Origin of the sequence: Acidovorax sp. 59 (genome assembly GCF_002754175.1) — a bacterium.
GTDB classification, from domain to species: Bacteria; Pseudomonadota; Gammaproteobacteria; order Burkholderiales; family Burkholderiaceae_C; genus Acidovorax; species Acidovorax delafieldii.
Map to the genome: position 1 here is coordinate 2,566,945 of NZ_PEET01000001.1, position 56,494 is coordinate 2,623,438.

At 64.7% G+C, this 56,494-nt stretch carries 53 protein-coding genes (2 of these 53 running past the window's edge); 11 read left to right on the forward strand and 42 right to left on the reverse strand.

Translation table 11 applies throughout. The features are described 5' to 3' along the window. Positions 1-12: the 5' portion of a c-type cytochrome gene (locus CLU87_RS11575; RefSeq protein WP_099730530.1), read on the reverse strand. The gene continues 801 nt to the left of window position 1, outside the view; the window shows 12 of its 813 coding nt (coding positions 1-12); it begins with the start codon at positions 10-12; its stop codon lies off the left edge, out of view. Positions 13-182: 170 nt separating this feature from the next. Between CLU87_RS11575 and CLU87_RS11580 the strand changes: the two genes are divergently transcribed. Next, on the forward strand, positions 183-1,667 hold the full coding sequence (locus CLU87_RS11580) for a PLP-dependent aminotransferase family protein (protein WP_099732141.1): 1,485 nt from the start codon (positions 183-185) through the stop codon (positions 1,665-1,667). 288 nt (positions 1,668-1,955) lie between these two features. After that, positions 1,956-2,306: a hypothetical protein gene (locus CLU87_RS11585; RefSeq protein ID WP_099730531.1), complete on the forward strand. Its 351-nt coding sequence runs from the start codon at positions 1,956-1,958 to the stop codon at positions 2,304-2,306. 97 nt (positions 2,307-2,403) lie between these two features. Here CLU87_RS11585 and CLU87_RS11590 read toward each other — a convergent pair whose 3' ends face one another. The 23 genes from CLU87_RS11590 to CLU87_RS11700 form a co-directional block, all read right to left on the reverse strand. Next, positions 2,404-3,132: a prepilin-type N-terminal cleavage/methylation domain-containing protein gene (locus CLU87_RS11590; RefSeq protein WP_099730532.1), complete on the reverse strand. Its 729-nt coding sequence runs from the start codon at positions 3,130-3,132 to the stop codon at positions 2,404-2,406. A gap of 36 nt (positions 3,133-3,168) precedes the next feature. Next, the gene (locus CLU87_RS11595; protein WP_233193771.1) at positions 3,169-4,491 is read right to left on the reverse strand and encodes a prepilin-type cleavage/methylation domain-containing protein; all 1,323 of its coding nucleotides are present in this window, start codon (positions 4,489-4,491) and stop codon (positions 3,169-3,171) included. An 8-nt stretch (positions 4,492-4,499) separates the two neighbouring features. Continuing rightward, complete coding sequence (locus tag CLU87_RS11600; RefSeq protein WP_233193772.1) at positions 4,500-5,738, reverse strand: type II secretion system protein; 1,239 nt, start codon at positions 5,736-5,738, stop codon at positions 4,500-4,502. Beyond that, positions 5,735-7,981: a hypothetical protein gene (locus tag CLU87_RS11605; RefSeq protein ID WP_233193773.1), complete on the reverse strand. Its 2,247-nt coding sequence runs from the start codon at positions 7,979-7,981 to the stop codon at positions 5,735-5,737. The genes CLU87_RS11600 and CLU87_RS11605 overlap by 4 nt, the downstream gene beginning before the upstream one ends. Next, positions 7,978-8,760, reverse strand: coding sequence for a type II secretion system protein (locus tag CLU87_RS11610; RefSeq protein WP_099730534.1), 783 nt, complete (start codon positions 8,758-8,760; stop codon positions 7,978-7,980). Before CLU87_RS11610 ends, CLU87_RS11605 begins: the two co-directional genes overlap by 4 nt. Further along, positions 8,757-9,326 carry a hypothetical protein gene (locus CLU87_RS11615; protein WP_099730535.1) on the reverse strand — a complete coding sequence of 190 codons (570 nt, stop codon included), beginning with the start codon at positions 9,324-9,326 and terminating at the stop codon, positions 8,757-8,759. Before CLU87_RS11615 ends, CLU87_RS11610 begins: the two co-directional genes overlap by 4 nt. 116 nt (positions 9,327-9,442) lie before the next feature. Next, on the reverse strand, positions 9,443-10,714 hold the full coding sequence (locus CLU87_RS11620) for a type II secretion system F family protein (RefSeq protein WP_056063918.1): 1,272 nt from the start codon (positions 10,712-10,714) through the stop codon (positions 9,443-9,445). Between the two features lie 22 nt (positions 10,715-10,736). After that, positions 10,737-12,482: a GspE/PulE family protein gene (locus CLU87_RS11625; protein ID WP_099730536.1), complete on the reverse strand. Its 1,746-nt coding sequence runs from the start codon at positions 12,480-12,482 to the stop codon at positions 10,737-10,739. Then, a complete protein-coding gene (locus CLU87_RS11630) occupies positions 12,466-13,971 on the reverse strand; it encodes an ExeA family protein (RefSeq protein ID WP_099730537.1) in 1,506 nt (501 codons plus the stop codon). The genes CLU87_RS11625 and CLU87_RS11630 overlap by 17 nt, the downstream gene beginning before the upstream one ends. Next, on the reverse strand, positions 13,968-14,978 hold the full coding sequence (locus tag CLU87_RS11635; protein WP_099730538.1) for a tetratricopeptide repeat protein: 1,011 nt from the start codon (positions 14,976-14,978) through the stop codon (positions 13,968-13,970). Before CLU87_RS11635 ends, CLU87_RS11630 begins: the two co-directional genes overlap by 4 nt. After that, positions 14,975-16,777: a pilus (MSHA type) biogenesis protein MshL gene (mshL, locus tag CLU87_RS11640; RefSeq protein ID WP_099730539.1), complete on the reverse strand. Its 1,803-nt coding sequence runs from the start codon at positions 16,775-16,777 to the stop codon at positions 14,975-14,977. The genes CLU87_RS11635 and mshL overlap by 4 nt, the downstream gene beginning before the upstream one ends. 132 nt (positions 16,778-16,909) lie before the next feature. Beyond that, positions 16,910-17,398, reverse strand: a complete 489-nt coding sequence (locus CLU87_RS11645) for a hypothetical protein (protein ID WP_233193774.1) — start codon at positions 17,396-17,398, stop codon at positions 16,910-16,912. 95 nt (positions 17,399-17,493) lie between these two features. Next, on the reverse strand, positions 17,494-18,807 hold the full coding sequence (locus CLU87_RS11650) for a hypothetical protein (protein WP_099730541.1): 1,314 nt from the start codon (positions 18,805-18,807) through the stop codon (positions 17,494-17,496). Then, on the reverse strand, positions 18,804-19,307 hold the full coding sequence (locus tag CLU87_RS11655; RefSeq protein ID WP_056063937.1) for a hypothetical protein: 504 nt from the start codon (positions 19,305-19,307) through the stop codon (positions 18,804-18,806). Before CLU87_RS11655 ends, CLU87_RS11650 begins: the two co-directional genes overlap by 4 nt. Next, a complete protein-coding gene (locus tag CLU87_RS11660) occupies positions 19,308-20,231 on the reverse strand; it encodes a type II secretion system protein (RefSeq protein WP_056063940.1) in 924 nt (307 codons plus the stop codon). A 63-nt stretch (positions 20,232-20,294) separates the two neighbouring features. Further along, complete coding sequence (locus tag CLU87_RS11665) at positions 20,295-21,128, reverse strand: type II secretion system protein (protein ID WP_056063942.1); 834 nt, start codon at positions 21,126-21,128, stop codon at positions 20,295-20,297. 22 nt (positions 21,129-21,150) lie between these two features. Then, positions 21,151-22,008: a type II secretion system protein gene (locus CLU87_RS11670; protein ID WP_099730542.1), complete on the reverse strand. Its 858-nt coding sequence runs from the start codon at positions 22,006-22,008 to the stop codon at positions 21,151-21,153. A 678-nt stretch (positions 22,009-22,686) separates the two neighbouring features. Beyond that, positions 22,687-23,850, reverse strand: coding sequence for a Gfo/Idh/MocA family protein (locus CLU87_RS11675; RefSeq protein WP_099730543.1), 1,164 nt, complete (start codon positions 23,848-23,850; stop codon positions 22,687-22,689). Between the two features lie 57 nt (positions 23,851-23,907). After that, positions 23,908-24,918: a sugar phosphate isomerase/epimerase gene (locus CLU87_RS11680; protein ID WP_099730544.1), complete on the reverse strand. Its 1,011-nt coding sequence runs from the start codon at positions 24,916-24,918 to the stop codon at positions 23,908-23,910. A 113-nt stretch (positions 24,919-25,031) separates the two neighbouring features. After that, positions 25,032-26,009 carry a substrate-binding domain-containing protein gene (locus CLU87_RS11685; RefSeq protein ID WP_099730545.1) on the reverse strand — a complete coding sequence of 326 codons (978 nt, stop codon included), beginning with the start codon at positions 26,007-26,009 and terminating at the stop codon, positions 25,032-25,034. Positions 26,010-26,109: 100 nt separating this feature from the next. Beyond that, entirely contained in the window at positions 26,110-27,165 is a 1,056-nt protein-coding gene (locus tag CLU87_RS11690; protein WP_199170819.1) for an ABC transporter permease, read from the reverse strand. Beyond that, on the reverse strand, positions 27,146-28,636 hold the full coding sequence (locus tag CLU87_RS11695; RefSeq protein ID WP_099730546.1) for a sugar ABC transporter ATP-binding protein: 1,491 nt from the start codon (positions 28,634-28,636) through the stop codon (positions 27,146-27,148). The genes CLU87_RS11690 and CLU87_RS11695 overlap by 20 nt, the downstream gene beginning before the upstream one ends. After that, positions 28,633-29,883, reverse strand: a complete 1,251-nt coding sequence (locus CLU87_RS11700) for an ROK family transcriptional regulator (protein WP_369804312.1) — start codon at positions 29,881-29,883, stop codon at positions 28,633-28,635. Before CLU87_RS11700 ends, CLU87_RS11695 begins: the two co-directional genes overlap by 4 nt. Before the next feature lie 347 nt (positions 29,884-30,230). On the opposite strand from CLU87_RS11700, the gene CLU87_RS11705 reads away from it, so the two are divergent. After that, on the forward strand, positions 30,231-30,890 hold the full coding sequence (locus CLU87_RS11705) for a hypothetical protein (protein WP_099730547.1): 660 nt from the start codon (positions 30,231-30,233) through the stop codon (positions 30,888-30,890). A 103-nt stretch (positions 30,891-30,993) separates the two neighbouring features. On the opposite strand, the gene CLU87_RS11710 is transcribed toward CLU87_RS11705, so the two are convergent. Further along, positions 30,994-31,713: a class I SAM-dependent methyltransferase gene (locus CLU87_RS11710; RefSeq protein ID WP_099730548.1), complete on the reverse strand. Its 720-nt coding sequence runs from the start codon at positions 31,711-31,713 to the stop codon at positions 30,994-30,996. A gap of 183 nt (positions 31,714-31,896) precedes the next feature. On the opposite strand from CLU87_RS11710, the gene CLU87_RS11715 reads away from it, so the two are divergent. The 3 genes from CLU87_RS11715 to CLU87_RS11725 all read left to right on the forward strand — a co-directional run bounded on the left by CLU87_RS11715 (position 31,897) and on the right by CLU87_RS11725 (position 34,114). Further along, positions 31,897-32,385, forward strand: a complete 489-nt coding sequence (locus CLU87_RS11715) for an Rrf2 family transcriptional regulator (RefSeq protein WP_099730549.1) — start codon at positions 31,897-31,899, stop codon at positions 32,383-32,385. Further along, positions 32,348-33,310, forward strand: a complete 963-nt coding sequence (locus tag CLU87_RS11720; protein WP_233193775.1) for an NAD(P)/FAD-dependent oxidoreductase — start codon at positions 32,348-32,350, stop codon at positions 33,308-33,310. Before CLU87_RS11715 ends, CLU87_RS11720 begins: the two co-directional genes overlap by 38 nt. A 237-nt stretch (positions 33,311-33,547) precedes the next feature. Next, on the forward strand, positions 33,548-34,114 hold the full coding sequence (locus CLU87_RS11725) for an ATP-binding protein (RefSeq protein WP_099730551.1): 567 nt from the start codon (positions 33,548-33,550) through the stop codon (positions 34,112-34,114). A gap of 78 nt (positions 34,115-34,192) precedes the next feature. On the opposite strand, the gene CLU87_RS11730 is transcribed toward CLU87_RS11725, so the two are convergent. Genes CLU87_RS11730 through CLU87_RS11740 form a run of 3 tightly spaced genes read right to left on the reverse strand, consistent with a single transcriptional unit; the run spans position 34,193 to position 36,101 of the window. After that, entirely contained in the window at positions 34,193-34,849 is a 657-nt protein-coding gene (locus CLU87_RS11730) for a DsbA family protein (RefSeq protein WP_099730552.1), read from the reverse strand. Between the two features lie 3 nt (positions 34,850-34,852). Next, positions 34,853-35,188, reverse strand: a complete 336-nt coding sequence (locus CLU87_RS11735; RefSeq protein WP_233193866.1) for a hypothetical protein — start codon at positions 35,186-35,188, stop codon at positions 34,853-34,855. A 46-nt stretch (positions 35,189-35,234) separates the two neighbouring features. After that, entirely contained in the window at positions 35,235-36,101 is an 867-nt protein-coding gene (locus CLU87_RS11740; protein WP_099730553.1) for an MBL fold metallo-hydrolase, read from the reverse strand. 124 nt (positions 36,102-36,225) lie between these two features. Here CLU87_RS11740 and CLU87_RS11745 point away from each other — a divergent pair, with 124 nt between their 5' ends. Beyond that, positions 36,226-37,119, forward strand: a complete 894-nt coding sequence (locus CLU87_RS11745) for a LysR family transcriptional regulator (protein WP_099730554.1) — start codon at positions 36,226-36,228, stop codon at positions 37,117-37,119. A gap of 169 nt (positions 37,120-37,288) precedes the next feature. On the opposite strand, the gene CLU87_RS11750 is transcribed toward CLU87_RS11745, so the two are convergent. From CLU87_RS11750 to CLU87_RS11765, 4 genes are all read right to left on the reverse strand, one after another. Continuing rightward, on the reverse strand, positions 37,289-39,409 hold the full coding sequence (locus CLU87_RS11750) for an alpha/beta hydrolase domain-containing protein (protein ID WP_099730555.1): 2,121 nt from the start codon (positions 39,407-39,409) through the stop codon (positions 37,289-37,291). A gap of 172 nt (positions 39,410-39,581) precedes the next feature. Then, positions 39,582-40,574: a tripartite tricarboxylate transporter substrate binding protein gene (locus CLU87_RS11755; protein ID WP_099730556.1), complete on the reverse strand. Its 993-nt coding sequence runs from the start codon at positions 40,572-40,574 to the stop codon at positions 39,582-39,584. Between the two features lie 45 nt (positions 40,575-40,619). Then, entirely contained in the window at positions 40,620-40,982 is a 363-nt protein-coding gene (locus tag CLU87_RS11760; RefSeq protein ID WP_099730557.1) for a hypothetical protein, read from the reverse strand. A 176-nt stretch (positions 40,983-41,158) separates the two neighbouring features. Beyond that, positions 41,159-42,523, reverse strand: a complete 1,365-nt coding sequence (locus CLU87_RS11765) for an acyclic terpene utilization AtuA family protein (protein WP_099730558.1) — start codon at positions 42,521-42,523, stop codon at positions 41,159-41,161. A gap of 106 nt (positions 42,524-42,629) precedes the next feature. Between CLU87_RS11765 and CLU87_RS11770 the strand changes: the two genes are divergently transcribed. Next, on the forward strand, positions 42,630-43,523 hold the full coding sequence (locus CLU87_RS11770; protein ID WP_099730559.1) for a LysR family transcriptional regulator: 894 nt from the start codon (positions 42,630-42,632) through the stop codon (positions 43,521-43,523). A gap of 115 nt (positions 43,524-43,638) precedes the next feature. On the opposite strand, the gene CLU87_RS11775 is transcribed toward CLU87_RS11770, so the two are convergent. The 8 genes from CLU87_RS11775 to CLU87_RS11810 form a co-directional block, all read right to left on the reverse strand. Continuing rightward, positions 43,639-45,855, reverse strand: a complete 2,217-nt coding sequence (locus tag CLU87_RS11775) for an ATP-binding protein (protein ID WP_099730560.1) — start codon at positions 45,853-45,855, stop codon at positions 43,639-43,641. After that, on the reverse strand, positions 45,840-47,075 hold the full coding sequence (locus CLU87_RS11780; protein WP_099732146.1) for a hypothetical protein: 1,236 nt from the start codon (positions 47,073-47,075) through the stop codon (positions 45,840-45,842). Before CLU87_RS11780 ends, CLU87_RS11775 begins: the two co-directional genes overlap by 16 nt. A gap of 127 nt (positions 47,076-47,202) precedes the next feature. Then, entirely contained in the window at positions 47,203-47,682 is a 480-nt protein-coding gene (locus tag CLU87_RS11785) for a hypothetical protein (RefSeq protein WP_099730561.1), read from the reverse strand. Between the two features lie 23 nt (positions 47,683-47,705). After that, positions 47,706-48,560, reverse strand: coding sequence for a hypothetical protein (locus CLU87_RS11790; RefSeq protein WP_099730562.1), 855 nt, complete (start codon positions 48,558-48,560; stop codon positions 47,706-47,708). A 156-nt stretch (positions 48,561-48,716) separates the two neighbouring features. Then, positions 48,717-49,382 (reverse strand): 3-isopropylmalate dehydratase small subunit, encoded by a 666-nt coding sequence (gene leuD / locus CLU87_RS11795; RefSeq protein ID WP_099730563.1) that lies wholly within the window; start codon positions 49,380-49,382, stop codon positions 48,717-48,719. After that, on the reverse strand, positions 49,379-50,797 hold the full coding sequence (gene leuC, locus CLU87_RS11800) for a 3-isopropylmalate dehydratase large subunit (protein ID WP_099730564.1): 1,419 nt from the start codon (positions 50,795-50,797) through the stop codon (positions 49,379-49,381). Before leuC ends, leuD begins: the two co-directional genes overlap by 4 nt. A gap of 33 nt (positions 50,798-50,830) precedes the next feature. Then, the gene (locus tag CLU87_RS11805; protein WP_099732147.1) at positions 50,831-51,754 is read right to left on the reverse strand and encodes an alpha/beta fold hydrolase; all 924 of its coding nucleotides are present in this window, start codon (positions 51,752-51,754) and stop codon (positions 50,831-50,833) included. Positions 51,755-51,786: 32 nt separating this feature from the next. Then, a complete protein-coding gene (locus CLU87_RS11810; RefSeq protein WP_099730565.1) occupies positions 51,787-52,776 on the reverse strand; it encodes a tripartite tricarboxylate transporter substrate binding protein in 990 nt (329 codons plus the stop codon). 125 nt (positions 52,777-52,901) lie between these two features. On the opposite strand from CLU87_RS11810, the gene CLU87_RS11815 reads away from it, so the two are divergent. After that, positions 52,902-53,801: a LysR substrate-binding domain-containing protein gene (locus CLU87_RS11815; protein WP_099730566.1), complete on the forward strand. Its 900-nt coding sequence runs from the start codon at positions 52,902-52,904 to the stop codon at positions 53,799-53,801. 75 nt (positions 53,802-53,876) lie between these two features. Next, complete coding sequence (locus CLU87_RS11820; protein WP_056746573.1) at positions 53,877-54,227, forward strand: FlxA-like family protein; 351 nt, start codon at positions 53,877-53,879, stop codon at positions 54,225-54,227. A 63-nt stretch (positions 54,228-54,290) separates the two neighbouring features. Here CLU87_RS11820 and CLU87_RS11825 read toward each other — a convergent pair whose 3' ends face one another. Then, the gene (locus CLU87_RS11825; RefSeq protein WP_199170820.1) at positions 54,291-54,914 is read right to left on the reverse strand and encodes a hypothetical protein; all 624 of its coding nucleotides are present in this window, start codon (positions 54,912-54,914) and stop codon (positions 54,291-54,293) included. A gap of 329 nt (positions 54,915-55,243) precedes the next feature. On the opposite strand from CLU87_RS11825, the gene CLU87_RS11830 reads away from it, so the two are divergent. Beyond that, a complete protein-coding gene (locus CLU87_RS11830; protein WP_099730567.1) occupies positions 55,244-55,843 on the forward strand; it encodes a lipocalin family protein in 600 nt (199 codons plus the stop codon). 130 nt (positions 55,844-55,973) lie between these two features. Here CLU87_RS11830 and CLU87_RS11835 read toward each other — a convergent pair whose 3' ends face one another. Continuing rightward, positions 55,974-56,494 carry the 3' portion of an ABC transporter ATP-binding protein gene (locus CLU87_RS11835; RefSeq protein ID WP_099730568.1) on the reverse strand. The gene runs 1,114 nt beyond the window's last position, so 521 of the gene's 1,635 nt are visible here — the last part of the coding sequence; its start codon lies off the right edge, out of view; its stop codon occupies positions 55,974-55,976.

The window sequence follows — 56,494 nt, forward strand, 5'->3', positions numbered from 1 at the left end:
GCAATCGGTCATGGGGTTCTTTTTGTCCTGGAAAGAAACGGTTGGGCGGCCCACAGCGGCCAAACACGCAAGGCGTGCGCCCACACAGTCCGTCACTCTACGCCCGCCACCAAAAACAGTACAGATTCAGTTTCGAGTTAAAAATACAGATCAGTTTGCCCTGCATCAACCCCGCCCTGCCCATGAAGCGCTACGAACGCCACGCCGACGCCATTGCCCAGCTCATCCACAGCGGCGCCCTGCGCCCGGGCGACCGCGTGCCCTCGGTGCGCGAGGCCAGCCGCACACGGGGCATCAGCCCGTCCACCGTGTTCGAGGCGTATTACCTGCTGGAGGCCCAGGGCCTGATCCATGCGCGCCCGCGCTCGGGCTACTACGTCAGCGCCCGGCTACCAGGTACGGCCGAGGTTCGACCCGCGGAGCCCCAGCCCTCGCAGCCCGCCGCCACCTCCACCGGCGTGGCCATCAGCGACCTGGTGTTCGAGGTGCTGGGCCTGGCGCGCGACCGCGACCTGGTGCCGCTGGGCTCGGCCTTTCCAGGGCTGGAGCTGTTTCCACTGGAGCGCCTGGCGCGCTGCCTGGGCAGCGGCATGCGCAAGCTCGACCCGTGGACCATCGTGCAAAGCCTGCCGCCCGGCGACGAACGCCTGCGCCAGCAGATTGCCCTGCGCTACGGCGTGCACGGCATGCCGGTGGACGTGGAAGAAATCATCATCACCAACGGCGCCATGGAGGCGCTCAACCTCTGCCTGGAGGCCGTCACCCAGCCCGGCGACGTGGTGGTGGTCGAATCGCCCACCTTCTACGCCGCGTTGCAGGCACTGGAGCGGCTGAACCTGCAGGCGCTGGAAATCGCCACCCACCCGCGCGATGGCATCGACCTGGCGGCGTTGGCGCAAGCACTGAAGCGGCAAACACCCCACCAGCCCATCAAGGCCTGCTGGCTCATGCCCAGCTTTCAGAACCCGCTGGGCAGCCTGATGCCCGAGGACAAGAAGCGCGAGCTGGTCGCCCTGCTGGCGCGCCACGGTGTCCCGCTGATCGAGGACGACGTGTATGGCGAGCTGCACTTTGGCCCCCAGCGCCCGCCCCCAGCCAAGGCGTTTGATATCGAGGGGCTGGTGATGCACTGCAGCTCATTCAGCAAAAGCCTGGCGCCCGGCTACCGGGTGGGCTGGGTGGCGGCGGGCCGCCAGGCCAAGGCGGTGCAGCGGCTCAAGCTCATGACCACGCTATCGGCTGCCACGCCGTCACAGCAGGCGCTGTCGGAATACCTGGCCCAGGGCGGCTACGACCGGCACCTGCGCCAGCTGCGCCGCAGCCTGGCCGAGCAGCAGGCGCTGGCCCTGGCGGCCGTAGCGCAGCACTTCCCACCCGGCACCCGCGTATCGCGGCCTGAGGGTGGGTACTTCTTGTGGGTGGAGCTGCCGCCTGAAGTGAACGCGCTGGAACTGCACCGACTGGCACTGCAGCAGGGCATTAGCCTCGCGCCCGGGCAGATCTTCTCGGCCGACCAGCGGTTTGCGCACTGCGTACGCATCAACTACGGGCATCCAGCGCAGGGGCGGCTGGAACCGGCACTGCGCACCGTGGGCCAACTGGCCACGGGCTTGGCGACCGCCGTGACAGAGAGGCCGGCGCGGCCAAAAAGACTATCAAAACAATAGCTACAAAGACATACCGACCTAGCGCACAGGCCGATTTTTTTCAAAACCCTGGCCCCAAACCCGGCGTGCAGCCCCCTCGCCCGACCACACTGCATCGCACAACCCAACACACGCTGCGCCTGCCTTGCACCAGGCTGACATCCCACGCACCGCGTTGGAAAAGCCCAACCTCGGGTTCTCCCGCAGCAGGCACGGCGCTTGCAGCGGCATACTGGCGCCCGCCCATACCCCGGGCAGTGCACTACGGCGGACCACCCGCCCCGCCCTACAACCCCAACGCCCAGCACCATGGCCGCACCCCAGCATGTTCCGTTTGTGACGGTGGAAGACGAAGACGACTGGGTTATCTCGTTCGCCCTGGGCCCCCGAGGGGCAGACCGCCTCACCCTGGTGCGCACCCCCCACCTCGAATTCATGCTGCGGCCCGAGCAACGCGGCGTGTCGGTAGGTGCCGAGGCAGGCCAGCGCCCCGCGCTGCTGGTCGCGGTGCAATGGGGCCACAAATGTGTGGACGTAGTGTCCACCGCCAAGCGCTACAGCCTGGACATCAGCAAGGTGGACAACGCCACCCGCAACGCGGCGCTGCGCGTGCTGGGCAAGATGAACTTTGACCAGCGGTTTCAGCTGGCAGAAGCTTGAGGACCGAGGGTTTAATCGTTCAGAGCGACGGCACGCCAAGTACCCCTGCCCCACGCCACCGCCACCGCGCCAAGCGTTCGCGGCTCGCGCACGGAAATCAGCGCATCATCTGAAAAAGCGCCGTGGTGATGGCCACCTGCGATTCATCCAGCGAAGTCACTGTGGTGGACCCAAATGCCATCCGGTCATCAATGGGCCAGGCTTGGCCATTGAGTTCAGCGATGGAGTTGGCGAAGGAGATATCGCGCCAGCGCCCAAAACGCGCATCACTGCGTCCGTCGATCTGCTGGTCCAACGCAGCCGCCAAGGAAAACGTCACACCACGCACCACCATGATGTTGCGCTTGCGAGATACAAACACTCCCCCGGTGGCGCCAGGCTCAGCCCAGTCACGGCTTTGAAAACACACCCGCACTTCCTGCGGGTTCCCATTGCTGTCCAGATACACATAGCGGTCCTGCTGGCCCTCGGTACGGCCCGTGGGCAGGCGGATACCGGCGGCCAGAAATGCATTGATCATGTCCGCACCACACAGCTCTGTACCGGGCGTGGCAGCGTTTCCATTGACCTGCCCTGTGGGCGCGGTCGGGTTGTCACCGGGTGGGTAACCCACACCGTTGAAGAAGCCTTCATAAGCGAGTTGCCAGCCCTGGATGAAGTCGGTGGACAGCCGTTGATTGGCGGCAGAACGCTGCAAATCACGACCAACAGCAACGGCACCCAGCAACAAGCCGATCACGATCAGAACGACGCTCAGCTCGAGAAGCGAAAAACCACGTTGTCGACGCGAGGCAGCGCCGTGAGGGTGAATGTGAAATGGGGTCATGGTGCGTCACTCAGTAAACGTCGGTCATCAAATTCATCAGTGGCCAATGGCGTCAGCCCTCAACGCGTTGGTATTAATGTCTCGTGACAATTCGGTCATTGCCGTCGTGCGTGTCGCGAAGCCATCAAAAACATCCTCAGCTTCTGCAAGAGAAAGCGCAGCATCCACCACAGCGGCCGCAGCCGCAATATCGCTGGCCACAGCCAATCCGATGCCCACAGCCGCCAGTGCTATCTGAAATGCACGAGCGCCCACAGACATGGTGGTATCTGCCACGGCGGACACCATCTCCTTCGCGGCATCTAGCGACCCAGCAGCTGCAGAAAGCGCTCCCGCCGCCGCCGCGGCAACATCAGCACGAGCCAGTACCACAGCGATGTAGAGTTGATCACGGTAGTCGTACATGGCACGCTCCATCACAAAAGCTCCCGTGGCTACGTTGAAATGAGCGTGTGAAATGGCGGACAACGCTGCCCCACATTGCAGCTCTGCAAACAGCTCGGTGTGACTCGCGGCCAGCACGATGTCATCGTACTGTTCGGTTACAGCCTGACTGGGCGAAGCGAAAGTGGGGTCAGCGTTGGATGCAGTGGCATTGGCGCCGTCAAACGCTTGGCCATTGCCTTGGGCATCCAACAGACCTGGCGCGGCGATCACGAAGGCGGCGGTGCGCCGGGTTGCTCCGACCTGAGTGGCCAACCGGCCAGCAGGAGCCACCAAAGCATCGCTGGCGGTGTTCAGCGCCAGGCAAATGTCAATGAGATTGACCGCATTGACTACACCCAATGGACAGGCCGGGTCACCGGCAGCGTCACAGGCTGGGTTCAGTGGTGCCGCATCGTTGCCAGACTGGGTAACTCCCAACACGCTGTTCAAGCTGGATAGCACTTCCGGAATGGGAGGCGCGTTTGGGTTGGGGGCCGCTGTGTGGTTCTGGGGTTTGGGAGATGGGGTGCGTACACGCAGCGAGTTCATGCGGTCGCGAGCCACCGCAAGGTCCCGGTCCGAAGGAGCGGCAACCATCGTGGCACCTGAAGGTTCACGGTATACGCCGTACCGCAAACGTCCTGCCTCAGGGCGCGGAAGGTTCAACGTACGCCAAGGGAGATAGCCCACCTGGCGAATCGCGGCACCATCCGTGCAGGACTCCACGCCGTTAGCATCCGCAGCCGGGCATGGCAACCTGTAATGAGAATGCAGATAACCCAGCAGTGCCTGGCGCGACTGCTGTTGCGCGTCCATTTGCACGGCCGCCACGCGATGCCGCTCTGACAACTGCCAGAAGATGACTGCACCAGGCAATATCAGACCCAGAGCCAACAACACCAGCGACAGCTCGACCAGAGTGAAACCCTCCATACGGTGTCTCATGGGTTAAGCCCTTTCTCATCCAGCCGGTTCGCCGCCGTCAGCGCTTGGGTAAAAGTTTCAAACACCTCGATCACATACGCCCGCGACGCGAGTTCCTTGTCTTTAGAGTCTTGCAGTGCCTTCTGGGCTTCAATGAGATCGTCCGCCGCAAAACCCACCTCTACAGCTGCGGTGACCACATTGGCCGCAGACAGAACTAGACCAAAAATCGTGATCCCCTCGGTGTTGGCGGCTGAAGCGACGGCCAGTGCCGCGCTGCCGGCGGCCAGAGCAGCGTTCATGGCCGCCATGATGACGCCCGTTTCTGCGGCCTCCAGGGCTGACTGTGCCTGCTCAATGTCGAAGACCCGCAAAGACCAGTATTCCTGCACCACTCGCACGTTGTCATAAGCGGTGTAGGCCCCCTGCGCGGCAGCCTGCATAGCACCCAGACGCGACACGCACCCAATGCGGGACGCAAGGTCGCCCGCGCCAACAGCCACGGACAGATCATCGAAATTGCTGTCCTGCGCGCGTCCGGGCATATCGAATCTGAACCCCGCTGCACCTCCCGGCACATTGCTGCCCTCAAACACGCCATTCACCCCCGGGTGCGCGATCACAAACGCGACCGGAATACTTGCGGTGAGATTGCCCGCAGTGAGGACACCCGCCGCCGTGGGATTGGCCGCAAGACGGCGCACCACACGGCACCAATCAAGGCCATTGATAACGGCGCGCCTGCCATTTGCTGCCGTGATGGCACCCGTCAACGCGGCTGCAGCAGCGTTGACGCCCGCATCGGTTGACAAAGCCAGCACCGGAATAGCGGGGGTGTAATTGATGTTGAGATCAGGGAAAGCGGAGGCCGTCGGCGCACTGGCGAGATCCAGCGAAGCACCGCGATTGACGCCATAGTGCAACTGGCCCATGCGACTGGGTAACCCCAGAGTGCGCCACGGCAGCAAGACCGCAGCAGCGCTGGTGTTGCCACAGTCTTCTGTGCCATTGGTGCCGGATGCGGCGCAGGGCAGCCGATGATTGGCGAGCACAAAGCCTTCCACCGCTGCTTGGGCTTCAGTCAGCTGCCCCATGATGGCAGTGCGATCCATAGGAGCACGCGTGTCGGCCACCCATCGCCAAGTGATGATGCCAATCACCCCGACGATTGCCATGGCAACGCCCAGCTCCACCAGTGACAACCCTGTCTGGCGCAGGCGCGAAGGTAATTGCGCGTCCGCTCTCATGAACATCATCGCGTCCCTCCCTTGCGATCTACATCCGCCAAGATGGACTCGGCTTGCTCGGGTGTCATGGGCACTACGGCCGAGCCCGTGGCATTGCAGGGCGGCGGGTTATTGACACGGTTTTGCGCCTCCAGCAACCTGGCATCTGCCGTGGCCTTGCGATCTTGCGCTGCCGCCAGACGTTGATTCAAAGCATCCAGCTCTTTTTGCAGCTTGACGGGTTTAAGGTACTTGGCGTCGGTGCTCGGGCTGGTCATCGCGCCCAGTCCAAAAAGGTCGACCAGCGCGGAGCCCAGTTGGCCCACGCTGTTGATATTGACGTCGCCAGCCTGACAGGCGGTCGTGCATCCATAGGCAACCACGGCCCCGCTGCTGTTGTAGATGTTGTAGCGTGCCGTGCCGTTGACAAAGTTTGAAATGGCACTTTGGTAGCTCGTCTGCGCCGTGGAATAGGCAGCGCTGGCAGCCGTTTGCGCAGCAACGGCGTTGTCCAGTGCCGTCTGTGCGCTGGCCAGTTCAGCCACAGCTTTGTCTCGCACGGCCGTCAGGCCGGCTACATCACCAGCCAATTTGCGCTCCGCATCCTTGCCGTCACGCTCATTCTGAAGGTCTGTCTTGTTGGGCGGATTGGTGGCAATGAGCAAGTCCAGTGCAGCAATCTCGCTATTCAATCGGGCGAGAGTGCCCGGTATGTCTGCCAGCATTGCGTTGTACTTGGCGACCTCGGCCGCCCAGCGATCACGCAGCTGCGTAGCCTGCGTGACCTTGGAATCGGCGGCAGCGCTGGCGTACGATGTACTGCCCCAGGTACCGGCAGCCGCCAACAAGGTATTGAGCAATCCGTCGATCTGCGAACTGGCTTGGCCATTTCGAATCAGGCTGGTCAGACTGGTGACGGCGGCAGTTCGCTGCGCGATGGCGGTATTGAGTTCTGCCGTCTTGTTGTTGACAGCCGTAGTCGCGGCGGCCAGTTCGGCATTGGCATCCGTCACCTCCTGCTGCGCGATGGACAGCATGAGGTTGTTCACCGCCGGATCCATGGGAGGGCATATATCGTTAGCCGTGGCACTACTATCGGCCAGCGTCAAAGCTGTACCGGCAATGCCAGCCGCCACTGCATTGGCAACCACGGCAAGACCGTTGGCGATGATGACGCCCCCCGCCAGCCCAATCGCTACAGTGTGCTGGGGTGCGGCCGCACAGGCATTGACCGCCAACCCCAGCGACGCCGCACAGATGGCCCACTCTGCGGCGGCGTTGCCAGCATCAGAAGCCCCCTCTGCCACGGCCAGGGCAATCTCCAGAGACGTCATGATGGCCGCCAAAGTGCTGAAGGCAACCGAACGACGGGCAGACGAGATGTTGTCGGCACGCATCTCAGCTACGTCTCCGGCCACATCATGGGCCAGAGCTACTGTGTTGATGGAATCGATCAAAGGGCGGCAATGAAAAGCCGACAGCAGGCTGTCGTAAGACCGCTCCAGCACGATGTCGTTGTACCCCGCCAGGAGCGAACGCCGGTTCGGGTCTTCCATGCGGTTGACATTGGCTGCGGCATTGGAATTGGCGCCGTCAAATAGATCACCGTCACCATCCGCATCGTTGTTTCCCGGATGGGCCAGCGCATAGGCGATGGCGCGCGGGGTCGGCGCATTGACTTGAGCCATGGTGGGTAACATCGTCGCCCTGCGGCCGCTGTCAAGCCTTTGGCACAGGTCGGTCAACGTGAGGATGTCCGCTGGGTAAGGAGCTCCGCGCATGGCGAAAAAGCCGTCGGCTCCGTCGCTGTACTCGAGAGGAGTCCACGTATCCGTCAGCATCGTGAGGTCGTTGGCACCACCTTGGCGCTGAACGAGGTAGCGCAACTGCCCCACGTCCACTCCGGGGTCAACGCCTGCCATGCGAAGGGTCGCCGTTGGCAGCCATCCCTTTTGGGTAGCCGGTGCACCGCAATCCTGCAAACCGTCTCGATCAACGTCTGGACACGGCAAGCTGCGGGCTACAGTGACATATGCAATCAACGCCTGATCAGCCTGTGTCAGGGCCTGACGTTCCTGGCGGGACGAATCCAACGCGGAACGTTCGCGCCATTGAAGGTAGCCCATCGTGGCAAGACCAGACATTACTGCGATGAGCAGCATCACTTGCAGCAGGCCAAATCCGCCTGCGCGGCGTGCAGCGCTTCGGAGCGGCAAGGAGAGACAGGTCGTAGACATCGGCAGCATGAAAGTGAAGGAGGGGATTGCCGTCAAGGCAGGCTCTTGCGCAACCACCCTGCCAACTGCGCAGGTGACTCCGCGATCACCACGTCATCCGACGCAAACCGCAGCGGCGCTGAAGGGCTCGCTGCGCACAAACTGGTGAGAGCGTGAGGGGCATCCAGGCGGTTCCCGTCGCCGTCTTTGTCTTGAAGTGGCACCACCACCCAGTACGCTGCAACCATTACACGATTGGCAGCGCAATCAATGGCTCCCGCCGCACCGCCGTCACCTGTGAGATACGTGCGCGCTGACGACACTGGCTTAGTAGACGCATTGTTCAAAGCAACGATCAAGTCGGTGATGTCCCGATGCGTAGGCGCACCCAGCGAATCACCCGTTCGCTCCAACTCCACAGCCAGATCTGCGTCTTGCGCAGGCACGGCGAGGTTCGCTTCTCGGAAAACCGAATAGCGGGCACGCAGTCGATCCGTGGGCAATTCCAGACCGACGCTCACATAAGGGAACCAACCCAGCTGGACCCCTGATGCACACACTCCACTGCTCAGCGCCTCATATCCGTCAGGCGTGCTCGCAGGACATGGAAGCCGCCCATTGCGCAGTGCAAATGCCCGCAGAATCGACTGCAATTGCTCTGCCTCGGCTCGGCCACGTTCGATTTCCTGTTGTTCGGATACCGTCACGTACCCACTGAAAGCCGCCCAAGTCATTAGCCCCGCTACCACGAGCGCGATCGCCCCTTCGACCAGGGAAAATCCCCTCTGCGTGGCACGCTTGTGCAATGCGCCAGAGTAAGAACCACTGGAACTCATGGAGCTTTTACCTCAGGCGTGGGCTTGGGCATGAAGGCCTGCATGGCCTTTGCTTCCGCAGCCACGCGCTCGCCTATTGCGCGCATTTCGGCGAGGATGGCTTCCTGTCGCGCTGCATCCTTGGGGGCCTTGCTTTTGGTGAGGACTTGCAGTTCTGCGTTGAGTTGCTGCAGTTTTGCGTTCTGGTCCAGCATCGTCCGCAGCGACTGGAAATAACGCGGATCGAAGCTGGGGCCGGACAAGGTCTCCAATTCATCCACCAACGCCCGCATTTTCTGCGGCGATGCCTGCGCCCCTTGAGCACTCAGCGCCCTGAATTCCGCGCGCACTTCCGCCAGGCGGCGGCGGCGGTCCTGCCTTGCCAAGTCTGCCTGTGGAATGCTCTGTGCTGTGCCCGGAGTCATGGAAGCCGCTGGGGCTGACGGCACGATCCGGGGGCTCGTCGTGCGAGGTGGTATTCCACCGACAACTGGCTCGGGATGCTTATCAGTTATCCATACACCGACGGCGATCGCGACCAACAGCAGCAGTCCTAGACTCGCACCTACCAAAACGGGCTTACGCATTCAGTCTCCTGCCCAGCAGAACGGGCAGGCCTCACCAACATGAAAACTCTCAAACAAACCTATGCCAGAAACAGGGGTTGGAATGTCTGCGCGAAGTGACAACAAAGAACGTGACATCAGCCGCCTCCCATACTTTGAGTGACCGACTGCCGCACCAGGTCGTAAACAGGCAACAACAGCGCAACGATCAGGAAAAGAAACAAGCCCCCTGCAACCAGGATGATCAGAGGCTTGAGGATTTCCGCGAGCGACTTGACCAACACCTCGAGGCGCTTGCGATAGTCCGCTGCAAGGTGAGAGAGCTGCTGATCCAGGCTACCGGACTCTTCCCCCACTGAAATCATGCGCACTGCCATGGCGGGAAAACCGCCTACGCGCCGCATCGATGAGGACACGGACTCCCCGCGCGAAACCGATTCAGCCACATGGATGAGACGGGTGCGGTAGTAGCGGTTCTTGGTGGCCCGCCCCAGAACGCGCAGGCTGGACACCATGTCTACCCCCGCACGTACGAGGATCGAGAGATGCTCGGTGATATGTGCCATGCCGGAAGACACCAGCAACGTACGAGCAATCGGCAAACGGTGCATGAAGGTATAGGTTGCCAGCTGGAATCGCTCGGACCGTCTGAAGGCAATGACGCCGATCGACACCACGATGACCGTGACCAGCAGCACCCAGGGCAGATGGGTGGACAGCAAGTTCGCAAAGGCCACCAGCCCTTCTGTGATGGGTGGCAGTTTCGCCTGCAGCTGCTTGAACAGGCGCGCCATGTTGGGCACCACGTAGTAGATCCAGAAGATGGCGACGCCAATGATGGAGGCGAACACAAACGCCGGATAGATCAGAGCAGTCTTGATATCGCGCCGGATATTGATCATGCGCTCCACGTGCTCCGCAGCTTCGCCCAGCATGCGGTCCAGAGTACCTGTCTGGTCCCCGATGGAGATGAGGTTACGCACCGTCTCAGGGAACACATTGGGGTGCCGGTTGAAAGCTTCGGTCATGCCCACACCCGCGTTCAGGTCGTCCAGCATGTTGCGTGCAACGGACGCCATGGCGGGGTTGCCAACACTGTGGCTTTCTTCCACCAGGGTGGTCAGCGCATCGAGGGCGGGCACGCCTGCGCGCATCATGAGGCCCAAGTCGCGAAGGAAGCCCGCAAGGTCTTCGCCGCGCACTTGCTTTCGGAACAGATGCAACAGCGCATCGGCCACCACTGCGAGCCAGGCAGGAAAACGCCAGAGGCTGATCACCGTGCCGTCAGTGTCGGCCTCCAGCCGCATGCGAGCCGATAAGTCGCGCTTGACTGCCAGGCGCAACAGTCCCGAGCGCACCCCGCCATGGGGCAGCAGTACGCGGTAGTAATAAGTGTTGAGATTGGCCATGCAATGCTTCCGCCAAAGCGGCTCAGTCCTCGCCCACGGTGCGGAGGATTTCCTCCATCGTGGTCTCACCTGCCAACACGCGGTGTCGCGCCAACGTCAAGATAGGGCGCATGCCTGCTGCCAGTGCGCGTTGCCGCATTTCGGCCCGCGTGGCATCAGAGGCGATGGCGTCCGCCAGATCACGGTTGACCACCAGCATTTCGTACACCGGCAGGCGGCCCAGATACCCTGTGTCGCGGCAGTGATGGCAGCCGGCACCATGGAACACCTGCAGCATTTCGCCCGCAGCGCCCTGCCCCAGCCAGCGGCGCTCATCGTCAGTCGCAAGACGTGGCTTGGCGCAGTGTGGACAAATGCGGCGCACAAGGCGCTGGTTGATCACTGCCACCAGGTTTTCGGCAATCGTTTCCGTGTCCACGCCTAGCAGCTTGAGGCGAGGCATCACCCCAAAAATGCTGCCCACGTGCAAGGTAGACAACACCAGGTGCCCGGTAGAGGATGCGTCGAGCGCTGCACGTGCAGTCTCGGAGTCCCGGATTTCACCCACCAGGATGATGTCGGGGTCATGCCGCAGAAAGTGCCGCATGGCGTTGGCAAACTCGTAGCCCGCACGGCGGTTGACTTCGGTCTGGCAGGCGACCGGGACACGGTATTCCACCGGGTCCTCCACGGTCAACACATTCCGCTCGATCAAAGGCTGCATGCGCAGCGCGGCGTGCAGCGTCGTGCTCTTGCCTGAGCCGGTAGGGCCTGTGATCAGGATAAGGCCGTGCGGACGCGAGAACGCCTTGGCCATGACGGCGACATCCTCCTCCAGAAAACCGAGGTCTGCCAGCTTGTCCAGGTTGCTGCGCTCGGGCAAAAGGCGCAGCACCATGCGCTCGCCAAATTCAGAGATCAAGGTGGAGACACGGATGGTGAAGTTGTGCTCCATCACCTGTGCCGTAAAGCTGCCGTCCTGGGGCAGGCGCTGTTCGCTGGCATCCATGTCGGCCTGCAGCTTGACGTAGACCACTAGGCGGTCCAGGGCCGGCGAGAGCGCGAACACCGGACGCAAAACACCGTCTACGCGCAGCAGCACCGAACGGCTACGCGCCGTGGGCGCCAGATGGATATCCGTCGCCCGTTCGCGCACCGCTAGGTGGAGCATGTGCTCCAGCAAACGGGCGGGGCTGTAAGCACGATCCACGTCGGCTTCAAGCTTGCGGACCTCGCTCTCTATCAGGCGTGCCGGCGGGTGCTCTGCGAAGTAATAGTGCTGCTGGATGGCCTGGGCAACACTATCGAATTCACCTTGGAAAAAATGGCATCCCTTGCCCAGCTTGCGCTGCACAAGTTCGGTCACCGTATCAGGCTGTGCGTCGCCAAGCACTACCTCGATCAGGCCTTCGTCGTTTTCCCGCACAGGCAGGAAGCCATAAGTCAGGCACAACGATCGGTTAAAGATGCCCGCTACCGCAGTATCGGGTTCCGGCATTTCATCGGCGTTGACAAAGCGCAGTCCGCGCTGGCCAGCAAGCTGGCGTGCGACCTCGTTGGCACTTGCGAAACCCAGCTCCACCAGAAGGTTGCCCATAGGCACCTTCTCGATCTTCTGTTTTTGCAACACATAGTCGATGGCGACTGCAGACACAAGGCCGGCATTGACCAATGCAGCGCCCAGGGAAGGACTCTTGTCACGCAGCACCGCCAGGCGATCCTCGGCCGTAGGGCCTGCGGGCTGCAACTGGCCCGAGGCCTCTAACAATGATTCAGCGGGGGGATGCATCCTGATGCTCCAGAAGTAAGAAGGTCAGTTCGTCGGGCTTGCCAGTCGGCGGCAGACCCTGCTGCAGTTGAAAGCGGGCGAACGCCTCTCCAGTCTTCGAACCAAAAAAACCGTCGTCAGGCTCACGCTTGTCCAGAAGGCCCATGCCCTTGAGCTTGCCCTGTACCTTGCGCGTGACCTGCTCGGCGGCCTCGATGTTGCGCGTGTTGTTGCGACTCAGCCATGCGACCCAGGACTCCTTGTCCACACTGAAGCGGCACAGGCGAGTCGACGGTTTCAGGCTGTCGGCCATGCCATCGGGCAGGCGGTAAACATGCACCACCTCGTCAGCAGCAGCTGCCGCCTTGAGCTGGTTTTCACAGGCTTGGCGAGCAGGTACCGCAGCCGCAGGCTGCGCCTTGGGTGTCGGTGCAGTCGCCACGAAGGCGGTCGCAGAGCTGCCATTGGGCGGTAATGCTGAGGCCTCGCCCGACACCGTTGGCCGAACTACCTCGGGGGCGGGAGCTGCCACCACGGGGGCTGCTGGCGATACATGCTCGCTGGGTTGGGTAGCCAACCCCCAGCTGGCCAACGCGACTGTTGCTGTCGTGCCCGCCAGCAGGCCAGCGAGCACCCAGGCCTTGCGACCGCGATGGCCACCAGTCACCTTGGCGATCACTGCGGCTTCATCCCCCAATGCAGGCAGATCGGCCACCGCACGCTGAACAAGGGGCTCGGTCACCACAGATGCCCTGGTACTCGCCAAACCGTACAGACAACGGTCCAGCACCAAGTGAATGCGTCGCAGGTTTCCCTGCGTGGCGCGGTGCAAAACGTCCGCTGCAGCAGGTTCGATGGAGAGACGCCCCTCTGCGCCCGCAGCGTTCACACGAAAATCGAAGTAACGGGTGACTTCATCCTTTTGCAGACCCGACAGCCGAGCGTGTTTGATGATGCGACTCTTGAGCTGACGCAACTCCGGCGTCGCCAGGGTTTCCTCCAGCTCGGGCTGTCCGACCAGCAGGATCTGCAACAGCTTTTCCTGGCCGGTTTCCAGATTGCACAACAAGCGCACCAGCTCGAGCGATTCCACACTGAGGTTCTGCGCATCATCGATCACCAGCAAGCTGATCTCGCCTGCCTGGTGCCCCGCGATCAGGAACTCGGTCAGTCGCGCCAGCCCCTGCTCTACGGAGTCCGAAGGCGGCAAACCGAAGTCAGACTGTATGGCAGACAACAGAGCACTGTCTTGCAAAAAGGTGTTCAGGATCAGCGCGGAGTGGCAGTTCTTGCCACTGAGGGTGTCCAGCAGGCGCCGCACCAGAGTGCTCTTGCCCAGCCCCACTTCTCCTGTCAGAAGAACAAAGCCCTTGCGCGCCTCGATGCAATGCACGATCTCCGCGAAATCCTCCTCCAGCCGCGGCGTGAAGAAGTACGAACCCGCATCCGGCGTCGGCGGAAACGGGTTGCGTGACAACCCCAGCGTGGCATAGATGGAATTGGCCGTCATTGGCGTGCAGCAGGGGTGAACTGGGCCAATGCGGCCCGCAACGCAGCCGAATCTGGTTGCAGTCGCGATGCGGCATCAAGGGTTGCGCGGGCTTCTTCAGTCTTTTGCTGGCGCGACTGAATGCTGGCCAGGTTGATGGCAGCTTCTTCATCGCCAGGCAGCCGCTCAAGGATGGCGCGATAACCGTCTGCAGCAGCAGCATCGCGGCCGGCGCGCAGGTCAAACCAGGCTTGCGCGCGCAACAGTCCCAAAGACCCTGCCGGCAGACGCTCCTTCAACGCAGCCAATTCACGTTCAGCATCGGCCGTACGCGACTCTTTCATGGCGGCGACGAAACGGGCAAAGCGCAGCTCCACCGGAGTGTCATCCACGGCCGGGGCCGTCGCCACTGCGGGCGCAGTCGCCGTATTGGAGCGGTTTACACCATGCGCCTGTCGCATCGCACTGCTGCGGGTCACCGCAGCCGGTGCGTGCGTAGCAACACCACTGCGTGGGCTGGTTGCCACGACCATCTTGGGCGCAGCGGGCTCCATGGCAACAGCCGGAGCGGGAGTCGCTGACTGCACGGGCGCAGTTGCGGGAGCCGCCACAGCGACTGCTGGAGCTGGCACGGCAACAGGCGCAGGAACTACCGGTGCAGGAGCAGCAGCCATGGCAGAGTTGGCGGCCGCAGCAGGGTCAGCAGCGGATACCGTCACTGGCGTTGGCAATGCCGCAGCAGGCGCAGCCGTTTCAGCGACGGGCGAAGCGACCGCCACCGGGGCTGGCGTTGCAGCGGGGGCCGGACTTGTCGCAGCAGCCATCGGCGGCGGCAGTGCCTTGGGCTTCATCTGGGTCTGCCAGACAAACCACCCCAGAATCCCCGCCCCCAATACGACGGCGAAAGCCAGCATGGCATCCAGCCATGCAGGACGGCCACGCACCGCCGCCTTGGAAGCCCTTGCCATGGCAGGCTTGGAATCTTGAGGCGCATCCATGGATTTCAGCGCGTCGTGGATGAGGCTCATAGCACACGCACCCGCAAGACGATCACCAGCTCACGGCTTCCGTGCACTTTGTTCTCATTGCCGAACAGCTTGCCCAGCAAAGGCACGTCAGACACCCCAGGTGCTCCGCGGTCGTTATTGGAGCTGCGCTGGTCGATCAACCCCCCGACCACCACCACGTCGCCATCGCCCACGTTCAAGGTCGTGGTCAGCCCCTTGTAGCTCACCTTGGGAAGGGAGACGAGGTTGTCTCCCCCCACAGCCACCAGTTGCAGGCTGGCAGGGTCGACATCGCTCTGCATGGGATTCAGCAACAGCTCGATGCGGCCATCGTCACGGACCATGGGGAGCACCCCCACCATGACACCGGAGAACACGGTGTCAGTCTGTACGCTGGAAGATGTAGTGGAAGCACCGCCACCAGGAACGGTTTGCGTGGATGCGGACTGCGACACGTAGCGCGAGCTAGTGCCAACGGACAGCAATGCAGGCGTGCCGTTGCGCACTTGCACGTTGGGATTGGACAGTACCTTCAGATTTCCGTAGGAGCGCAGTGCGTTGATCACAATGCCATAGTTGCTGCCTTGGTAAGACATGCCCAGTGCAGGCCCAGCCACGCTACCGATCAGCGCTGCGGGGATGGAAATGGCCCGCGAAGGGTAGCCCGTGCCGGCATTCGGCAACGTACCCGAGCTGCCACCCAGCTGCATGGGCGACGAACCAAAGCCTGCCGCCAGACGGCTGCGCAAGGACGTCCAGTCCACACCGAACTCGAAGTTGTCAGACAGCTGTACATCGATCAGCTGCGCCTCGACATACACCTGCTTGCCCAGCACCTTGTGCACCTGGGCCAACATCTTCTCGACGGCGCGCATCTTGGAGGGACGGGCTTTTACGTACAGCGTGCCAGTCATCTTGTTCAATGTGAAGCCGCTGTCTTCATTCATCGTGGCCAAGGGCGCTTGCGGCAACTGGGCGGGACGTGTTGGGTTGGCCCCACTCCCAATCCAAGGCGACGAGGACGAGCCCGGGGTCGTCATGGTCAGGTTCTGCTGCTGCATTTGCTGCTGCTGGGCCAGGCGGTCTTGGTGCGAGTCACCCAATACCGACTTGAGGGCGGTTTCGATTTCCAGGTACGGATCCGTACTTCCGCCGCCAGAGCCCGACATGGTCAGGCTGCCCTGTTGGGCACCCGATCCGCCGCCCCCGCTGCTTCCACTCCCGCTTCCGCCCCCGCCGCCCGAATTGGAGCTGCCGAAAACGTTACCGCCAGAGCCCATCTGTATGCTGGTCTTGGTGTTGAGAAAGTTCAATGAAAAGAACTTCTCCTCGGTAAGGTTCACTCGCAGCGTATTGCCACGGAATTCGCCGGCCACGTCATAGGTGCGCAGCACTTCGTTGAAGCCTTCACGCAGTGTCACCTGGCGCAAGTGCATGTCGGCAAGCTGCCCGCCCTTCAGCACATTGGGATCAACGATCAGGTTCAGGTTTCCTGCGTCGGCAAACGCACTCAAGATCTGGCTGATGCTGGCTCGGGACATGGCCACATTGATCAGCTTGCCTTCCAGCGGATCGAACACCGGGGCCACCGGAGCGATGACCGGTGCCGCTGCCGTCTTGTTGATTTCGGCCAGCAACATCTGCTGATGTACCAGCAAACGCTGGGCCTCTTGCGCAGCGTGCTCGCGCATCTGGTCTGCTGCAGTGGTATCTGGCGGCGGGAGGCTGGAAGCGCTGCGGGGCGAAGGGCTGGCGCAACCAGCCAGCACCAGGGCGGCACATACCAGCGCCAATGGCTTGAAAAATGGAGGATTGTTCATGTCGCTGTCCTTGGCGCTACTAGCGTGATTTCTTGAAATGGTCATGAGGAGAAGCCAACGGGAGCCCACAACGCGATGCACACGTCGAACCGCGAGTCACGTTGTCTGTCTGCTGCCAGCGGACCTTCGTGGTCATGGCAAGCTCTTGATAGGGCCAGGTTGTCCGCCCGGCAGACCCGAGCGGAACTCCTGGGTATTAATGCTTGCCAGCGATCCGTCAGGCCAGCGCAGCGTTCCCACCCGCAGTTCCCCCTGAGGCAGCGTCAAAGTCTGACGACCCAGCCGCTCGGTAACCACCGCCTCGCTGGGGCGCACCTGCACAACACGCCCACCGCCCTCCAGCCGTGCACCCTGGCGTGCCAGTTGGCCGTCAATCACCACAGACTGCCGCTCAGAGGCCAGATCGTCCAAATGCAATGACAGGGAGCGGCGCGGCATTTGCACACTGCCCACCACATCACTGCCAGGCACTGGCAGCGCAATCAGACGCTGCGGATCGGTGCCTGCCGCCATCGTCTGCGCCTGGATGCGAGACATGGCGCCAAAGGCCTCGGTCACGCGCTCCTGATCCGTGCGCAAAGCGGCTGGCAAGGGCGCCAGCTCCACGGTCATGGGACGCATCGACGGAGTGCGTGCTTGAGTGAGCTGAAACACACCATAGAGCCCCCAGCCGAGCAAAAGAATGGCGAGCCCATTGAGAAGTAAAGCCGCGTATTTCATGGTTTCACATTTCCTGGAGCAGCTGCATTGGCCACCAGCTCATACGAGAAAGAACCTGGCAGCGTGAAGGTGGGGTCCACCGCCCGGAGCGTCCAGCCAGCCGCTGCCATCTGGGAGACCCAGCGTGTCACAGAAGCCGAGGCACCGGGTGCAACCACGCCGTCTACACGGAAGGCTTTTTTACCGGGTTGTGCACTCCCTAAAGAGCTCGTCGTTTCCAGACGTACTCGCTGAATCCGAATGTCCTTGTTGGAGGCAGCTTTCAACACTGCCATGAACGCCACTGGATCATGGCGCGCGCCCTCATCCAGCGTGCGCGAGAACTCGGCCACCGGCAGCAGCTTCCCCGGAGCTTCCACCAACGACACCGCCTGGATTCGGCTTTGCAGGGCCTCCAGCTCAGCGCGCTGGTTCATTCCCGCATTGCGCTGCTGATCCGCCAGTTGCCCGACCAGCACGCCCACGATGGCCAGAACGATGCCGACGAGCGCCGTTACCACGGTGATAGGAGCCACCCAGCGCTCGGCACGCCACGCCACCCGCTCCAGACTAGGATTCAGTGCATGGCGGCCTGCAGCCTTGCGCGCCAATGTCGGCATCACGGTATGTACCCGCTCAGCAGCCAGCGTCATCTCTTGCGCATGCATGACCACTGGCGCCCCGCCCACTACGCTGCGTACAGCTGCGAGGCAGGTGTCCACATCCGCAGGCTGCGTAGACCACAGCGTGCACCACTCCACAGCCTCCGCACCCAGCCGCATCAACAAGGTACTGTGGTTGCTGGTCAGCACCTGGGCCGCACTGGCCATGGCAGATGGCCCAGAACCCAGCGCCTGGGTTGAGCCAAAAACCATGCCTTCTTCGGATTGCACAAAACACATCAGCCGCCGCTGGGACAGCGCGACGCGCGCACTGCCAGACGCCACGCCGTCACACAGGAGCCCGCCAGCCATCATCACCAGGCAATGGTCGTCCTGCTCCTTGGCCCATTGCGTGCAACGCTGCCACAGATCCAGCGAAATCGCCGAGAAGAACACCTGAAAGCCGCCCGGCAATTTGACCAACCGGTGCACCACGACATGGGCAGCGCCTTCGACGAGGCCTTGCGTACGCACACGCTTTTCAACCAAAGCGGCTGCGTATTCGGTCTTGCCCTCGAAACGCCAGACGTCGGTATAGACGTCGTCCATGTCCAACACCACCAGCGCGCTGTGGGTCAGACGCGGCCATGCTGGAACCTCTTCGACCTGATGCCCGTGGCAGTGCAGCCAGCCGGAGCTGGCGACGCGATACACATGTTCCGCACTCATGGAGTCACCTTCGGCGATGGAGAGACAGACGCCGTCTGAAAGTGCAGCGTGCCCGTGACACCCAGCAAAAGCCCTTGGTCGCCGGGCATCGGGGGTTGGAACAGGCTGGCTTCAGGCGACACAGTAGCGATCTCGAAAACATCAGCCACGAAGATCTGCCCTGCTCCGCCACGACCCAGTTCACCCAGGAACTGAGCAGCCTCGACCCGCGTCGCGGGGGCTACGGCCCGGCGTAAGCGACGTTCACCCCATTGGGACGGGTCAAAGCCCATGCGTTCCACCTGTTGGGAAACGTCTTTGATAGAACGCACCAGTTGCTCGCGCCGCTGCACTTCAGGCACAAGACTGCGGGCGCTTTCGAGCCCCTGTTGCAACTGAGCGAATTGCTGGCGCTCCCAAGCCAGTTGCTTGAGACCGCGCTGCGCCAACCAGGCTCCACCGCCGAGCAGGGCAGTGGCCAGTGCCAGACAGGCCAGCTTGAGCGTACGGGTGCCGTTCAATTACTGCTCCATGATCCAGTGGGCGGTCAGCAAGATGACCTGGTCTTCGTCGAAAGTGCGGCCCCCGGCCGTGCCTCCCGCGTTCCCAGCGGCATTGACTACGGGCGAGCGCGCATCACTGGTGTTCATCTGGGTGCTGTTGCCGCCCACATTGATGGCAACGCCCTGCGTGTTGTTGGCCTCCCACTGGGTGCCGGGTGCATTGGCTTCGGTGGATGCCGTCTGCTGGGGGCGGCCCTGGATGCGGAAGCGGCCTTCGCGGGAATCCGGCTTGCCATCGATCACCTGGTCCATGAAACGCGCAAGATCGGGCGTCAGTCCACGAATCACCATGACGTTCCCCGCCCCGCTTGCGACGCCCGCGTTGTTGAACTGGAAGCAAACTTGCAGCTCAGCCGGGTTGCCATTGGAGTCGATGTAGAGGAAGCGGTCTTCGTGTCCTTCACCACGGCCAGGGGGCATACGCACACCAGCACGGGTCATCAGTTCGCGCAGGTTCAGTGTTGCCAGCGTAGTGTCGCCAGCACCGACCGTGTCTGCAGCGTAGCCCTGGCCAGAGCAGATTTTGCGACCACGGTCTGTGAAGCTGGCTGGAATGCCGGGAACAGCCATGGAACCCGCACGCGTGCAAGCGTTGCCGCCGTTGATAGAGGTTTCAGAACCATCCACCATGTAGGTTGGCGCCTGCTGGCAATCACCCACCACCACGCCGGTTCGCTGGTAGTACTGGTCGTAGGCCATCTTCCACTGATAGGCGAACTTGTTGACGGCCTTCTGGTATTCCGCATTGCGCTGGACGTCCTTGGCGATGGCCACGGCACCGATGATCAGGCCGATGACGGCCAGCACGATAGCCAGTTCAACCAGAGTAAAACCTTGCTGGACCTTGCGGCCCAGCCCACGAAACGAATGCATCTTTTTCATTGAAACCTCCAACGAGGGGAATAAGTTGTGTAAAGGGTCAAGGGTGAAACGGCTCAAGCCACATCACTGATTCATGCGATAGATGGCCGTGACGATGGCAATCTGGTCTTCGTCAAAAGCACGATCATTGGTCGTGCCGATCTGGTCACGGTTGGAGGCTTGCCACTCCTGCCCCGGCGCATTGGGATTGGTGCCGCCAGCGTTGTTCAGCACGCCCTGGCGACGGAAACGGCCTTCACGCTCGTCCGGCTTGCCGTCGATCATTTGATCCAGCGCGCGTGCCAGGTCAGGCGTCAGGCCGGTGATGACCATCACGTTGCCCATGCCATCACCCACTGCATTCGCGGCAGAGCCATTACCGAGCGGCACGTTCCACTGGAAGCACACCTGGACTTCTTGTGGGTTGCCATTGGTGTCCAGATAGACATAGCGGTCTTCCAGACCTTCCGCACGGCCGGGAGGCATGCGGATACCGGCACGCGTCATCAGGGCACGCAGGTCAGGATCCGTACCAGCGGTGAATCCTCGCGTCATGCCCTGCCCTGCTGCCGCACGGCAAATGGCGTTGGGCGGCGTGACACCGGTCATGTCGCGGCCAGAGCGTGTACCAGCTGCCAGAAAACGCTCGCCGTTGACCATGTTCTGAGGGGCAGTCTGGTTGTCTCCCAGAACGACGCCCGTGCGCTGGTAGTACTGGTTGTACGCCTGCTCCCACTGGTCAATGAACTTGTTCTTGATCTTGGTGTACTCGGCGTTGCGCTGCACATCCTTGCCGATGGCCACGGCACCGATGATGAGACCGATAACTGCCAGCACAACCGCCAGCTCGACCAGCGTGAAACCCTGCTGACGCGTTGATGGCGAGCGGCGGGCCAGGTTCTTGAATACTTGGTTCATGATGTTGTTTTCCTCGCCCTGATTACTGGTTCATCTTGTAGATGGCGGTCAGGGTGATGACCTGCTCTTCGTCACGGGTGTTGCCCGCGCCGGTGGCCGTGGTGGCGCCTGCGCCGCGGCCGAAGGAGTTGTTGGCAGACCATTCCACACCAGGACCATTCGGCGTGCCGTTGGCGATGCCCCGCAGGCGGAAGCGACCTTCTTGCGCGTCAGGCTTGCCATCAATCATCTGGTCCAGCATGCGTGCCAGGTCGGGAGTCAGGCCAGAGATGACCATGACATTGCCCGAGCCCTCGGGTGTCGTGGGTCGGTTCCACTGAAAGCACACCTGGATTTCCTGCGGCGAGCCGTTGGTATCGGTGTAGACATACAGGTCTTCCTGCCCCTCTGCACGACCAGGCGGCATGCGGATGCCTGCGCGCGTCATGTAGGCACGAAGGTCATTCACATTGACCGTAAAAGGAGAGTCTGAGCGCATGGTCCCGGCTTCAGGATTGCGCGAGCAAACGGGGACTGGCTCGGAGCCAACTGCGACCAGTGCAGCCATGTCACCACCCGAAGTGGGAGAGCCCGCTGCTGCCACGTAAGCAGTGCCGTTCACCATGATGCGGGGCGCCGTCTGGCTATCGCCCACCACCACGCCGGTGCGCTGGTAGTACTGGTTGTACGCCTGCTCCCATTGGTCAATGAACTTGTTCTTGATCTTCGTGTACTCGGCATTGCGCTGCACATCCTTGCCGATGGCCACGGCGCCGATGATCAAGCCGATGACGGCCAACACAACAGCCAATTCCACCAGGGTAAAACCACCCTGCGTCGCTCGGGAACCGGGAGAACAGTGTGCGCGCCGAGCAGGCAGGACGGAGAAAAGTGATCGCATGATTTCCTCAGGCGTTGAAAGAAGAGTGAGCGCGGAGATTACTAAACGTAACGAAAGTAAACAATTAAAAATTGGCGTCAGCGATCCACGCGTTTTGCATCCCTCAACTGCCTTGCGGCACTGCTGGCAACGCTTGCTTGGTGGCGTCCGACCCGCATCCCATCCATCTATTTTTTTGATATGAATCAATGGCTTACTGCCACTCTTTGTCTAATCACCAACTTCAAAAGATGGTGCGCAAGCATCGCGCAAGTGCCCTCGCTTAGCCATAGTGCGTATGTATTAGTGACACAACAGCAACAAAAACAAACAATTAGTCATGCTTTTCAATAGCTCATAGCTATCGAAAAGCTCAGGGTTTTCCTGACCAAAAAATCCAGGGAATTCAGAACTTGCCAACAGGCCTGGCGTTTGCGCCAACCTCACACGGGCAGGCAGGCGGAAAGGCTCCGCAAAGTGAGCAACATTTAGCGAGCGCAGAACCTCCCGCCAAAGATCGGGGCGGAGATGGTCGCGGCTACCCAACCCTCGCAGGGTGCAGCTGCGAGGCATGCGTGTGGGTGTAAACCATCGGCATAACAAACCAGGGGCGTATGCGCGTTGCGCCCATTCTCAAAACTGTTTTATCTCTTTGATCGCAGGGGAGGAAGATCCCATGCGGTGTGACGGCAGCGTTGCTCACCCCACCGCCGTCCACTTCTGCTCACTGGCAGCAGAGGCCAACACCCGCTCGATAAAGTGCACCCCACGCGCCCCGTCTTCCACACGCGGGTAGTCGGCGTGCAGCGAGTCGGCCGCCGTGCCTGTCTGCCGCGCGCGGATGTCGGCAGCAACACCCAGGTAGACGTTGGCAAAGGCTTCGATGAAGGCCTCGGGGTGACCTGAGGGAATGCGCCCGGCGCGCAGCGCGGCCGGGCTGAGCCAGGGTGAGCCACGCGTGAGGATGCGGCGCGGACCGTCCACGGGGGAGTGGATGAGCTGGTTGGGCTCCTCCTGCCGCCAGGTGATGGTGCCCAGCGTGCCGGACACCTGCAGGCGCAGGTCGTTCTCCAGCCCCGCTGCCACTTGCGATGCCACGATGAAGCCACGTGCACCGCTGTCGTAGCGCAGCAGCAGCTGGGCATCGTCGTCCAGCTGCCGCCCGGCGCCAAAGGTGGTGAGGTCGGCGCACACCCAGGCGGGGTGCTGGCCGGTGACGGTGGCGGCCAGGTTTTCGGCGTGTGATCCGATGTCGCCCAGCGTGCCTGCGCTGCCGCTGCGCGCCGGGTCCAGCCGCCAGTCGGCCTGCTTGTTGCCGCCGCCCTGCTCCACCGCCGTGGCCAGCCAGCCCTGGTTGTATTCGACGGTGATCTTGCGGAGCTGGCCGAGCGCGCCGCTGTGCACCAGGTGGCGCGCCTCGCGCACCATGGGGTAGCCGGTGTAGTTGTAGGTCACGCCGAACACGGTGCCCGCCTTCTTCACGGCGGCCACCAGCTCGTCGGCCTGCGCGCGGGTGTGCACCAGCGGCTTGTCGCACACCACATGGAAGCCCGCCTGCACAAACGCCAGCGCCACCGGGTGGTGCACATGGTTGGGGGTGACGATGCTCACCAGGTCGATGCGCTCATGCGCCGGGCGGCGCAGTTCGTCTGCCAGCAGGTCTTGCCAGCTGCCGTGGTTGCGGTCGTCCGCCAGGCCCAGTTCGGCGCCGGATGCGCGCGCCCGATCGGGCGAGGATGACAGCGCGCCCGCCACCAGTTCAAACTGGCCGTCGAGCGCCATGGCCTTTCGGTGCACCGCGCCGATGAAGGCGCCGTGGCCGCCGCCCACCATGGCGTAGCGGAGCTTTCTAGGACTGGACATACGAAACGCCTTTGCTCGCTGTGCGTTGTTGTTATCGGTTTTATGGACGGAGCGCGGCTAGGCCTGCTTGTCGCGCGCAAACACGGCGTCGAATGCACCCACCGCCGGCTTGAAATCCAGCCGTTTGCAGAACGCCGCGCTCTCCGTGGCGCCGTGCACGCGGTCCATGCGGCTGTCTTCCCACTCCACCGAGAGCGGGCCCTGGTAGCCGATGTCGTTGAGCGCGACGATGATGGATTCGAAATCGATCATCCCGCGCCCCACGCTGCGAAAGTCCCAGTTCCGCCGCGCGTCGCCAAAGCTGGTGTGCCCGCCAAAGGTGCCCACCGTGCCGTCGCCCTTGCCCCACCACACGTCTTTCATGTGGGCGTTGTAGATGCGGTCGGCAAACTGGCGGATGAACTTCACGTAGTCCACGCCCTGGTAGGCCAGGTGGCTCGGGTCATAGTTGAAGCCGAAGCGCTTGTTGCCGCCCACCGCCGCAATGGCGCGCTCTGCCGAGGCAATGTCGAACGCGATCTCGGTGGGGTGCACTTCCAGCGCGAAGTTGATGTCGTGCTGCTCGAACACGTCGAGGATGGGGCCGAAGCGCTGCGCGAAGTCAGCAAAGCCCTTGTCCCAATACGATTGCGTGGTGGGCGGGAAGGCATAGATCGAATGCCACACCGACGAGCCCGTGAAGCCCGTCACCGTCTTCACACCAAACTTTGCGGCAGCGCGCGCGGTGTCGGCCAGCTCGCTCGCGGCCCGCTGGCGCACGCCTTCGGGCTCGCCGTTGCCCCACACATGGGGCGGCAGGATGGACTGATGGCGCTCGTCGATCAGGTCGCACACGGCCTGGCCCACCAGGTGGTTGCCGATGGCAAAACACTGCAGGCCGTGCTGGGCCAGCAGTGCGTGTTTGTCTTTGACGTACTGGGGCGACGACAGCGCCTCCTGCACGTTGAAATGGTCGCCCCAGCACGCCAGCTCCAGGCCGTCGTAGCCCATGCTTTTGGCCAGGGGCGCGAGTTGCGCCAAAGGCAGGTCGGCCCACTGGCCGGTGAAGAGGGTGACGGGTCTTGGCATGGCTACTCCAAGGGGCGTGGGGTTGCAGATACATTGCAGCCAGCAGCTATGTTTTTGATAGCTGCCAGCGCATGATGAATAGGCGCTACAGGCCTATTTGATTCAAAACGCCATCAGAAAGGCGAATCAGGGAAGTAGAAGTCCTTCGCCGTTTCCTTGGTGATCAGCACCGACGGAATGATGGTGTTGGCGGGCAGCTTCTCGCCCTTGATGCGCGCCTCGGCCGTGAGCTTGATTGAGTCGTAGATGAACTTGGGGCTGTACGACACGTTGGCCTGGATGAGCGGGTTGCTGCCGTCCATCAGCGTCTTGATCATGCCCTTGGCACCCGCGCCGCCAAACACCAGCTTGATGTCCTTGCGCTTGGCCTGCTCGATGGCCTTGAGCACGCCCACGGCCATGTCGTCGTCGGCGGCCCACACGGCGTCGATCTGCGGGAAGCGGGTCAGGTAGTCCTGCATCACCTTGAAGGCATCGTCGCGGTTCCAGTTGGCGTACTTGGCATCCAGCAGCTTGATGCCGGGGTGGTTCTTCAGCACGCTGTTGAACGCGTCCATGCGCTCGTTGTCCAGCGTAGTCGCAATGCCGCGCATGGCCACCACATTGCCCTTGCCGCCCAGTGCCTTGGCGATGTACTCGGCCGGAATCTTGCCAAACGCCGTGTTGTCACCCGCGACATACGCGTCCTGCGCGCTGGTGTCGGTCAGGCCACGGTCCACCACCGTCACGTACACGCCCTTGGCCTTCACCTGCGCCACCGGCTTGGTCAGCGCGGCCGATTCAAACGGGAAGATGACCAGCGCGTTGATCTTGTTCACCGTCACCAAGTCCTGCAACTGGTTGGCCTGCTCGGGCGCGCCGCCTGCGGTCTTCACGATGACCTGCAGGCCGGGGTGGGCCTTCTCCAGGTCCTTCTTGGCCTGGTTGGCCCAGTACACGATGCCACCGGTAAAGCCGTGCGTGGCCGACGGAATGGCCACGCCCACCACCGTCTTGTTGGCCTGCGCCATGGCGGGGGCGGCCAATACAAGGGCAGCGGCGCCCACGGCCGAGAGGGCCAGGCGGCGGGTGAAAGAAAGTTGGCTGTTCATGCGTTGTCTCCTGTTGCTTTGGAATATGGCCAAGAAAGCTGGCCGGCTGGGGAACACGAAAGTCAAACGACCTACCGAGAAAACCAATCCAGAAAATCCATCACCGTTTTCCGCGCTGCATGAACGCTACGGCAATGATCACGAAGCCCTGCACCGCCGCATTCAGGTACACGCTGATGATGCTGGTGAGGTTGAGGATGTTGCTGATGACCGAGAGCAGGATGGCGCCCACCACCGTGCCGGTGATGCTGCCCGCCCCGCCCTTCAGGACGGTGCCGCCCACGATGACGGCGGCAATCGCCTCCAGCTCCCACAGCAGGCCCGTGGTGGGCGATGCAGAGCCCAGGCGCGGCACATACAGCAGCGTGGCAATGCCCACGCACACGCCGAGCAGCATGTACGTGAGGATCTTGATCTTGTGCACATCCACCGCCGCGTACTGCGCCACCTGCTCGTTGGAGCCGATGGCCTGCACATAGCGGCCATAGGCCGTGCGGTTCAGGATCACGCCGCCGATGACAGCCACCAGCAGGAAGATCCACACGGGGATCGGCACACCCAGCAGGTTGGCGTAGTACACCGGGCTGTAGATGTCCGACAGATCGTTCTCCAGCGTGATGGCCCCGCCGTTCGAAAAATACGTGAGGTACGCGCGGAAGATGCCCAGCGTGCCCAGCGTCACGATGAAGGGCTCGATGCGCCCTTTGGTGATGAGCAGGCCGTGCACCAGCCCGAACACCGCGCCCAGCACCACCGCCAGCAGCATGCCCACTGCCACGGCGGCCATGGGCGAGCCCAGCAGGGGCGCCATTGCGTTCATGAACAAGATGACCGAGCCTGCGATCAGCGCCGCCATCGACCCCACCGACAGGTCGATGCCGCCCGAGATGATCACAAAGCACATGCCCACCGCGATGATGCCGATGAAGGCCGTGCGCGTGAGCACGTTCATCACGTTGTCGTAGGTGGCGAAATTGCTGTTGAGCAGCGTGCCCGCGATGCACAGCAGCACCAGCCCGATGACCGGGCCCAGCCCGTGCAGCTTGCCCCACCAGGCCGTGGCGCCGCCGTGGCGGCCTGCACCGGGTACCACGGGTGGTGCGGGTGCTGCGGCAGCCGCTGCGGTGGATGCGTTTTCAGCGGGTACCTGTGGCATGTGCGATCAACTCCTCTTCGGTCAAATTTGGCTCTTGCAGCGTGGTCTGCAGACGGCCGGCGCGCATCACCGCCACGCGGTGGCACAGGCCGATCAGCTCCATCAGTTCGGAAGAAATCACCACCACCGCCAGCCCCTGCTCTGCCAAGCGCTGCACCAGGTGATAGATCTCGCGCTTGGCGCCCACGTCCACGCCGCGCGTGGGCTCGTCCAGCACCACCACGCTGGGGCCGGGGTGCAGCACCTTGGCCAGCGCCAGCTTTTGCTGGTTGCCGCCCGACAGCGACGACGCGCGCACCTCCAACGACCCGGTGCGGATGCCGAACTCCTGCACCGCATCGCGCAGCGCGGCCTGCTCGGCCGCCGGGTCGAGCCAGGGCTTGGCATAACACTCCAGCGCCATCAGCGTCAGGTTGGGACGCAGGCCAAAGTGCACATGCAGGCCCTTGCCTTTGCGGTCTTCGCTCAAGTACGTCAGGCCATGGCGCGCCGCATCGCGCGGGCTCTTGAGCTGCACCTGCTTGCCCGCCAGTTCCACCGTGCCGGCCGAGCGCGGGCGCAGGCCCAACAGGCCCTCGAACAGCTCCGTACGCCCGGCGCCCACCAGCCCGGCAAAGCCCAGAATCTCGCCGCGCCGCACTTCAAAGCTCACATCCTCGGCCCACCCCGGCACCGTCAGGCCGCGTACCTTGATGGCCGGTGCGCCATCCTGCGGTGCAGGCAGCTTGGGCGGGAACAAATCCGCCAGCTCGCGGCCCACCATCAGGTTGGCCATCTGCCGCCGCGTCACGCTGGCCGTGGGCTCGCGCGCCACCAGCAAGCCGTCACGCATCACGATCACCTCGTCGGTGGTGCGCTCCACTTCGTCGAGCTTGTGCGATATGTAGATGATGGTCACGCCCGCGGCCTTGAGCCCGGCCATCAGCGCAAACAGGCGCTCCGTCTCGCCCAGGGTGAGCGTGGCGGTGGGCTCGTCCATGATGAGCAGGCGCGCATCGCGGGCCAGCGCGCGGGCAATCTCCACCAGCTGCTTTTCAGCCACGATGAGCTTGCGCACCCGCGTGTCGGGGTCCAGCGGCAAACCCACCTGTGCCAAGGCAGCGCGCGTCTTCTCGCGCATCGCCTTGTCATCAAGGAAGGGGCCGCGCTTGATCTCGTGGCCCAGGAAGATGTTCTGCGCAATCGTCAGGTCGTCCGCCAGGTTGAACTCCTGGTGGATGAGCACAATGCCCTGCGCCTCGGCCGCGCGCGAGCCGCCGCCCGGGGCGCGCACCGCACCGTCCACCACCACCTCGCCGGTGGTCGGGCTCTCGTACCCCGCCAGAATCTTCATCAGCGTGGACTTGCCCGCGCCGTTCTCGCCCAGCAGGCCGTACACCCGGCCCGGCTGCAGCGCAAAGCCCACGCCGTGCAGCACGCGCACCGGGCCAAACTCTTTGGTGACGTTGCGGAACTCGACGGCTACGCTCATCGCACAGCCCCTGTTCCTACAACTGCTCCAACGCCCGCACCCGTCACCGAGCCCGCACGTGACAGGCTCTCCTGCATTGCCAGCACGCCCGCGCCCACCACACCGGCATCGTCGGCCAGCGGCGCGTATTGAATCTCCAGATGCCGCGTGGAAAGCGCCAGCGACCGGTGGTACACGCTCTGCCGCACCGACGCGAGGAACAGCGGCCCCATGTCCGTCACCCGCCCCGCAATGAACACATGCGACGGGTTGAAGAAGTTCACGATGGACGCCAGCATCTGCCCCACCAGGCTGCCCGCGCGCTGGATGATCGCGTTGGCCGCCACATCGCCCGTGCGGCTGGCCTGGGCCACGTCTTCAATCGTCAGCGTGCCCGTGCTTTGCAGGCGCTCGGCCAGCAGCGCGCTTTCGCCGCGCTGCGCGGCCTCTATGGCCATGCGCGCCATGGCGGGTGCGGCTGCCATCGCCTCCACACAACCCTGGTTGCCGCAGTGGCAGCGCGGGCCGTGCTGGTCCACACAGATGTGGCCCACATCGCCTGCCGAGCCATTGGCGCCCCGGTACACCTGCCCGTGGCACACAATGCCGCAGCCAATGCCCGTGCCCACCTTGATGACCAGGAAGTTGGGCAGATTGCGCTGCAGCCGGTACATCTCGCCCAGCGCCATCAGGTTCACGTCGTTGTCCACAAACACCGGCGCGGCAAACGCCTCGCGCAGGTAGTCGCGGATAGAAAAGCCGTCCCAGTCGGGCATCAGCGGCGGGTTGACGAGCTGCCCGCTTTCAAAATCCACCGGCCCCGGCACGCCCATGCCGATGGCAATCACCTGACTCGCGGCCAGTCCACAGCGCGCCAGCAGCTCGCGCATCAGCCCCCGCACCCGCGCCAGGATCACACCCGGCCCCTGGCGCACATCAATGGGCTCGCGGTGCCGCGCCAGCACCGTCATGTCGGGCCGCATGATGGCCACCTGCATGCTGGTCGCGCCCAGGTCGGCGCCAATCACCACGCCCAGGGTTTCGCTCAAACGCAGGGTTTCGGCCCGCCGGCCGCCGGAGGATTCCTGCAAGCCCACCTCGTCGAGCAGGCCTTCGTCCAGCAGCGCCGCCACCATGGCGTTGGCCTTGCTCTTGGAATAGGCGAGGCGCTGCGCAAGCGCATTGCGCGACGCGCCTGCGGACCAGAAGATGGTCTGCAAGACGCTCAGGTCTTCAGTGCCGCAGTGACTCCAGCGGGTGGATGGCAAGGCTTGTCTCCTGTCATGTTTTTGTGCAGCACCTCATGGGTGTGGGTGCTTGACAGGGATGCTATGCGGTCTACTTTGGCCGGGCAAGACTGAACTTTGACCTAAAAGTGTTCAAAGCAAGAATATATGCGCAACCGCTCTGATTGCTGAGAGGCACAGCACTTCAACTCAAGCACAGACGGAACTGGAGTAATCAAGACCGTTTTGCCGGTAGGCAGTGCTCCCAATCTTGTGGGACGAGGCATCGTTGAAGCTACTGCCAAAATGCGGCAGAGGCCCCAATAGAGATGGCGGCAGATGAATTGCAACGCACGCTATCGTTAACTTTAGGTCTAAGGATTTGATGCATGAAATATTCACCTGCCCCAGACAACCCCAACCAGATCGAACTATTGATCGAGAAAGACAAAGACCGCCTTTTCTCTACGCTGCACACGTACCTCGTGTTGAATGCGTGTTTCGCGAAGGGTTTCTTGCCCTCAGAAGAGTGGTTACCTGGTGATTGGTTTTTCTACCAGTGCAAGGCGTATGGCCCATTGGAGATCCGGCTTCCTTTGGTAGGTCCAATTGAGAACGCGAAACTCGGGTTGGAGGCCAACTACATAAAGCTGACAGTGGTGCCTTTGACGCCTAGGCCGGATTCATCGTTGTCAGCACCGAACGTTCATGCCTACGTGTTCAAGATGATTTTCCCAATCTTCACGGAGTTTTATGAAAACCATCTTGGCGAAATCCGCAGTTGCTATGGTGACGCCGCAGCCAAATGGCCGACCATCTGGCAATTTGCACGTATTGTGCGAAACGCCATGGCCCATGGATCGCACATCAACATCACAAATCCCAATGCCGCGCCGGTGAGCTGGAAAGGTCTGAGCTACGGACCGGCACAAAACGGACGCAAGATTTTTGGCGCAGATATTGAGGTCGGGGACATTCTCATGCTGATGTTCTTGATGTCTTCCGCCCTAGATGGAGTCGATATTGCCAACAAGCTACGTGGACTCTGACCACTGTCGGCCAATGCAGTTGCACCGCCTCATCTCTAAATACCCTCTGCTAACGCAATGTGCCCAATTTCGTCTCCTGGCCGAATGTTGCCCGTCCTCCTAATCACACGCACGCCACCCATCCCCTAAACGCAAACCCTACATAAAACATCCGCACATCGCGAAACCCCGCCTCGCGAAGCACAGCCTCATCCTCCTCCGGCGTCAGCACCGCCAGCTCCGCAGCCACCTTGTCCCGCGCCCTGGCTGCATGCTCCAGCGCTACGCCGGACGCCACCTGAAACGCGGCATAGCGCGACAGCCACAGATCGCGCTCCCCTGCCCCGTCCTCGCCGCCAGGGCCTGTGCCATCCGCCACGCTCAGATGTGCCACCACCAACGGCGCCCCGGGCTTCAAACGCCGCCGGATCTCTACCAGCATGGGCACCCGCTGCTCACGCGGCACAAAGTGAAAAGTCAGCAGGCACGTAGCGCCATCAAACGGTCCGGCCGGAGCGCTCTGCACGTAGCCGTGGTGCAGCGCCACGCGGTCGCCTGATACGCCAGCGCTTTGCAGCCGCTGCGCCGCCGAGTCCAGCATGGGCTGGCTGGGGTCCACACCGTCAAACCGCCAGCCGGATTGCGCCAGCGCCATGTCTTCCAGCTCCAGCCCGCCACCTGCGCCCACCACAAGCACGCGGCCGTGGGCGGGCACGCGCTCGGCCAGCAGGATGCGCGACATGCGCAGCAGGCTGTCGTAGCCGGGCACGTTGCGGCGGGGGCCTTCGGCGTAGCGGGCGACGGCGGCGGGGTCGGTGAAGGGGGAGGTGTGCTGGTGGGTCATCGGGCTGGTTGGGGGGTGCGGCCGCAGCGGTGTCTGCAACGGTGGTGGCAGGGAAAATTCAGCATCAAATTGGCCTTTTCCGCGCGTCCAGCCGCCCCCGAAACTATTGATTGAGTAGCAACCTGCCGCGGCGTTGGCAGGGTTTGTTGTGCCATGCTAGCATCACGCAACTTTTAATGTTGCATGAAACGAGATAGCCGCCTTTCCAACGTCCTCCACGCGCTGCTGCACATGGCAGAGATGGAGGGGCCCGCCACGTCTGAGGCCATGGCGCAGGCCATGCAGACCAACCCCGTGGTGGTGCGCCGCCTGATGGCGGGGCTGCGGTATGCGGGGTTTGTCACCTCGGCCAAGGGGCATGGCGGCGGGTGGGTGCTGTCGTGCCCACTCACCGACATCACGCTGCGCGACATCTACGAGGCGCTGGGGGCGCCCACGCTGCTGGCGGTAGGTAACAGGGTGGAGAGCCCCGGCTGCATCGTGGAGCAGGCGGTGAACCGCGCGCTGACCGATGCCTACCAGGCGGCCGAAGAGGCGCTGCTGGCGCGGCTGGGCGAGGTAACGCTGGCGCAGCTCTCGGCCGAGTTTCATGAACGCATGGTGGCCGGGTGCCACGGTCACAAGGAGATGGAGCATGGCGACAGCAGCAATGACAACCACCCAGGCGTATGAGGTGATCGTGATAGGCGGCAGCTTTGCCGGCCTGTCGGCCGCGATGCAGCTAGCGCGTGCCCGGCGGCGGGTGTGTGTGGTGGATGCAGGCCAGCCGCGCAACCGGTTTGCGGCCGCGTCGCACGGCTTCTTTGGGCAAGACGGCGAGTCGCCGCTGGCGATGATCGAGCAGGCGCGGCGCAAGCTGGCGGCCTATCCCACGGTGGGTTTTGTGCAGGGCACGGTGGTGTCTGCCACGCCGCAGCACAGCGCGGGGTCGCCGGAGAATGGGTTTGAAGTGGTGCTGGACGATGGCACAACCCTGGAGGCCCACAAGCTGGTGCTGGCGTTTGGCGTGCAGGATGGTTTGCCCGACATTGCTGGCCTGCGCCAGCGCTGGGGCGCATCGGTTTTGCACTGCCCGTATTGCCACGGCTATGAATTTGCAGGCCAGCGGCTGGGCGTGATGTACCACTCGCCAGGCTCGGCCATGCACGCGCAGCTGATTGCCGACTGGGGCCAGACCACCCTCTTCCTGAATGGAGACACCACGCTGGAGAGCGCCGAGCGCGAGCGACTGCTGGCGCTGGGCATAACCATCGAGCCCGCGCCCATCGTCGCGCTGGAAGGACCGGGCCAGGCGCTGCAGGGCGTGCGCCTGCAGGCCACCGGCAGCGGTGACGCGCGCGTGGTGCCGCTGGATGCGCTGTATGTGGCGGCCACCCCCCGCCCCGCCAGCCCGCTGGCCGGGCAACTGGGCTGCGCGTTTGACGATGGGCCCATGGGCCCGTACCTCCGCACCGATGCGAACACCAAGATGACCACCATGCCCGGCGTGTATGCCGCTGGCGACCTGACGCTGATGCGGCACAACGCCACGCTGGCATCGGCCGAAGGGGTGCTGGCGGGTGTGGGGGCGCACCAGGCGCTGGTGTTTGGGGCGTGACCCAGCTTGCCGGGTGCGCGCAGGGTGTGACTGGGGGACTCAACACACGGCGCACGGACCAACGGTTGACGCAGCCCGCAGCGGGCACCTACACTGCCCTGTCGCGTCCGGCCCTTTGGGCCTGAGCGAGCCGCAAAGCCCTCCACCACCGTTGAGGGCTTTTCTTTTTGGTCCATCGCATTGAAGGCTCTCCCTGCTTGCAGAGAGGGCTTTTTTGCATTTCTGGAGCCCTTTTTGATGCACGCCACTTCCACACACACGGCCCCAGCAGGCGCCGCCGCCCCCTCCCCGCGCATCCACCTGGTCATCGGCCCCGTGGGCGCAGGCAAGTCCACCTTTGCCCGCCAGCTGGTGCAGCAGCACTGCGCCGTGCCGCTGAACCTGGACGACTGGATGGCCACGCTGTTTTCAGCCGACCGACCCGATACTTCGGACGCCATGGCCTGGTACGTGCCCCGCACGCTGCGCTGTCTGACGCAGATCTGGAAGACGGCCGAGGCCATGCTGAACGCGGGTGGCGATGTGGTGCTGGAGGTGGGCCTGATCCAGCAGCACCAGCGCGATGCGTTTTACGCCCGCATGGGGCCATGGGCCGATGCCATGGTGGTGTATGTGCTGGACGCACCGCGCGAGGTGCGGCGCGCGCGTGTGTTGCGGCGCAACGCAGAACAGGGCGCAACGTTTTCGATGGTGGTGCCACCGCACATCTTTGAGCTGGCCAGTGACCTATGGCAGCCACCGGACAAAGTGGAGTGCGCGAACCACACCGTGGTGTGGGTGCCCGTGGCGGACCACTGGGCTTGAGGACATGGCGCAGGCCTGGCTGCAATTTGCAGTGCGGGCAACGGCGCAGCCCGGGCCGCACCGTCCTAACCGCAGCGCTCAGGCCTGGGCCACCTGCTGCAGCAATGCGTCGAAGTTGCCGTGCAGGGCCTGGCTGCCCAGCACACGGCGGCGGCCGGTGGCGGCGTCGCCCACTGCCAGTTGCGGCACGCCTTGCGCACCCAGGGCTTGCATGTCGGCCCGGGCGGCGGCCACGCGCTGCAGCATGGCGGCGCGCAGGGCATCGGTGGGCTCGTGCACCAACTCTGCGGCTGCATGCAGGCCCAGGGCGCTCAGCACGTCGGCCAGCACGGTGGGCGCCGTGGTGTCGCGCCCGTCCACATACCGTGCGTGCTGCAAGGCGTGCAGTGCCTCCAGCTCGCGCGCGGGCTCGGTCTGCGCCACGGCGGTGAGGGCCAGCGTGGCAGGGCCCGAGTCAAAACGTCTGGCCGGCTGGCCCAGCACCTGCTCGCGATAGGCCTGGCTGAACGGCTGGCCGGTGAGCTGCGCGATGCGCTGGTCGTTGGACCAGGCGTAGGCGGCAAATTGCGCGTCCATGGGCCGGGCGCCTGCGCCTGCAAACAAGCCCGTGGGCGCCAGCACCACCTGCACGCCGGGCGTGGCTTGCAAGCGGGCCAGCACGGGTGCGGCGGCGTAGCACCAGCCGCACAGGGGGTCGAACAGGTACGTCACGGTGACGGTGGGCGTGGAGGGCATGGATCAGGGTCTCTCTTCAGAATCTTCAGGATCAGGCGGTGTGGAGGCGGCCGGTGCCGCTGCGGGTGCAGCCTGGGCAAGCTGGGTAAGGTGTGCGGCCAGTGCGGCCTCAAACGCTGCGATTTCTTCGGCCAGCGTGCCCCGGCTGCGGAAGTGGCGGGCGGCGCGGTCGTACCAGTTTTCGGCGTCTTCCAGGTCGCCCTCTTGCAGGTGCAGGATGCCGTGCAGCCAGGCGCCTAGCATCGTGCCGTCGTGCTGCACCAGATCGTGCGCTGCGTTCCAGCGCCCGGCGTGCAGGTGCTGCAGGACTTGTTGGAGCGGGTGTGTGGCGGTCACGATCTGGTTCCTTTCAACAAACTGCTTTGACAGCTTTCAGCACGTCATCTCACCACTTCATCTCGCCCTTGTTCACCTTGGCGCCGATGTCCAGCGACAGGCCCATGGGCGCTGCGGGGTAGGCCTTCTTCATCGCGTCGATGAGTTCGGCGCTGGTCTTGGTGGCGGCGGCGTTCTTCTCAAACGCTTGCAGGTAGCCCTTGGTGTAGCTGATGTTGGCGGCATCCAGCGCGCCACCGGCGGGCATGTGGCCGGGCACCACCACCGAGGGCTGCAGGGCGGCCATTTCGTCGAGCTGGGCCACCCAGGCGCTGCGCTCGGCCACCGTTTGCGTGTCGGCCGTCCACACATGGGTGTTGGTGCCAAACACGCCGATGGTGCCCACCACGGCCTTGATGGACGGAATCCACGCATACGGGCGGTGCGCCAGCAGGCCGGTGGTGCCACGGATCTCGACCGTCTGGCCGTCCACGCTCAGCGTGTTGCCAGCAATCGCCTTGGGCAGCACGGGCGTGCGCGGTGCGTTGGCGCCCATCTTGGGGCCCCAGAAGGCGAGCTTGCCAGCCAGCTTGGCGTTGATCTTCTCCAGCACGGCGGGCGTGGTCACCACGTCGGCCTTGGGGAAGATTTCTTTCAGCGTCTCGACGCCAAAGTAGTAGTCGGGGTCGGCCTGGCTCACGTAGATGGTCTTGAGCTCTTTGCCCGTGTCGAGCACGTTGGCGGCAATGCGCAGCGCGTCGGCACGGGTAAAGCCGGCGTCGATGACCATGGCTTCCTTCTCGCCATAGACCAGCGTGGAGTTGACGTTGAAGCTATTGCCGTCGGCGTTGTAGACCTTGACCTGCAGCGGCTGGGCGGCGTGGGCGCCAGCAAAGGCAAGGGACAGGGTGGCGGCGATGAGGGTGGTGCGGAACATGGTAGTTTCTCCGGTGTGTTGAGCGGTGGTGCAGATGACGGAATGAAGTTTATTTGCGCCAATCGATCCAATAAACCCGATAATTCGCGCATATTTGTTTCACCAATCGATCAAATAACCCCTTATGGACCGCCTGACCGCCATGCATGTGTTTGCCGAAGTTGCCACCAGCGGCAGCTTCAGCGCCACGGCCGACAAACTGGAGATGTCGCGGGCCATGGTCACGCGCTACGTGGGCGAGATGGAGCAGTGGCTGCAGGCCCGCCTGCTGCAGCGCACCACCCGCAGCGTGACGCTGACCGACGCGGGCGAACACGCGCTGCGCCGCTGCCAGCAGATGCTGGCGCTGTCGCAAGACCTGGAAGAAGAAACCGCCACCACCACCGAGGGCGCATTGCGCGGGCAGCTGCGGCTGACCTGCAGCGTGTCGTTTGCGTTTGCGCAGATGGGTGCGGCGATTGCGGACTTTCTGGCGCAACACCCGCAGCTCAAGATCGACCTGGACGCGAGCGAAGGCTCTCTGAACCTGGTGGAAAAGCGCATCGACCTGGCCATCCGTATCAGCGCCGAGCCCGACCCGTTGCTCATCGGCCGGCCACTGGTCCGCTGCGATTCGGCCCTGGTGGCATCGCCCGCCTACCTGGCCGCCCACGGTGTGCCGCAGCAACCTGCCGACCTGGCGCAGCACCGGTGCCTGAGCTACGCCAACTTTGGCAAAAGCGTGTGGCAGCTGACGCGCGGCGAGGTGGTGGAGCGTGTAGGCGTGAGCGGCCATTTCAGCGCCAACGAGGCCACCACGCTGATGCGCGCCGCGCGGGCGGGCGGCGGCATTGCGATGCAGCCGACGTATCTGGTCAACCCGTATCTGCACAGCGGCGAGCTGCAGGCCGTGTTGCCGGGCTGGGACTTGCCGGTGATGACGATCTATGCGCTGTACCCGTCGCGCCGTCACTTGTCGCCTGCGGTGCGGGCGTTGCTGGATTTTTTGGTGGCCCGGTTTGCGGGGGTGCCGTGGTGAGGGTGGCTGGACAGCCAGCAAACGCTACGCTTTTGATAGCTGCTCAGGCATATTCCTCTAGCGCATCCGGCCACTTTGGCTAAAAAAATGCCCCCAACCCTCTTGCGAGAGGGTTGGGGGGCCTGCAGGGGACGGCACGGCACGGGGCCGTGCGGGTCGTCACATCCCGTCAGGGCAGCACGGCAGCGGCCTTGGCGCGCGCAATCTGCAGGTCCGCATCGCGCGGCAGCAACAGGCGCTGTGCCACCAGGTCATTGGCGGCCTGCGTCACCGCAGCCACATACCCCTCCTGCGTACCATACAGCTCCTCCAGCGACGGCCGTGCGTCGCCCGCCGCCAGCCGCGCGGCGCGCGTCTTGTGGAAGGGGATGAAGCTGCCCGTGAGGTTGGCCAGGTCGGTGATGCCGGGTGTGGCCACATAGTTGAACTCAATGCTGGTGCCCAACGGCGCGCGCGCCTCCACGCTGCGAATGCCGGCGCGGGTGAGGCCCGTGCCGCCATCGACCTGCGGCACCAGGATGGCGTAGTCGCGGCCCAGGTTGCGCGGGGGCAGCACGGTGGCAATGCCGGCCTCGTCCTGCGGGATGTACTGCGGGCCAAAGTCAAACAGCGGGAAGTTGTTGTACAGGCCCCGGTAGCTGAAGTCAGGGATGGCCGTCTGCACGCCGCCCACCGCCCAGGTCAGTCCCTTCATGGCAGGGAAGGCCAGCGCCTCGGGCCGCACCAGCGTGCCGTTGTCGATGCGCGGCACCTGGCTGGCGGGCGGCAGCGTGCCGCGCACCACCCAGTCTTCCAGGTTCAGGAACAGCGCGCGGAAGGTGTCGTTGAACTGCACCACCGTGCCCGTAGGGTAGGTGGCGCGCGTGGGCGCATACGCGATGCTGGCCGTGCCCCCTGCCCCGCCGTGCTGGGTGCTGGAGTAGTAGTAGATGCGGGCGTTGTCGGGCTGGGTCAGGTCCTTGGTGCCGCGGGCGTCGGTCAGCACGGGCGAGCCCTGCAGCTGCCAGAACTCGGTGCCCGACAGGCCCAAAAAGAACTTAGGACAGGTGCTGGTGGCGGCGCAGCGCTTCATCACCCCGCCCTGGCGGCCGCTGATGTCGTCCTGGTAGTCCTTGTCCAGCCCGCGCGGCGCCGTCTGGCCGAAGGCCGTGTGGTCGGTGCGCAGGCCCCCGCCGCCGCCGGGCACCGCAAAGCGGGTGTTGATGTGGGTCTGGCGCGCGGCCACGTGGGCGAAGATGCCGTCGAACACCTTGCCACCGTCGAGCGCCTGGTTGAAGCCCAGGTGCAAGAACGTTTTCATCGCGTTGCCCGACTGCGAGGTGCCCTGCCCCAGCGTGTACTGGATGCGGCCTGCCAGCGGGTTGGGCGTGCCCGACGAGTCGGCCGACTTGCCGCGAAAGAAGCTCACCGTGTCGCGCAGCGCGGCCAGGCCCACGCCCATGACCTTGGGGTCTTTGGCGACATAGACCAGCTCGTACAGATAGGCCGGGTCAAACCCGCCCTTGAGGCACACGCTGGTGGGGCTGGGCGTGCCGGGGAAGGCGTTGGTGCCCGTGTCGCAGGTGGCGAACTTCCAGTCGCTGGCGGGCACAGGCACGCGCGCATCCGTCTCGTTGGCACGGCGGGTGAGCGAGTAGCCGGGCTGGGTGTTGTCCAGGCTGGCGGGTTCGTACGGAATCATGGTGCCGTTGAACACGCCGCCGGGCAGCGTCATTGCGGGGCTGGCGGCCGTGGGCACCAGTTCGGCGCGGTAGGGGCCGGTGATGCTGCTGCCGTCCTTGTTCTTGGCCACGGGCACCGTCACCGTCAGGCGCGCGGCGGTGCTCTTGGGCACATCGCCCTGCCAGGCCGAATACAGCATCACATAGCCGCGCTCCAGGTACACCGCATCGCTGGGCGTGGCCGTGGGGTTGAGCATGGTGAGGATGTTGCCGCGATTGGGTGCGTCGTAGCGCAGCACGCCGCTGGCCTTGGCCATGTTCTTGGGCTTGAGCATGACGAAGTCGGCCTGGTACTCGACCATGCCGTTGGCATTGGTGGGCGCCAGGGCCAGGTCCTGGATGACGGCGTTCTTGGGGTCCTTGGGGTCCACCTCGCCGCTGATGGTGCCGGTCACGCGCTCGTATTCGCCCACGTCGCCATAGGTGCCCGGAAAGGCCTCGGTGGCGGTGATGGCCAGCTTGAGCTCGGGGCCCTTGGGCGCATCGTTGCTGGAGCCCCCACAGGCCGTGATGGCGGCTGCAGCGGCGGCCGTGAGCGCGAGTTTTCCGAATGCACGAAGAGGTTTCATGGTGTCTGTCTCCTTGGATGGATGGTGGTGCGGGCCGCTGGAACGGCTCTGGAACAAAACGGCAGCGTCTGTTGCGCTGCGCGCGGGCAAGGCTTCGCCCAGACCTGCCAGCAAAGGCAGGCTGCGAGAAGCAAAAACGGGAATGAAACGGCCCGGTGGATGAGCCGGTGGCTTATTCGGCCTCGATACCTGCGGCCTTGATCACCTTGCCCCACTTCTGGGTTTCGGCGGCCTGGAACTTGGCGAGTTCATCGGGCGTGGTGGTCCAGGCTTCGGAGCCGGCGTTGTCATAGAAGCTCTTGGCCGCAGCGCTCTTGGTGGCGGCGGTCAGCAGCTCATTCAGGCGCGCCACCACCGGCGCGGGCGTGCCTGCTGGCACGTAGGCCGCAAACCAGTAGCCCATGTCGTAGCCCTTCACACCGGCTTCGTCGATGGTGGGCACGTCGGGCAGCTGAGTACTGCGCTTTTGCGTGGAATAGCCCAGCGCACGCAGCTTGCCCGCCTTGACCTGTGGCACGCCGGTGGAGGTGTCGGTGATCATCAAATCGATCTGCCCGCCCAGCAGGTCGGTGATGGCCAGCGGGTTGCTCTTGTAGGGCACGTGCAGGATGTCCACGGCCGCCAGCTGCTTGAGCATTTCGCCCGCCATGCGGCTCGACGAGCTGCCGCTGCCAAAGCTGAGCTTGCCGGGGTTCTTCTTGGCAAAGGCCAGCAGCTCGCCCACGTTTTTGTACGGCGCGTTGGCGTTGACCACCAGCACCTGCCCGCCCTTACCCAGACCGGTGACGGGGGCGAAGTCCTTCACCGGGTCGTAGGAGAGCTTTTTGTACAGGTGCTCGTTGGCGGCGTGTGTGGTGTTGGTGGTGATGAGCACGCTGTAGCCATCGGCCGCCGACTTGGCCACGGCCGACGCGGCGATCATGCCGCTGGCGCCCGCCTTGTTGTCGATGACCACAGGCTGCTTGGTGTCGTTGGTGATGGACTGGCCCAGCGCGCGCGCCAGCTGGTCGGTGGCGCTGCCTGCGGCAAAGGGCACGACAAAGGTGATGGCCTTGGCCGGGTAGGCACCAGCCGCCTGGGCCAAGGCTGCTGGGGCGTGCAGTGTGCCCAGCGCCAGTACGGCAGCAGTGGCCAGCAGAGCGCGGCGGGGGGATGAATGGGTCATGTTGTCTCCTAGTGTTGGTATGAATGAAAAAGCGAAACGGGAGGTCTAGGCCGAGGGACCACCAAAGTGCTGCGCCAGGTGCGCGGGCACGGTGACGGGCATATCGAGCAGCAAGTAGCTCAGTGCCTTGCCGTGGCTGTCGAGGTTGAGCGAGTCGTTCACGCCGCCGTCGAGCACGTCGTCCAGCACGAGGTTCATGGCCTGCAACTGGGGCAGCAGGTAGCGCGTGACCTGGCGTGGGCGGCGCTGGGCAAACTGCTGCGCCACAGCGGCCTCGGTGACTTGTTCGACCAGCACATCCCACAGCGCGGGGTGCCAGGCGATGACGCTGATGTTGGAGCGGTTGCCTTTGTCGCCGGTGCGGCTGTGAGCAACTCGATAAAGCGGAACGGTGATGGTGGTTGTCATGGTGTGTGTACTCCTCAGAAGCTGCGAATGAATCCGGCGTGGCCGAGCAGGCAGCACAAACGTGCGCCATCAAGGCGCAAAGCACAGCCATAGCTCGGGCTATGGCGAGCATTTGCAACGCCGAGGGCGTGCGTTTTTGCGGCACGAGCGGGCATGAGGGATTCGTTCACAGCTTCTTAGCCCACCATCTCAAAACGCACGGCCACGGCCTCGCGCGGCACCAGGCACGACACCGTGCCCAGGCGTGGGCGCATGGCGGTGCGCACGCCACCACCGCCTGCGGGGCCGCAGGTGTAGAGCGCGGTCACCTCGCGCACCAGGCGCTGGGCGCTGGCGTGGTCGCGGTGCTGCAGGGCCACGCGCAGGCGCACATCGCGGGCTTCGTCGTTGCCGTGGGCGGATGCATCCAGCCAGCGGCTGGTGTCGTCGCCAAAGATGCTGGTCACGCCGATCAGGTCGATGCGCAGCGGGCCCAGGCCGTGCAAGCGCTCGCGCAGCACCTCGCCCGCCAGGCGGGCGCGGGCCTCTGCGCGCGGGCCGGCGTAGGAGATTTCGCCCTCGGCAAACCAGCCCGATTCAAAACACACGTTGACCTTGAGCGTGGCAGGCTGCGCGTGGCCCTGCACGCCCTCCAGCCGCACCGCGTCAGCGCCCACCGTGGTCACGCGGGCGGTGGTGATGTCGGCCACCGCATCGGGCGTGAGGTACGCCGCCGGGTCGTGCAGCTCGTACAGCAGCTGTTCCTTCACCGTGCGGTCGGTGATGCAGCCGCCCGTGCCCGGGGGCTTGGTGATGGTGCAGTGGCCGTCGGCGTCGATCTCGGCGATGGGGTAGCCCAGTTGCGCCAGGCCCGCCACGTCTTTGTAGCCAGGGTCGGCAAAGTAGCCGCCCGTGACCTGGGCGCCGCATTCCAGCAGATGCCCGGCCATGGTGGCGCGGGCCAGCCGGTCCCAGTCGTCCAGCGCCCACCCGTAGTGCGCCAGCGCGGGACCCAGCACCAGCGACGGATCGGCCACGCGGCCGCAGACCACGATGTCGGCGCCAGCGCGCAGCGCATCGGCAATGGCCTGCGCGCCGATGTAGGCGTTGGCGCTGACGATGGGCTCGGTGGGCATAGCGCTGCCCAGCGCACCCTGCAGCAGCGCGCGGTGTTCGGGGCCGCTCAGGTCGTCGCCCTGCAGCACGGCAATGCGCGGGCGGGCCAGGCCCAGCTCGGCCGCCAGCGCATGGATGCGGCGCGCGGCACCGTGCGGGTTGGCCGCGCCAAAGTTGCTGACGATGCGCACGCCGTGCGCCAGGCACTGCGCCAGCACGGGGCGCAGCAGGTCCACCAGCAGGGGTTCATAACCTGCATCGGGGTCAGTGCGGCGCGCGAGCTGGGCCAGCGCCAGCGTGCGCTCGGCCAGCGTCTCGAAGATGAGCACCGCAGGCTGGCCGCTGGCGATGAGCGCCTGCACCACGGGCAGGGCCGCGTCGGTGCGGTCGCCCGAGAAGCCGGCGGCGCAGCCCACCAGCAGGTTGGTTTTATGGTCGTTCGGCATGAATCCGTTGTCTCCTGAGCGTGACTGTAGGAACATGGCGGTATTCTGTAAAATCGATTGTTATGATGAATCCATCTGAAAACCAGATGAATCACACCCAACCCGCATGAGCGCCCCCCACCTCTCCAGCCGCCAGCTCGATGCGTTCCTCGCGCTGGCCGAGCAGCGCAGCTTCACGCGCGCCGCCACGTTGTGCCACCTGTCGCAGCCCGCGTTCAGCGCGCTGATCCGCGCGCTGGAGGACGACCTGGGCCTGCGGCTGTTCGACCGCAGCACGCGGCATGTGGACCTCACGCCCGAGGGGCAGAACTTTCTGGAGTCGGCCCGCCGCATCCGCGCCGAAATCACCAGCGCCCTGGCCGCCGTGCGCAGTGCCGCCACGCTGCAGCGCGGGCGTGTGGCCGTGGCGCTGCTGCCGTCACTGGCGGCGGGCTGGCTGCCGGGCGTGCTGGCGCAGTACCGCACCGCTCACCCAGGCATCGAGATCGACATTGCCGATGTGCTGTCCGAGCCCTGCATCGACCGCGTGGCCAGCGGCCATGCCGACTTTGCACTGGCCGCCATCCGCGCCGACACGCCCGCGCTGCAGGCCGAGCCGTTTTGCAGCGACAACTTCTACCTGGTGTGCCCGGCCGACCACCCGCTGGCGCGCCGCCGCAAGGCGATCACCGCGCAGGACCTGGCCGCCTGGCCCTTCATCCACCTGGCGCGCACCAGCAGCGTGCGCCAGTACCTGGAGGCCGCCCTGCACCCGCAGGCCATGCACACGCTGATGGAGGTGGAGCAGCTCGCCACCGTGATGGGCATGGTGCGCGCGGGCCTGGGCATCAGCGTGGTGCCTGCGCTCACGCTGTTCCACTTCGAGCAGCCGGGGCTGGTCACACGGCCGCTGTCGCTGCCGGGGCTGACGCGACAGATCTATCTGGTGCGGCGGCGGGACGAGAGCCTGTCGGTGGCGGCGCAGGCGCTGTATGCGCTGGTGATGGCGCAGCGGCCTTGAGGCGGCCTGCCATCTGCTATCTATTCAATAGCTGTCAAGGCATATTGAATAAGCGCTTAGCGGCCATTCGGCTCAAAATTTTGCAGGGATGGCGCCGCAGCACTCCATGCGCTGCTCAATCCGGATCACGGTCGCGCGCCAGCACCGCCAGCTCCTGGTGCAGCAGCAGTTCCACCTCCGCCGGTTCAAACTGGTCCTGCAGCAGCGGGATGGCAAAGCGGTATTCGCCGCCCTCGTGTTTGCGCAGCACATAGGCCAGCTGCAGGCGTGCCAGTGACTGGCGCAGGGCCTGCGCGTCGCCCGCGATGCCGTGGCCTTGCAGCAGCTGGGCCAGGGTGACCAGGCTGGACTGGCCCGCCTGGGCCGTGTGATAGACCACGATGCGGTCGAGGCGGCAGGCGGCTTCGTCGTGGCTCAGGCGGCCCCAGCCGGCCAGTGCGTCCTGCACGGCCTGCGAGGCCAGGGCCTGGTCGAGATGGCGCTTTTCGATCACGCGTTCGCCGGGCGCTAGCGCCTCCAGGCATTCCTGGCACAGGATGGCGACCAGGTTGGCGCGCTGGCCGCTGGCGTCCACCAGGCGGTTCACCAGGTGCTCGTTGTCAAAACCCAGCCGCAGCTTGCGCAGTGGCTCGGTGGCCAGTTCGCGGCAGGCATCGCGCTCCAGGCCGCCGATGGTCAGCACCTCGCCAAAGTTGCGCAGCGGGCTTTGGTAGTCCAGCACGGCGGTGGCGTACAAGTCCCAGAAGCCCGCGAGCATGAACCAGCAGCGGCCCTCCTCGCTGAGCGCGCGCAGGGTGGACAGCTGCACGTAGCCGTTGGCCGATTCGTCGCGGAAGAAAAGGTCGGCCTCGTCGATAAGCAGCACCAGGCGCTTGCCCTGGTACTGCGCCTGCAGGTGGTCCACGATGGCTTCGAGCGGTGTGTCGGCGGGCAGGCCAAACTGCAGCGCCATGCGTGGCGCCAGGCGGTGGTCGCGCAGCGAGACGTAATGGCACACGGTGTGCGGGTGGCCCGCCATGCGGCGCTGCACGGCCTTGAGCAGACTGCTTTTGCCCAGCTGGCGCCCACCCACCACCAGGTAGTTGGCGGGCTCGCGGTTGATGACGCGGGCCAGCAGTTGCGCGCGGCCGAAGAAGGCGCCTTCGCGCGTGACACCGCCGCGTGTCTGGTAGGGCGAGATGCGGGTGATGCGCAGCTGCGCAGCCAGCAGGCGCAGAAGCACTTGCAGGGCGTCGCCTCCAATCAGCCATTCGGTCTGGCTGGCGCTGTCGGCCATCACATGCAGGTTGGCGCGGTCTTGTGCATGCGCGTGCAGCAGCGGCCAGGGGGTGTCCACGCTGTGCTCGCTCAGGATCAGCAGCACGTCGCTGCCGGTCTGCACGGCGCGCAGCTGGCGCAGCACGGTGGCTTCGTCTATGCCGTGCGTGGGCACAAAGACCAGGCAACGGTCCAGCGACACGGGCAGGTCGGGCGGGAACGACCACTCAAACACCGCACCGGGCAGCGCCCAGTCGGTGCTGGGCTGGCAGCGGGCGGACACGCGTTCGGCCAGCGCGCGGGCCAGGGCCGGGGCGCGCTCGCCGCCCGTGGCCTGGGCGCAGGCCACCGCGCGGCGCCAGTCCACCAGGCGGACATCGGCGGCCTGCAGCGTGGGTTCCAGCCGCCGCAGCCAGCGCAGCAGCCGGTCGATGTGCGGCAGTCGCGCCAACGGCGTGCGGCGCAGGCGCGCAGGGCGCAGCTGGCCCGCACCGATGAGCGGGTGGCGCACCACCCACAGTACGGCGCCCCCCCCAAAGATCACCGCGCACCACGCGATGAGCGAGCGCATCCAGCCAAAGGGGTCGGCGTCTGGCGCGGGCTTGGCAGGCTCGAAATCGTCGGTGCTGCCTTGTTGGCAGTTGATGGGCAGGTAGCCCTGCGGGATGGGCGGGTTGCCGGGGCGGCAGGTCCAGGTGTGGGTGCCGGGCTGCAGCTCCACCACCACCTGTGTGCCCGCCAGCTTGCCAAATTCGGGGTTGTGGGCAATGTCGGCCTGCAGCACATTGGGGCGCGGGGAAGTAACGCGCAGCTGCGGGTTGGCAATGGGCGGCGCGTACTTCTGAATGTCCGTGGGCCAGGCATCCAGCTCGTTGCGGGCGTTGACCATCGCCACACGCCACTGCACCAGCTCGCCCCACAGCGGCCCGACGTTCATTGCCGCCATGAACCTGCCTCGCGTGGCCGGGTTGTGCTGGGGCGTGAAAACGGCGCTGGCCACAAACAGCGTGACCAGCGCAATGACCACGGCGCGCACCACGGGCCGGGACAGCCAGGGCGTCAGTCGGCCGAGCATGAATCCAGCACCATCCAGCCGGCCTCGCGCACCGTGGGGCTTCGCCAGTGCAGCCGCGCTGCGTCCCCCACGCCGCGCACAAGGATGAGGTTGCCCCAGAACAGGCTGCGCAGGTCGTCGTCCTGCAGGTAGGGCCGTGCGCGGCCGAGGTCGTCCGCGCCCAGCAACTGCTGCAGGCGGGCACGGCTGGCTGGCACCTGCGCCAGCGGCAGGAACGTTTGCCACAGGCGCGGGCTGCTGGCCAGGTGGGTGCGCAGGGCGCTGAAGGCGGGCTGGCCTTCGTGCAGGCTGGTGCCCGCGCCGGGGTGGTCCATCAGCCATTGCAGGCCTTCTTCAAACAGCGCGGGATGGCCTCCGCTCAGGGCCTGCAGTGCAGCCACCACCGGCTCGGACCAGGGCTGCTCGGGCCAGCGGTGGCGGGCCAGTTGCAACAGGTCGGCAAGCGACGGGTCGGGCCAGTGGTGGACCTGGGCGATGTTGAGCAGCGACAGGTCGCCACTGCGGTACTTGAGGTCGGCCAGCGCCTGCCCTCCGCACAGCAGCAGGTGCAGGCGGCCGCTGTGCATTTCGCTCAGGCTGCGCAAAATGCCCGCCAGGGTTTCGCGCAGCGCGGGCGTGCCCTGCTCGAAGCGGCTGACCAGGCAGAAGATGCGCTCGCCCGCCAGCAGGCGGCGCTCCAGCGCGGATTCAAACTCGTAGTCCGACGCCACATCGCCCAGCCCGCACTGGCGGCCGATGGCCGCGAAGTATTCGGCAGGCACCGTGCTCACGCTGTAGGGCGGCTGGATGTGCAGCACCGAGCCTTCGCCGTATTGCGCGCGGGCGCGCTGCAGCAGCTCGTGCCGGAACGGCGGCTGCCCCCAGTGCGCGGGCGACAGCAGCAGCGAGATGGGGTATGGCACCGCCTGGGCCAGTTGCGCAAACACCTTGTCCTGGAAAGCGGCAAACGGCTGCGCGCCGGTGGATTCGGCCTGCAGCGGAAACTCCGGCGCAAACCCAGCGGCGCTCAGCAGGCGGTTGGCCTCACTCTCCGTCAGGCGCAGGTACCGGGTGCAGGCCACCAGCTTGTCGCGCGAGCGCGGGTTGGGCACCGAGATGCCGTTGCGCCAGTTGTTGACGGCCTCACGGCTCAGGCCAATTTCGGTGGCCACGCCGGAGGCGCTGGCGCGGATGCGGCGCATGTAGACCGACAGAAGATCGGCAAAGGAATCGGGGGACATGGAGTTGTGGACTAACGAAGGCGGGTACACCGAGCCAAAACCAAGGGCTGCGAAAAACATGGGGATGGTGGGCAGGCATTGTCAGCCTTGCCAGACCACCGCCATCCCACTGCGCACTGCGGATGCACTACGCCAGGCGCTGCACCATGGGCCAGGCCTTGTAGCTGGCGAGGCCACAGGCCGTGAGTACCGGGCTGTACAGCACCATGGCGCCGACCACCGACATCAGCCAGCCGGGCTCTTCGTACTCGTCGGTATCCTCGGTATCGTCGGCCTTGGCTGTCGCGCCCTCCTTCAAGGGCTCCTTGCTGCGTCCCTCTTCTTGGCCCTCGCCCGAATCGCCGGTCATCTCCTGCACCAGCATCACGGCCACCACCAGCAGCGAGACGGCCAGCAGCGCCAGGTAGCCGTATTGCAGCGCGGGCTGCGTGAGCGGGTAGAAGTAGCCCGCCAGCAGAGCGGCCGGGGCCAGAAAGAACACGTGCATCACGAGCCGGTACCAAGGGATGCCGTCCGTCGGCCTTTCCAGCGCCCCCATGACCATGCGGTAGGTCAACGCCCCCAGCACAAAGATCACCCCACCCCACCATTCGATTTGCGTCAGCATGTTGTTGTTCTCCTGAGATGCTTTTACTGGGGTGCCATCACCGTGGCGGGGCCATCGTCGCCAGGCGGGGCGGCGTCATCGTCTCCGTCGTCCCCGCGCAGCGCCTTGTGTTCGGTGGCCATGTAGTACAGCGGCAGCGCCACGGCCAGCACCAGCCCCAGGCCCATCCACAGCCAGAAGCCCTTGAACAGCAGCACGGTGACCACCGTGAAGACCACTGCGTGCACCAGCCCCTTGAGCCCGGCGCGCAACAGCAGCACGGCCATCAGGCCCTGCACGGGCGACTTGGCGCTTTTGCCCATCGCCTTCGCCATCTCGACAAACGCTTCGGCCGCCTCCTGGGCCTCGCGCTTGCGCTTTTCTTCCTGCTGGCGCAGCTTGGCCACAGCCAGCGGCTTGGCCGGGTCTTTGGAACAGGCGTAGCGGTCTTCGGTCTCCCCGTCCTGGCCTTCGCCGTCCTGCTGCGCGGGCTCCACCACAGCGCGCCACTGCGGGTTGGCGTCCATGAACGCCCGGCGCGACACCCACTGGCCCCGGTCAAAGTGCATGCGCTCGGTTTCACCGACCTGGTCGTAGAGCACCTCCAGCACCGCAGCCCGCAGGCCGTGGGCGAACAGGGTCTCCAACGCGCGCAGCGGCAGGTCGTCGTGCGTGCCGGTGTCGAACCGCAGCGTGAGGTGACCGGGTTCGGCAACCGCCTCCTGGTTGAACCATTGGGCATCCCACAGCGCATCGAGATCGGCGCCGCCAAGCTTGTCGGCCCAGCGCCGTGCCTGCTCGGTGTTGCCCGTGGCAAGGTACTGGTAGACCAACTGGCCCATCTTGAGCTTGATCGGGTCTTCGAAGAAGAGGTGCAGGGTATGGGTGTTTTGCGACATGGCTCTGGGGATGGGGTGGGTCCGTGTGAAAGTGCACGAATTGTTACCGCCCGATCAGGACCTGTCCCTCGCGACGTTGTCCACCCCCCACACCCTGTGCACTGGACAGGATGTCAACCGCCCACGCCGCCCGCAGGTGCGGCGCACCGGGCGCGCTCAGCCCTGTGCGCGCTGGGCCTGTAGGCGCGCCCGCGTGCGCAGCGCCACGTCCTTCACCCAGGGTTGGGCAGCCCAGTGTCGCTGGGCAAAGGCCTGTATCTGATCGGCATACGACAGCGATGCGCCGATCACATCTTGTCCCTGCAGGAACATGCCCTGGTGCCGGTCGGACAGCACAAACTGCGCGCTGTGCCCCGCGCTGCGCACCATGCGTTGCTGCACATCAATGGTGATAGCCAGGGGGCTCCGCACCTGCGCAGCCTGCGCCTTGAAGGCCTGCACATCCGCCTCGGAAACCATGGCCAGCAGCAGGCGGTTGTTGAGCGCATTGGAGTAGAAGATTTCGCCAAAGCTCGACGCCACCACGGCCCTGAAGCCGTACTGCTGCATGCCCCACACCGCGTGCTCGCGGCTGGAGCCGCAGCCATAGTTGGAGCCCGCGATGAGCACGTCCACCCCCTGGAAAGCCGCCTGGTTGAGGACGAAATCCGGGCGTGGCAATCCTTCCCCGTCAAAACGCAGGTCGTAAAACAGACCGGGAGCCAGACCCGACTTGTCGATGCCACGCAGGAACTGCTTGGGCATGATCTGGTCGGTATCGAGGTTGGCAATGTCGAGCAGGGCCGCCTGGCCGTGCACGATGGTGTGGTGATCGGCGCTCATGCTGGCACCTCCAGGGTACGGACGTCGGTGATGCAACCGGTGACGGCGGCTGCTGCAGCCATGGCCGGGCTCACCAGGTGGGTGATGGCGCCCCGGCCCTGGCGGCCTTCGAAATTGCGGTTGGTGGTGGAGGCGCAGCGCTGGCCGGGGGCGAGCACGTCGTCGTTCATGGCCAGGCACATGGAGCAGCCGGGCTGGCGCCACTCAAAGCCTGCGGCCACCAGGCGCTCGGCAATGCCTTCCGCCTCGGCCTGGGCCTTCACTGCGCCGGAGCCGGGCACCACCATGGCGCGCACGCCGTGGGCCACGTGGCGGCTGCCCACAATGCGGTCCACCTCGCGCAGGTCCTCGATGCGCGCATTGGTGCAGGAGCCGATGAAAACATGCTGCACGGGAACACCCTGCAAGGACTGGCCAGCGACGAGCCCGGTGTAGCGCAGCGCTTGCTCGGCGCTGCTGCGCTGCACGGCATCGGCCAGTTCTTCGGGACGGGGAACCGTGGCGTTGATGGCCATGGCCTGGTCGGGGCTAGTGCCCCAGGTGACGAACGGGGCGACGTCAGCCGCGTCAAACACATGTTCCGCATCAAATGCAGCGCCCTCGTCACTGTGCAGGGTGGCCCAGTGCGCCAGTGCCTGCGCGCGCATGTCGCCCGCAATGTCGGGGGCCTTGGCCAGCACGTAGTCAATGGCGGTGGCGTCGGGTGCGATCAGTGCGCCTCGGGCGCCCGCCTCCACGGCCATGTTGCACAGCGTGAAGCGCGCCTCCACCGACAGCGCGCCAATGGCGCTGCCGCAGAACTCCACCACATAGCCGCGTGCGCCCTGCGCACCGATGCGGCTGATGACCATGAGGATCAGGTCCTTGGCCGTCGTGCCAGTGGGCAGCACGCCGTCCACGCGGATGCGCATGTCTTTGGCCAGGCGGTAGACCAGCGTCTGGGTGGCCAGCACATGCTCGACCTCCGAGGTTCCGATGCCAAAACCCAAGGCGCCCAGTGCCCCGTAGGTGGTGGTGTGGCTGTCGCCGCAGATGATGACCATGCCCGGGCGCACCATGCCGTGTTCGGGCGCGATCACGTGCTCGATGCCCTGCAACGGGTCGTTGGTGTCGAACAGCGGGATGCCGTGGCGGTCGCAGTTGGCCTTGAGATTGCGGGCCTGCAGCGCCGAAGGTGGGTCTTGAATGACCCGGTGGCGCACCGGGTGCGTGGGGATGATGTGGCTCACCACCGCCACGTTCTGCCCCGGCACGGGTACGTCGCGCCCGGCCTCGTGCAGGCCGGCGAAGGCCTGGGGGCTGGTGTATTCGTTCATCAGGTGCAGGTCGCAGAACAGCAGAACGTTCTGTTCGTCCAGAACGGCCACGGTGTGCGATGCCACCAGCTTCTGGTAGAGCGTTGAGGGAGTGGTCATGGTCAGCGTCGGGGGTTGTCGTTGGGTGCGGCCTTACCGGTCGGCCAGCAGGAAGGGCAGCGCCGCGTCGAGCAGCGCATCAGGGGCGTCCTCGGCGATGTAGTGGCCGCAAGGCAGTGCATGGCCGCGCACGTCGGCCGCCACGCGCTGCCACTCGGCCAGGGGCTGGAAGCACTGGTGCACCACGCCCTGCTCGCCCCACAGCGCCAGCAAGGGCATGGGCAACTGGCGGCCCGCATCGCGGTCGGCACGGTCGTGCACCAGGTCGATGCCCGCAGAGGCGCGGTAGTCCTCGCAGATGCCATGGGCCGTGCCGGGCAATGCCAGGCAGCGCACGTACTCGGCCAATGCCCGCGCATCGAACGGGGCAAGACCCGCACTGCGCCGACCCATCACGTCGCGCACATAGGCGGCAGGGTCGGCCTCGATCAGGCGCTCGGGCAGCGGCGCGGGCTGGATCAGGAAGAACCAGTGCCAGTAGGCGCGGGCGAAGGCATTGCTGGTTTGCTCGTACATGGCCAAGGTGGGCGCTATGTCCAGCAGCACCATCCGCTGCACGGCCGCCGGGTGGTCGGCCGCCAGGCGGTGCGCCACGCGGGCGCCCCGGTCATGGGCCAGCACGGTGAAGCGCGGGTGGCCCAGGTGCTGCATCACAGCCAGCATGTCGGCGGCCATGGTGCGTTTGCTGTAGAGCAGGTGCTCCGCGTCGCCCTCGGGCTTCGCCGAATCGCCATACCCGCGCAGGTCCGCCAGTACCAGCGTGAAGTGCTGCGCCAGCTTTGGCGCCACCTTGTGCCAGATGGCCGAGGTCTGCGGGTGCCCGTGCAGCAGCAGCAAGGCCGGGCCTGTGCCGCCCACCAGCGTGTGGATGTGCTGGCCGTCCGGCGTAGGCACGCGGCGGGCGGTGAAGCCCGGGAAAAGCGGGGTCGTCGTGGTCGTGGTCGTGGTCGTGGTCATGGGTGTCGGTGGGTAGTGCAGCGCAGGCGTGTTCACTCTGCCGTGATGCCCCGCTCCTTGATGAGCTTGGCCCACTGCGGCATTTCCTGCTCCAGCCGGGCGCGGGCCTGCTCTGGCGTCGAAGGCGTCGGGTCGAAGCCATCCCTGGCCATGCGCTCTCTCAAAGCGGGGGTGTTAAGCGCCTGGTTCAGGCTGGTGTTGAGCTTATCGATGACTGGCTTGGGTGTGCCGGCCGGCGCAAACACGATGAACCAGGTTTCAAACGTGTAGCCCGGCAGGCCAGCCTCGGCAATGGTGGGCACATCGGGCATCAGTGGTGAACGTTTCGTGCCCGTGACGCCCAATGCGCGCAGCTTGCCCGCCTGCACATGCGGCTGCGCTGCAGACAGCACCGGGAAGCTCATGGCCACCTGGCCGGACATGGTGTCGATCATGGCCGGGCCGCCGCCACGGTAGGGGATGTGCACGATGGGCGTGCCTGCCACGGCCTTGAACAGCTCGGCCGACATGTGGAAGGTGCTGCCCGCCCCCGCTGAACCATAGGAGTATTGCCCCGGCTTGGCCTTGAGCAGGGCCACCAGTTCCTTGACGTTCTTGGCTGGCAACGCGTTGTTGACCACCAGCACATGCTGCGAACTGGCCACCATGCCGATGGGCGCCAGGTCCTTCAGGGTGTCGTAGGGCATCTTGGCCGTCAGGCTGGGGTTGATGGCCAGGGACACGGTCTGCAGGCCGATGGTGTAACCGTCCGGTGCGGACTTGGCCACCATGTCCACGCCGATGTTGCCGCCCGCGCCGCCCTTGTTCTCGACGAACAGCGAGCCGCCCAGGGCCTTGCCCCATTCGTCGGTGATCAGGCGGGCCGCAATGTCCGCGCTACCGCCGGGTGCATAGGGCACCACGAGCTTGATGGCCTTGGCCGGGTATGCCTGGGCCCATGCGCCAGCGGCGGCAGACAAGGCCAGTGCGGCCGTGGCCACGGCGCGCCATGTTCGTAACCGCCGGGGATGGGATGTGTTCATGGGTGTGTCTCCTGCAAGGTTCTTGTGTGGTGTTGCAGTGGCATCTTATGAGTGAGCAGAATTCACATAAAGTCATTCAAAATTACTTCATTCGTAAATCAAACACACTAATCACCCAAAAGCCCATGGACGCTTTTTCCGACTTGCGGTTCTTTGCACTGCTGATGAAGGAAGGCAGCCTCGCGGCTGCCGCCCAGCAGATGGGCATCACTCCGCCGGCCGCCAGCAGGCGCCTGGCGCAGCTGGAACGGCGGCTGGGCGTGCGGCTGCTGCGCCGCACCACGCGACGCATGAGCCTGACGCCCGAGGGTGAGACCTACCTGCTCGATGGCGCGCGCATCCTCGGCGACCTGGATGCGCTGGAGCGCACCGTGGCAGGCGCGCGCAGTTCGCCACGCGGGCTCATCAAGCTGGCAGCCACGCTGGGTTTTGGCCGAATGCACATTGCCCCCGCCCTGTCGGCGTTTGCACGCGCCTACCCCGAGGTGGAGGTGCAGCTGCACCTGACCGACCGGCCCGTGAATCTGGTGGAACAAGGCTTTGACGCCGCCGTGCGATTTGGTGAACTGCCGGACTCACGCCTCACGGCCCGCAAACTGCTCGCCAACCGGCGTGTGCTGTGCGCATCGCCCACCTACCTTGCCCAGGCAGGCGAGCCCGTGCAACCGGCAGACCTGCTGGCCCACCAGTGCATCGTGATCCGCGAAAGCGACGAGACCTACGGCACCTGGCACCTGCGCCAGGGCGACCGCCAGGAGACGGTGAAGGTGCGCGGCATGCTGAGCACCAACGATGGCGCAGCTGCCACCACCTGGGCGCTGGAGGGCCACGGCGTGCTGATGCGATCCGAATGGGACGTGGCGGTCCACCTTTCTGCAGGCCGCTTGCTGCGCGTGCTGCCAACATGGTCGCTGCCGGCGGCCGATGTGACGCTGGTCTACCCCACACGCAGCGATCTGTCGGCCAAGATGCGCGCGCTGACAGACTTCCTGCGGGAGTGGTTCTCGGCACCGCCGCATGCATGAAGGCCCGCAGGCCGAAGTCATCGCGCGGGCCAGGGCCACCGCTTGAGATTTCTGCGGATGTGCCGATAACACAGCATGCAGATCTCAAGTGCAACCCCTTCGACGGGCACAGCGTCCAGCGCCAGTGCAGCCAGCAACATCAACAAGCTGCAAAAACGGATGCGCGAACTGACCGACGAACTGCGCAACGTCGCCGGACAGGACATGGAGCCCAAGGCCAAGCAGGAGAAGGTCAAACTGCTGCAGGCCCAGATCCAGATGGTGCAGCAACAGATAGCAGCCATCCAGCGCCAGATGCAGCAAGAGCAGATGGACCGAGCCCAGGCACAGCAACAGGCCAAGGCCAGCCAGCAGCCACGATCCACCCCGGTGAACAAGCCGCAGAGCCTGCCGGGGTTGGGAGAGTCGGTCGATACCTTTGCTTAGTGCTGTGGCACTGCGCGAAGACATGCCTCGGAGCGGGCAGTCTCATGCAGTTTTGGATAATGGCTAGGGCCTGTTCATCAGGGTCAGCGTGGCAAACGGCAGGTGGTGCATCAGCTCGCGCAACACCAGTAGCGTGCCCGCAAAGACAGGATCCTCCGGCAGGCCTTCGTGTGCGGCCGGGCGCCCTTCGGCCACAGCGGCCAGGCGGTTGAAGAGACGCTCCATGGCCTCCAGCGTCAGCACGCGCTGGGCCCCCGGCGGTACGCCCGCCAAGGTGGCCAGGTCATGCAACGCCGCATCGGCAGACCATGGGGCCCACACCTGCTCGCCAGGCAACAGGCCTTGCAGTTGCTGGTGGCCCACATGGACCTCATCCTCCACTACGGCAATGGCGTTCTCCAGTTCCAGAGGTGTGGGCACGGCATGGCGGAAAAACTGGCGCGCCGTGCGCTCGCCACCCAGCGGCAGACTCAGCCGCACGGACGGCATGGGGGTATCTGCCCCCGCAGCCCAGAGCACCTGGTGAGGCCCCAGGTGCAAGCCACAGCTCCATGCACCCGGCAGGCCGTTGCGCTGCGCCTGCTGGTAGCTGCGTGTGGCCGGGTCGTCGGCAGCAAGACTGTGTTGCTGCGCGTGTGCCGAGGCGGCAGGGAGCGCAGAAAGGGATGGAGAGCTGGGATGGTTCACGGGACCTCCTTGACAACATAACGGCCGAACGCGGGAGAGATGGAGAGGCCCCACTGCCGTTGCCCTGCAGCACTCTAACCCCGCACGGGGCAGGCTGCATGCATACATCGATGACAACGCACAGGACATGCCACACGCGGGCTGCTCAACGCCCACGCCACGGCGACAACAACCGGACAGGGACACCAGACCCGCCAGACCGCCGACACCGTGCGCCAGCGCCTTCCTACACCGGGCGCATTCCACGGTCCCTACAGTCGGTGGCGAGGAGAAGGGCACAGCCAGCGCGCTGGCCCCACCACCAGAACCCACCCACAGGAGAACCCACCATGCAAGCCATCCGCACCGCACCTCGCCGCTCCCCCTGGCCGCTCATCGTGGGCGCGGCTGCGTTGATGGGCGTGATGGTGCTGTCAGCGTGCTCGACGCCACGCACACCGGATGGCGTGCAACCCGTCACGGGCTTTGACGTGGACCGGTATGCAGGGCACTGGCACGAGCTGGCGCGCATTGAAAACTCGTTTGAGCGGGGGCTGACCCAGGCCAGCGCCACGTACAGCCGCAACGCGGACAACACCATCAAGGTGGTGAACCGAGGGTACGACCCGGTGCGCAAGCAGTGGAGAGAGGCCGAAGGCCGGGCAGAGTTTGTGGACAGCCCCGACCGGGCCGCACTCAAGGTGTCGTTCTTCGGACCGTTCTATGGCGGCTACAACGTGGTGGCGCTGGACGAAAACTACCAGTGGGCGATGGTGGTGGGCTCCAGCACCGACTACCTGTGGGTACTGTCACGCACCCCCACCCTGCCCTGGCATGTGCGCGAACACCTGATGGAGCGCGCGAAGGCCCTGGGAGTGGATGTGAGCAAGATCGTCTGGGCGCAGCCCGGTGCAGAGCAACATGCGCGCCGGGTGGCGGTCAGGACCTGATGACAGCGCAGCGGGGCCTGAAGGCTTGCGGCGCCCAGTGAACAGCTCGGCGCCGACGGCACCAGACAATCAAAATTGATAGCAACCAGTGCATGTTGCACTAGCGCCTGCGGCAGATTTGGCCTGAAACTCACCCACCAGGCACTGTGGCGGCAGCTACCAGACGCTGGGTGTACGGGTGCTGGGGGGCATCCAGCACATCGGCCACGCTGCCACTTTCTAGCACCGCGCCGTCCTTCATCACCACCACATCGTGCGCCATGGCCCGGATCACGTCCACGTCGTGGGTGATGAGCAGGTAGCTCAGGCCCTTTTCTTTTTGCAAGCGCTGCAGCAGGCCCAGCACCTGCTGCTGGATGGTCACATCGAGCGCGCTGGTGGGCTCGTCCAGCACCAGCACCTGGGGCTGCACGATCAGGGCACGCGCAATGGCCAGCCGCTGGCGCTGGCCGCCGGAGAATTCATGCGGGTAACGCTCGAGCAGACGCGGGTACTGGGCCTCGGCCAGGCCCACCTCCTCCAGCGCGGCCTCGACGCGCACGCGGCGCTGGGCCACGGTCAGTGTGGGCTCGTGCACCTTCAGGCCCTCGCCCACGATCTCTTCGACTGTGAGACGCGGTGACAGCGATGAGAACGGGTCCTGGAACACCA

Coding starts and splice junctions, on each gene's coding strand:
- CLU87_RS11580 (WP_099732141.1), top strand. CDS start 183: ATGAAGCGCTACGAACGCCACGCCGACGCCATTGCCCAGCTCATCCAC.
- CLU87_RS11585 (WP_099730531.1), top strand. CDS start 1,956: ATGGCCGCACCCCAGCATGTTCCGTTTGTGACGGTGGAAGACGAAGAC.
- CLU87_RS11590 (WP_099730532.1), bottom strand. CDS start 3,132: ATGACCCCATTTCACATTCACCCTCACGGCGCTGCCTCGCGTCGACAA.
- CLU87_RS11595 (WP_233193771.1), bottom strand. CDS start 4,491: ATGGAGGGTTTCACTCTGGTCGAGCTGTCGCTGGTGTTGTTGGCTCTG.
- CLU87_RS11600 (WP_233193772.1), bottom strand. CDS start 5,738: ATGATGTTCATGAGAGCGGACGCGCAATTACCTTCGCGCCTGCGCCAG.
- CLU87_RS11610 (WP_099730534.1), bottom strand. CDS start 8,760: ATGAGTTCCAGTGGTTCTTACTCTGGCGCATTGCACAAGCGTGCCACG.
- CLU87_RS11615 (WP_099730535.1), bottom strand. CDS start 9,326: ATGCGTAAGCCCGTTTTGGTAGGTGCGAGTCTAGGACTGCTGCTGTTG.
- CLU87_RS11620 (WP_056063918.1), bottom strand. CDS start 10,714: ATGGCCAATCTCAACACTTATTACTACCGCGTACTGCTGCCCCATGGC.
- CLU87_RS11625 (WP_099730536.1), bottom strand. CDS start 12,482: ATGCATCCCCCCGCTGAATCATTGTTAGAGGCCTCGGGCCAGTTGCAG.
- CLU87_RS11630 (WP_099730537.1), bottom strand. CDS start 13,971: ATGACGGCCAATTCCATCTATGCCACGCTGGGGTTGTCACGCAACCCG.
- CLU87_RS11635 (WP_099730538.1), bottom strand. CDS start 14,978: ATGAGCCTCATCCACGACGCGCTGAAATCCATGGATGCGCCTCAAGAT.
- mshL (WP_099730539.1), bottom strand. CDS start 16,777: ATGAACAATCCTCCATTTTTCAAGCCATTGGCGCTGGTATGTGCCGCC.
- CLU87_RS11645 (WP_233193774.1), bottom strand. CDS start 17,398: ATGCGTCCCATGACCGTGGAGCTGGCGCCCTTGCCAGCCGCTTTGCGC.
- CLU87_RS11650 (WP_099730541.1), bottom strand. CDS start 18,807: ATGAGTGCGGAACATGTGTATCGCGTCGCCAGCTCCGGCTGGCTGCAC.
- CLU87_RS11660 (WP_056063940.1), bottom strand. CDS start 20,231: ATGAAAAAGATGCATTCGTTTCGTGGGCTGGGCCGCAAGGTCCAGCAA.
- CLU87_RS11665 (WP_056063942.1), bottom strand. CDS start 21,128: ATGAACCAAGTATTCAAGAACCTGGCCCGCCGCTCGCCATCAACGCGT.
- CLU87_RS11670 (WP_099730542.1), bottom strand. CDS start 22,008: ATGCGATCACTTTTCTCCGTCCTGCCTGCTCGGCGCGCACACTGTTCT.
- CLU87_RS11675 (WP_099730543.1), bottom strand. CDS start 23,850: ATGTCCAGTCCTAGAAAGCTCCGCTACGCCATGGTGGGCGGCGGCCAC.
- CLU87_RS11680 (WP_099730544.1), bottom strand. CDS start 24,918: ATGCCAAGACCCGTCACCCTCTTCACCGGCCAGTGGGCCGACCTGCCT.
- CLU87_RS11685 (WP_099730545.1), bottom strand. CDS start 26,009: ATGAACAGCCAACTTTCTTTCACCCGCCGCCTGGCCCTCTCGGCCGTG.
- CLU87_RS11690 (WP_199170819.1), bottom strand. CDS start 27,165: ATGCCACAGGTACCCGCTGAAAACGCATCCACCGCAGCGGCTGCCGCA.
- CLU87_RS11695 (WP_099730546.1), bottom strand. CDS start 28,636: ATGAGCGTAGCCGTCGAGTTCCGCAACGTCACCAAAGAGTTTGGCCCG.
- CLU87_RS11705 (WP_099730547.1), top strand. CDS start 30,231: ATGAAATATTCACCTGCCCCAGACAACCCCAACCAGATCGAACTATTG.
- CLU87_RS11710 (WP_099730548.1), bottom strand. CDS start 31,713: ATGACCCACCAGCACACCTCCCCCTTCACCGACCCCGCCGCCGTCGCC.
- CLU87_RS11715 (WP_099730549.1), top strand. CDS start 31,897: ATGAAACGAGATAGCCGCCTTTCCAACGTCCTCCACGCGCTGCTGCAC.
- CLU87_RS11720 (WP_233193775.1), top strand. CDS start 32,348: ATGGCGACAGCAGCAATGACAACCACCCAGGCGTATGAGGTGATCGTG.
- CLU87_RS11725 (WP_099730551.1), top strand. CDS start 33,548: ATGCACGCCACTTCCACACACACGGCCCCAGCAGGCGCCGCCGCCCCC.
- CLU87_RS11730 (WP_099730552.1), bottom strand. CDS start 34,849: ATGCCCTCCACGCCCACCGTCACCGTGACGTACCTGTTCGACCCCCTG.
- CLU87_RS11740 (WP_099730553.1), bottom strand. CDS start 36,101: ATGTTCCGCACCACCCTCATCGCCGCCACCCTGTCCCTTGCCTTTGCT.
- CLU87_RS11745 (WP_099730554.1), top strand. CDS start 36,226: ATGGACCGCCTGACCGCCATGCATGTGTTTGCCGAAGTTGCCACCAGC.
- CLU87_RS11750 (WP_099730555.1), bottom strand. CDS start 39,409: ATGAAACCTCTTCGTGCATTCGGAAAACTCGCGCTCACGGCCGCCGCT.
- CLU87_RS11755 (WP_099730556.1), bottom strand. CDS start 40,574: ATGACCCATTCATCCCCCCGCCGCGCTCTGCTGGCCACTGCTGCCGTA.
- CLU87_RS11760 (WP_099730557.1), bottom strand. CDS start 40,982: ATGACAACCACCATCACCGTTCCGCTTTATCGAGTTGCTCACAGCCGC.
- CLU87_RS11765 (WP_099730558.1), bottom strand. CDS start 42,523: ATGCCGAACGACCATAAAACCAACCTGCTGGTGGGCTGCGCCGCCGGC.
- CLU87_RS11770 (WP_099730559.1), top strand. CDS start 42,630: ATGAGCGCCCCCCACCTCTCCAGCCGCCAGCTCGATGCGTTCCTCGCG.
- CLU87_RS11775 (WP_099730560.1), bottom strand. CDS start 45,855: ATGCTCGGCCGACTGACGCCCTGGCTGTCCCGGCCCGTGGTGCGCGCC.
- CLU87_RS11780 (WP_099732146.1), bottom strand. CDS start 47,075: ATGTCCCCCGATTCCTTTGCCGATCTTCTGTCGGTCTACATGCGCCGC.
- CLU87_RS11785 (WP_099730561.1), bottom strand. CDS start 47,682: ATGCTGACGCAAATCGAATGGTGGGGTGGGGTGATCTTTGTGCTGGGG.
- CLU87_RS11790 (WP_099730562.1), bottom strand. CDS start 48,560: ATGTCGCAAAACACCCATACCCTGCACCTCTTCTTCGAAGACCCGATC.
- leuD (WP_099730563.1), bottom strand. CDS start 49,382: ATGAGCGCCGATCACCACACCATCGTGCACGGCCAGGCGGCCCTGCTC.
- leuC (WP_099730564.1), bottom strand. CDS start 50,797: ATGACCACTCCCTCAACGCTCTACCAGAAGCTGGTGGCATCGCACACC.
- CLU87_RS11805 (WP_099732147.1), bottom strand. CDS start 51,754: ATGACCACGACCACGACCACGACCACGACGACCCCGCTTTTCCCGGGC.
- CLU87_RS11810 (WP_099730565.1), bottom strand. CDS start 52,776: ATGAACACATCCCATCCCCGGCGGTTACGAACATGGCGCGCCGTGGCC.
- CLU87_RS11815 (WP_099730566.1), top strand. CDS start 52,902: ATGGACGCTTTTTCCGACTTGCGGTTCTTTGCACTGCTGATGAAGGAA.
- CLU87_RS11820 (WP_056746573.1), top strand. CDS start 53,877: ATGCAGATCTCAAGTGCAACCCCTTCGACGGGCACAGCGTCCAGCGCC.
- CLU87_RS11830 (WP_099730567.1), top strand. CDS start 55,244: ATGCAAGCCATCCGCACCGCACCTCGCCGCTCCCCCTGGCCGCTCATC.